Raw genomic sequence first — 55,408 nt, 5'->3', positions numbered from 1 at the left:
CCTCGCCGACCTCGGCCTTCACCCCGCGGGTCGCGGAGGACCTGCCGCCGCCGGGCACCCGCTCCCGGACGGCCCCCAGGGTCCGCGCGAAGCCGCTGCCCATGGCGTGGACGCCCACGACATCGCGGGCCGCCAGCCCGGCGATCTTCTCCACGACGCCGTCGGCGATGGTGGTGCGCCCTCGGGACGCGGGGTCGCCGCCGCCGCGCTGGAGCGGCGACTTCGCACCGTCCGACATCTGCTGGCTCTCGCTCATCGCCGTTTGCCCCTTTCGGAGGGGATCGGGGGGTCGGGAGGTTCGGAGGAACGGGGCGGGGAAGCGGTCCCATACGTTCCGATTCCCACACTAGGTCGGGTTTTCCCCATATGCGCCGGTATACGGCAACGGAGTGCTCCATCCGGCCTCGTGCGCCGCACCACCGGGCCGCACCGGTCCGACTGCGGCAGGCTGGGGGCACCGTCCGGGACAAGGAGTGAGTGACGACTGTGATGGCCGTGAACCCGTTGGCGTCGGCCGTACGGCATCAGCTCGACATCGGCCGGGTGCTGCCCCTGGGCGGGCCCGCGGACGGGTCGTGGATCACCGAGCGGGCGGCCGTCGCCGCGCTGCGGGCGGCCGTCGGCGCGCCGGCCGGCGCGCGGCTCGGCGCCCTGCGGCTGGCCGTCGCGGACCCCGGCGGCACACCGGAACCGGCCGTGCCGCCGCCCCCGAGCGCGCTGCCGCCGGGCCCGCTGCGCCTCACCGCGGACTTCGCCGCGCCCGCCGACCGCCCGCTGCCCGACACCGCGGACCGGCTGCGCGCGGCCCTGCTGGAGGCGTCGGACCGGGAGCTGGGCCTGGTGGTGGGCCCGGTGGACCTACGCGTCAGCGGACTTCTGGAGGCGGCCGGGCTGCCCGCGGCACCCGCGCCCCCGGAGACCGGCGGCGCATCGGCCGGCCGTACCGAATCCCCGCAGGACGGACCGGAGCGGATCGCCGCCGTCGCCCGGGGCGTCCCGGGCGTCGCCCGCCTCGCCCCCGCGCTCGGCGGCCGCGCCCGCCCCGTCCGGCTCCACGACGGCCACGCCCTCATCCAGCTGGCGACCGCGCCCGGTCATCGCGCGCTGGACGTCGCGCGGGCGGTACGCGCGGCGGTGGCGGCCGCCCCGCCCGCCCCGGAATCGGTCGCCGTGCTGGTCACCGCCGTCGGGACCCACGCATGAGCGCCCGGCCGGCGGGCGTCCGAAGACATCCGCCGACCGGGCGCCGGTATGGCGTACCGCTGCCGGGGCTACTCCCCCAGCCCGGCGAGATCGCGCAGCCGGCGCGCCTGGGCGGCCCGCTCCGCGGTGCGCTGTTCCTCGTACGTGCGGCCCGCGGCGCCGGCCAGCAGGGCCTTGGTCTCGATGACGGCGTCCCGCGGCGCGGCGACGAGCGCGGCCGCCAGGTCGGCCACCGCACCGTCGAGTTCGTCGTTGGGCACCACCAGGTTGGCCAGGCCCACCCGCTCGGCCTCCGCGGCGTGCACAAAGCGCCCGGTGGCGCAGATCTCCAGCGCACGGGCGTAGCCCACCAGCCCGACCAGCGGATGCGTACCGGTCAGGTCCGGCACCAGACCCAGGCTGGTCTCCCGCATGGCGAACTGCACGTCCTCGGCGACGACCCGCAGATCGCAGGCCAGGGCGAGCTGGAAGCCCGCGCCGATCGCATGCCCCTGCACGGCGGCGATCGACACCAGATCCGTACGCCGCCACCAGGTGAACGCCTCCTGGTACTCGGCAATCACGGCATCCAGTTCGCTGTCCGCACCGCGCGCCAGATCGAGGAACGACGGCTCACCGTCGAACCCCTCCGGCGTGAACGCCTGCCGGTCGAGACCCGCGGAGAAGGACCTGCCCTCGCCACGGAGCACCACGATCCGTACATTTCCCGGCAGCAGCGAACCCGCCTCGGCCAGCGCCCGCCACATGGCCGGCGACTGCGCATTGCGCTTGGCCGCATTGGCGAGGGTCACCGTGGCGATGGTGTCGTCCACGGTGAGCCGCACACCGTCTTTGTCGAGCAGAGTCATCGAGCGCCTCCGGGTCAGCCGACCGCACCTGCGTGCGTAAGTGACTGAACGGTAACCTCCCGGCCGACTGCTCGGCCGACCGGGGGGAGAACCGTTGCTACCCGGAGTCGCGGGCGTCAGGCCGAAGCGGCCTTCTTGCCCCTGGTGGCTCCGCCTCGACCGCGCAGGATCACACCGGATTCGCTGAGCATCCGGTGCACGAATCCATAGGAGCGACCGGTTTCCTCGGCCAGCGCCCGGATACTCGCTCCGGAGTCATATTTCTTCTTCAGGTCTGCCGCGAGCTTCTCGCGCGCGGCGCCGGTCACCCGGCTGCCCTTCTTCAGAGTCTCGGCCACCCGTGCCTCCTCGTGGGAAGTGCGCTCTGGACTCTCATGATCACCCCTCCCCGGCTTCCTGGCCACCCATTCCGCAAGGTCGGTACGACATGAATTGCCGCCGGATGCGCCGCCGACCCGCCCGGAATTACGTATTCCGCCCGCTCGGCGGGCCACCCGTGCGCCGAATTCTCCGAAAAGTGGCAGGTCAGGGGGAGTGCCAGGGGATACGTCCGAAAAGGTGACGGCCGGGCCCGTCGGGGCCCGGCCGTACCGCGCAGACTCGCCGATGTACGAGCCGTTCTCACGCAGATGATGGATCACGCGTAGGCCGAATGATCCAGACCGCATGATCCATACGGCCGCGTCCCTGCGGTCAGGGGGGTCAGGCCAGCGCGACCAGGTCCGCGTAGTCCTGGCCCCACAGGTCCTCCACGCCGTCGGGCAGCAGGATGATCCGCTCCGGCTGCAGGGCGTCCACCGCGCCCTCGTCGTGCGTCACCAGGACCACCGCGCCGGTGAAGGTGTGCAGCGCGCCGAGGATCTCCTCGCGGCTGGCCGGGTCGAGGTTGTTGGTGGGCTCGTCGAGGAGCAGGACGTTGGCCGAGGAGACCACCAGCGTGGCCAGGGCGAGGCGGGTCTTCTCGCCGCCGGAGAGGACGCCGGCCGGCTTGTCCACGTCGTCGCCGGAGAAAAGGAAGGAGCCCAGCGTCTTGCGGATGGCGACCAGGTCCATGTCCGGGGCGGCGGAGCGCATGTTCTCCAGGACCGTACGGTCCGGGTCCAGCGTCTCGTGCTCCTGGGCGTAGTAGCCCAGCTTGAGGCCGTGGCCGGGGCGGACCTCACCGGTGTCCGGCTGCTCGACGCCGGCCAGCAGCCGCAGCAGGGTGGTCTTGCCGGCGCCGTTGAGGCCCAGGATGACGACCCGGGAGCCCTTGTCGATCGCCAGGTCGACGTCGGTGAAGATCTCCAGGGAACCGTAGGACTTCGACAGACCCTCGGCCGTGAGCGGGGTCTTGCCGCACGGCGCCGGGTCCGGGAAGCGCAGCTTGGCGACCTTGTCGGAGGCGCGTACCGCCTCCAGGCCGGCCAGCAGCTTGTCGGCGCGCTTGGCCATGTTCTGCGCGGCGACGGTCTTGGTGGCCTTCGCGCGCATCTTGTCGGCCTGGGAGTTGAGCGCCGCGGCCTTCTTCTCGGCGTTGGCGCGCTCGCGCTTGCGGCGCTTCTCGTCGGCCTCGCGCTGCTGCTGGTAGAGCTTCCAGCCCATGTTGTAGATGTCGATCCCCGACCGGTTGGCGTCGAGGTAGAACACCTTGTTCACGACGGTCTCGACCAGGTCGACATCGTGGGAGATCACGATGAAGCCGCCGCGGTAGGTCTTGAGGTAGTCGCGCAGCCAGACGATGGAGTCGGCGTCGAGGTGGTTGGTCGGCTCGTCGAGGAGCAGGGTGTCGGAGTCCGAGAAGAGGATCCGGGCCAGCTCGACGCGCCGGCGCTGACCGCCGGAGAGCGTATGGAGGGGCTGGTTGAGGATGCGGTCGGGCAGGCCGAGGCTGGCGGCGATGGTCGCGGCCTCCGCCTCGGCGGCGTACCCGCCCTTGGTGAGGAACTCGGTCTCCAGGCGCTCGTACTTCTTCATCGCCTTTTCGCGGGTGGCGCCCTTGCCGTTGGCCATCCGGTCCTCGTTCTCGCGCATCTTGCGCAGCACGGAGTCCAGATCGCGGGCGGACAGGATGCGGTCGCGGGCGAGCACGTCCATGTCACCGGTGCGCGGGTCCTGCGGCAGATAGCCGACCTGACCGGAGCGGGTGACCGTGCCGGCGGCGGGGATGCCCTCGCCGGCCAGCACCTTGGTGAGGGTGGTCTTGCCGGCACCGTTGCGGCCGACCAGGCCGATGCGGTCGCCCTTGGCGATGCGGAAGGAAGCGGACTCGATGAGGATTCGGGCGCCGGCGCGCAGCTCAAGGCCGGAGGCGGTGATCACGGAAAAAACTCCAGGGCAGGAAGACGGCGGGTTGGACGGACGGTCCGAGAGCGGTCAGCGCCGTCTAATGAACCCAAAGGAGAACTGCCATACAGGCAGTCTAACGGTGTTGTGCAACCGCTTTTTCCCTCCTTTGGAATCCGCTGGTCAGGGCCGGTTTCCACGGCATTGTCGGACCCCGCTGCAAGACTGTGATCCAGGTCTCACGCACGGGTGGCGAAGTGACGGGAACGACAGGGACGGTGACGGCGATGACGAGCTCGACGGCGGGTGCGCCCACGATGTATCCGGCAGTGCTCTACCGCGACGCCCAGGCCGCGATCCGGCTGTTGACGGAGGCGTTCGGGTTCACGCAAGAGGCGGTGTACGAGGGCGAGGGCGGCACGGTGGTGCATGCCGAGCTGTCGTACGGCAACGGGCGGGTGATGCTGGGGTCCAAGGGGCACGGCGGGGCCTTCGACGAGGCGATGGGCGATGCGGGGCCGACCGGCGTGTATGTCGTGGTCGAGGACACCGACACGCACTACGCGCGGGCCCGGGCGGCGGGCGTGGAGATCCTGATGCCGCCCACGGACCAGGACCACGGCTCGCGCGACTACATGGCGCGGGACGGCGAGGGCAACGTCTGGAGCTTCGGGACGTATGTGCCGGGCGCCTCCTCATGAGGCGCCCGGCGCATCCGCCGCCCGGCTTACGCGCCGCCCGTGTGCACCTGGAAGGCCGCGCGGCGCACGGCCTTGGCGAGCGCCGGGTCGGGGTGCGCCGCGGCCAGGGCGACCAGCACCTGGACGGTGCGGGGGTGGCCGACGGCGCGTACCTCCGCCAGCAGGCGGGGCACCGAGCCCTGGACCGCCGAGTCGAGGTGCCGGACCAGGAGTTGGGTCTCGCCGTGGTCGGCGACGGCCGCCGCGGTGTCCACCCACAGCCAGGTCGACTCCTCGCGGGTGAGCACATCGGGCGCGGTCTCCGGGTCGCCGCCCTCGTGCTCGACCAGCCAGAGCAGGGCGTAGGGGCGCAGCGCCGGCTCGTCGGCGGCGGCGCGGACGGCCGGTTCGGCGGGGGCGCCGACGGCGCGCAACGCCTCGAACGCCAGGCCACGCAGCAGCGCGTCCTCGCCGCGGGCCACGGTCAGCAGTTCCTCGACGGCGGCGCCGATTGCGCGGGCCGCGAGCCAGGCGCGGTATTCGGTGCGGGCCGGGCCCGGGGTGAGCCGGGCGCAGCCGCGCAGCATCGCCTCGGCGGACTGCTCGATATGGCCGGCCGGGCTCTGCGCGGCGACACAGATCCGCTCCAGCTTGACCCACACCGACCAGTTGCCCAGCGGCGTCAGCTGCGCCTCGTCGCTGTCGTAGGAATCCTCGTACGCACCGTCGTGGGCCTCGCCCGGCGCGCCGCCCGGCGGGACCATCGCGCCCACCGTCGTCAGTGCGCCCAGCGCCCAGTTCAGGAGCGCGGCGAGCGAGGCCCCCGCGGCGTCGTTCACCGCGCCTCCGGCGCCGGCGGCGTCGGCCGGGTCCTGTCCGTAGGGGACCTCGCAGCGTTCGGTGCGCAGCTCGGCGACGCGCTGTTCGAGCATGTCCAGAAGGACGGGCAGGCGTACGGGCCCGGCCGACAGATACAGCAGCGAGAGCAATTGCGGTACGGCCTCGACGACTTCGGCGACGATGGCGGGGCCGGCGCCGGACGGGGCCGGGCGGGCCAGCGACCAGGCGTCGAAGAGGGCGACCCAGCCGCGCAGTGCGGCGGTGTCGTCGCGGTCCCAGGCGCGCAGCCGCCAGCCGGGCCGGGCGACGCCCCCGTGCAGTTCGATGAGGCCGGCGAGCCGGGCGCGGTCCCAGTCGGCGCGGACCTGGTGCGGTGTCAGCCGCAGGTCCGCGGCGGCGCGTTCCACGGCGGCGTCCGGCAGCGCTCCGTCGGGGCCGGCCCGCAGGCCGGTGCCGGTGGCGCCGGGGCCGTCGGCCCAGCGGGCGAGCCGGGCCGCGCCGGCCAGGACGGCGCGGGCCTGCCGGGCCAGTTCCGCCGGCGCGGGCGTGCCCGCGGGCGGGCGGGGTGCCGGGCGGGCGGTCCGGGTGCTCACCGCCCGGCGGGCGGCCGCAATCGGTTGACCGGAGACGAGTCGGAGCCGGGAGTCGCGCGGAGTACGGGACGTCACAGGAGCAGTGTTGCCGCTGACGGCCCGAAAGCCCAATCGGAACCCGGCTTGCGGTCTTCGGGGGCCGCGCCACCTCGCCGCCCCATCCCTGATGTGGGGAGTTGTCCCCCCGTATGCCTGCCGGTCACCGGCGGGGCGGGGCCGGGGGCGGGGTCACATCAGAGGGGTGAGGAAGCGGCGCAGGGCCTCTTCGTAGCGGGGCGGGTCGGCGTTCCACATCGCGGCGTGCGGGGCGTGCGGGACGGACTGAAGCGTGATCAGGTCCCCGCGGCGGGCGGCGAAGGAGCGGGAGGCGGCCCAGGGGGCGATGGTGTCGTCCGGGCCGTGGAAGATGAGGGTGGGGACGGCCAGCGCGGCCGGGTCGGCGGCGTCGGCGGGGCGGTGCACGGGCAGCCCGGTGATGCCTTCTGCGGCGCGGACGACCAGCGGGAGCAGGGCGCGCGGGATCCCCCGGGCGGCGGCCAGCGCGCGGACCGTGGCGTGCCGGTCGAGGACCGGGGAGTCCAGGATGAGGCCGCTGATCCGGTCGCGCAGCGCGGAGTGGCCGGCGGCGCGCAGCGCCATGGTGGCGCCGGTGGACCAGCCGTAGAGGACGACGTCGTGGGCGCCGTAGCGGATCGCGTAGCGGATGGCGGCGTCCAGGTCGCGCCATTCGGCGTCGCCGAGGTGGTTGATGCCGTCGGCGGTGGACGGGGCGCCGAGGTCGTTGCGGTAGGCGATGTCGAGGACCGGGAGGCGGTGGCGGCGCAGGAACGGCATGACGACCATGGGGTGTTCGCGGGTGGTGCCCAGGCCGTGCGCGGTGATGACCCAGGTGTCGCGGACGCCGGGGAGGAACCACGCGGGCAGGGGGCCCAGCTCGCCGGGAACGTCGACGTCGGCGCTCTCGGCGCCCAGGGTGTCGCGGGGGTTGCCGATGTGCACCTGCGGGGTCAGCCGCATCCGCAGGCCCGGCCGCAGGGTGCCGTGGGTGACGCGGGTGAGGCGGCGGACGACCGTGTCGGGGGCGTGCGGGGTGCCGTGGACGACGGGGCCGATCTCGGCGTGGCAGCCGGAGCCGGTGAGGCCGTAGATGCCGGGCCGCAGGGAGACGAAACTGCGGGTCAGAGAGATCAGATCGTCGGTGACGGAGTGAACGGTGAGACGGGAGTCGCCGGGCAGGGGGAGATCGGGGGACGGTTTCAGGGCAACATCGCCGGCATACCGGCCGACCGCCACGGCGGCCGCCCCGGCGCCGAGCACGGTCATGGTGGCCACGGCCGCCGCAGTACCCCTTCGCATCTTCCCAGTGTGCAAAGGGAGACCGGGTGCGGCCAGCGGGGCGGGAGCGGGCGGGTGACGGCGGCGGTGCCGCGGTGTCGCGGGGTACGGCCGCGGGCGAGGGACCGGCGGGTCAGTCCCGCTGGCCGTAACCGCCGAGCTTGTCCCGGGCCGCCTCGAGCTCGGCCGGCGACAGCAGGCTGGGCGTATGTCCCGGCAGGGAGCTCGCGGTGAGCCAGACCCGGCACATCCACTCCAGCTGGGCGGTGCGGTCCAGGGCCTGGTCGAGGCTGTCGCCGTAGGCCATGGTGCCGTGGTTGCGGAGGAGGCAGCCGGTGCGGTCGCGCAGCGCGTCGAGCATGTTCGCGGCGAGCTCGTCGGTGCCGTAGAGGGCGTACGGGGCCACCCGGACCGGGCCGCCGAGGGCGGCGGCCATGTAGTGGATCGGCGGGAGCTCGGTGACGAGGGTGGAGACGGCGGTGGCGTACGGGGCGTGGGTGTGCACGACGGCGGTGGCCGTGGTGGCGCGGTAGACCGCCAGGTGCATGGGGAGTTCGCTGGTGGGACGCAGCGAGCCGAGGATCTGGCCGCCGTCGAGACCGACGGCGGTGGTGTCGCCGGGGCCGAGCCGGTCGTAGGGGACGCCGGTGGGCGTGACCAGGATCAGGTCCTTGATGCGGCAGGAGACATTGCCGGAGGTGCCGACGACCAGGCCGTCGGCGACGGTGCGGCGGGCGGTGGCGACCAGTTCGCTCCAGGCTTCGGCGATGCGGTCGGGGTGGTCCTTCGTCGGGCGGGCGGTGGTGCCGTGCATGGTGTCCTCCGGCGCGGTGGCGGCAGTACTGCGGATGGGGGGACCGTGTGCGCGCCACCGTACGGGCGGGCGGGGCACGGTACGGCACGGGCACGCCTGTCCGATATCCGCCATTTGGTGATTCAGGTGCAGTTAGTGGTGATTGGCCGATGTTCGACCGTCTTATGTTGGTCGACCCCTAACGTCGGGCATGAGTTGCCGGGATGCGGCACGTGAGCAGTGACACGAGCAGCACGTGAGCGATCCCGATCAGCAATCCCGAGGGGACCCATGCACGACCACCCGCCGCTCCTCCCCCGCCCCCGGCGCCACCTCATAGCCAGGGCCGCCGCCACCGGCAAACCCCCCGACACGGGTGGGCCGCCGGGTGATCGGGACCGCCGGAACGGGTCGGCGGCCCAGCTCAGGAAGTTTGCCAACGGGTGATGCGGAAGTGACATCGGAGACACCTCCGCTTGAACCGTGCGGTGGTGTCACTACCGAGCCCCTTGCAGTTCACTTTCCGTTCACCCACCCTCCGTACGGTCCCAGCGACACTGACCTTCGAACTGATTGCCTGGGTGAATGGAACACATCACGCTTCTCATCGGGATCGTGATCGTCACGGCCTTGGTGTTCGACTTTACGAACGGCTTCCACGACACGGCCAATGCAATGGCCACCACCATCTCCACCGGCGCCTTGCGACCCAAGACCGCGGTGGCGATGTCGGCAGTGCTCAACCTCGTCGGTGCCTTCCTGTCCGTGGAGGTGGCGAAGACCATCTCCGGGGGGATCATCGACGAGAGCGCCGGCATCAGACCTGAAGTGATCTTCGCCGGTCTGGTCGGCGCGATCGTCTGGAACCTGCTGACCTGGCTCGCGGGCCTGCCCTCCAGTTCCTCCCACGCCCTCTTCGGCGGTCTGATCGGCGCGACGCTGGTGTCCGTGGGCACCGGCGGGGTGCACGGCGGCGCCGTGGTGATGAAGGTCCTCATCCCGGCAGTGGCCGCGCCGATCGTCGCGGGTCTGGCCGCGATGGCCGCGACCCGGCTCACCTACCGGCTGACCCGCCACCGCCACGAGGCCGACACCGCCAAGGGCTACCGCGCGGGCCAGATCGCCTCCGCCGCCCTGGTCTCGCTCGCCCACGGCACCAACGATGCGCAGAAGACGATGGGCGTGATAACGCTCGCGCTGATCACCGGCGGGGTCGTCGCCCCGCACGCCGACCCGCCGCTGTGGGTCATCGCCTCCGCGGGCATGGCCATCGCGCTCGGCACGTACCTGGGCGGCTGGCGGATCATCCGCACGATGGGCAAGGGCATCACCGACATCCAGCCGCCGCAGGGCTTCGCCGCCCAGACCGGCGCGGCGGCCACCATCCTGGCCTCCTCGCACCTCGGCTTCGCGCTCTCCACCACCCAGGTCTGCTCCGGTTCCGTGATGGGTTCGGGCCTGGGCCGCAAGGGCGGCGTGGTGCGCTGGTCGACGGCCGGCCGGATGGTCCTGGCCTGGGGGCTGACGCTGCCGGCGGCCGGTCTGGTCGCGGCGGGCGCCGCGTTCCTGGCGAAGCAGGGCAGCTGGGGCGTGGCGGCGGTCGCCGTCCTCGGTCTCGCTGTCTGCGGCGCGATCTGGGCCGCCTCCCGGCGCAAGCCCATCGACCACACCAATGTCAACGACGGCCCGGCCGCGGAGCCGGTGGGCGTGGTGACCGCCGCGCTGCAGACCGTCGCGCCTCCGCCGGCGGGCCAGGTGACCCCGCCGGCCACCGAGCCGGACGCCTCCGAAGCGCCGTCCCCGGCGGCCGCGGACGCCCCCGCGGCCCCGCCCGCCGCACGCAAGAAGAAGACCGCGACGGCCGCCCGCTAGCGCGACCTCCCGCAACGGACACGGAAACACAAGGACAGGGAACGCAATGAGCATCGACTGGGCAGCTCTCGGCCAGGTCTTCGGCGTCACGCTCGCGGTGACGGTAGGGATCGTGGGCCTGTTCACCGTCGGCATCGTGGGTACGTCCCGCACGCCGGGCCGGCCGGGCGACACGGCCACGGCCACCGCGCCCGGCGCCGGGGCGCGGGCCGGGGCAGTGACCGCCTTCGCCCTGTGCGCGGCGGCGGTGGCGTACGGCATCTACCTGATCGTCGCCGCCTGAGAGCGGGACGACGGCGCTCACCGGCGACACGGATGAGGCGCTCAGCGGCCGCGGGGATCCCCTCGTCCGCTGAGCGCCTCATCCGCTTCCTTGGCCAGTTCGTCCGCGATGGCGGTGCCGCCCCGACTGCCCAGGTATTCGGAGACCCGGATCTGCACCACCTTGCTGAAGGTCTGGTAGTGCGCGCTGCGCGGGCGCGGTTCGGCCGCCCGTAGGGCCGCGTACAGCGTGCGGGTGTACGGCGGCTCCTGGCCGGGCTGCGGCGCCGGCGGCCCGCTGGCGCCCCGCTCGCCGCGCTCGGCGTCCCCGGGCGGCAGCGGGCAGGACGGCGCGTCCGCGCCCTCCCGGTACGCGGAATCGCGGGTCGCGGCGAATCCCCGCTCCAGCAGACAGCGCTCGCTGCTCCGGCCGGTCAGCGCCTCGATGAGCGCCCGGGCCCCCTCGGGCCGGGTGCTGTGCGCGGAGATCGCGAGATTCTGCCCGCCCAGGACGGACATCCGTTTGCCGTCGACGGCGCGGGCCGGCAGCTCGGCGACCCTGAACTGACGGCCGGGCGTGAGCTTCTCGGCGACCGAGGCGTATTCGACCGGCCAGTTGCGCATGAACAGCGCCCGGCCGTCGGCGAACCAGCGGCGGCTCTCGGTCTCGTCCATCGTGGTGGCCTCGTGCGGCATGATCGAGTCGAGCCGGAGCTTGAGGTCGGCGACGCCCTGCTGGAGCGAGCCGACCTGCTCGCCCTTGGTGAAGCTGGTGGCGTCCGGGTCACCGCCGTTGGCCCAGGCCGACTCCAGGGCGTTGACGGTCAGCCCTTCGTACGGCCGCAGCTGGGCGACCATGCCGTACATCCTGGGCGGTTTCCGCCCGCCGTCGGCCTCCTTCGCGGCCTTGCGGTTGTAGGCGCCCGCGACCTGGTCGGCCCAGTCCTTCAGCTGCCCCCAGTTGGCGGGGGGACCGTCGTGCCCGTAGTCGTGCAGGATGTCGCTGCGGTAATAGAGCAGCCCGGCGTCGGTGTTGAAGGGCACACCCCACACCTTGCCGTCGTACTCCGTCGTCTTGACCACGCTGTCGAGGAAGTCGCCGTCCAGGCTCGCGCCCCAGGGCCGGATCACGCCCGCCTCGGCGAACTCCGCGGTCCAGGCCACATCGATGTTGAGCACGTCATAGCCGCCGTTGCCCGACTGTCCCGCCGCCAGCAGCTGGCTGCGCTGGCCGTCGGCGGTGTCCGGGAGCTTGACGATCCGTACCGTGCGGTGGGTGCGCTTCTCGAAGGCGTCGATCAGGTCCTGGCGGACGCCGGAGCTGCTGAGGTCGCTGCCGGTGGCCAGCACGATCGCGCCCTTCTCGGGGCCGGGTCCGACTCCGGAGGTGCAGCCGCTCGCGGCGACCAGCAGGGTCAGACAGGCCAGCGCGGCGGTCATCGGGGTGCGGGGAGCGGTCATCGGTCCCCCTTCGCGGCGGTCCCGATGGAGGCGACGAAACCGGCGAGCTGATCCGGCGCCCCCGGTCCCCCGGACACGCAGCGGCCCTTGGAGGCGGCCGCCAGCCACTGGAGGGCGACGGCGTCGCAGCCGGACCGGCCCATCGCCAGGGTCAGGACCGGCACATCCGGTCCGCTCTTCAGGAGCGCGGTGAGCGTCCTGTCCACGCCCGCGGCGCGCTGCGCTCCGGCGCCGTCGTCCTGGTCGAGGACGAGCACGATGGCGTTGTTGGTGCCCTTGGCCGTCTTCATCGCCCGTACGGCGGCGGTCAGCGCCTCCTCCATGGCGGCGCCGTGGTCGACCAGGCCGCCGCCCGCGATCCGCTCCAGCGCGGCCTTGCCCCGGGCCGGGTCGGCGCTGCCGAGCCGGACGAGCTCGTCCACGGCGTTGCGGTCGTCGGGGTGTGCGGGGTCCGGGAAGGTCCACAGCCCGTACGTGTGGTGGGCGCCGGCCATCTCCACGGCCCGGCTCGCCGCGCTGACGGCGATCGGCAGTCTGCCGCCGTCCGCCATGGAGGTGGAGGCGTCCATCAGGATCAGCAACTGGCTGGACTTCTGCGCCTTGTTGTAGCTGTCGAGCACCTTGGACACCTGGTCCGAGCCCGCGGTGAAGGGGATGACGGGGGCGTGCGGATCGGTCTCCGCGCGGCTGGTGAGCAGCGGCGAACCGAGTGCCGGCTGCGGCATCGCGCCGTCCTTTCCGGGCACTCCGCGGTAGCCCTGCGCGGTGATGGCGGGCTGCCCGCCTCCCGGGTCGCGCAGCCACTCGGCGAACCGGCCGACCGCGGCCCGCCGGGCGGTGGCGTCCGCGGCGCCGCGCCAGTCGACCCGGATCAGGGGGTGGTCGAGGGCCGGGACGTTCCTGGGGTAGTAGGCGGTGTAGCGGTCGCCGGGGGCGAGCGGGTCGGGCAGGGTCGGGCAACTGCCGATGGCGCGGCCGAGGTTGAAGTCGGCGAGGGCCTTCTCGGAGACCAGCGGTGCGGACTTCGCGGCGGCGCCGGAGCCGGCCCCGGCGTCACCGGAGCCGTTCCGGCCGGGGCGCAGCGAGCACAGGAGCTCGGTGCTGCCCGCGTACTGGCTGCCCGGGGCGGAGAGCCGGCTCTCGGCGTTGTCGGCGAGCGTCGGATCGGGGCCGGCCGTGTCCGAGGAGCCGATGGCGGAGCCGTCGGCGGCGAGGTAGAGGCCGACGGTGTGCAGCAGGCCGGTGCCGGACAGGACGGGGCTGGGCCGCAGGAGTTTGAGGTTGCGGTGCTGTGCGTCGGTGCCGGTGAGCAGGTCCCGCCAGGAGGCGCTGCCCCGTTCGACGTCGTCCAGCTGCTTCTTCGACGGGATGCCGACGACCAGCGGGGTGTAGGCGACCGGGCCGGTGTCGTGCAGTGTCGCCGGGGAGCCGGTCGCGGGCATCCGGCGGCGGACCTCGTCGTAGTCGGCGGTGGACTCGGGGATCCACAGGTCGGGCTGCGGGCCCGGCCGGTAGAGGGGGTCGACGCCCTTGCCGTCCGGCCCGCCCTTGCCGGTGCCCTGCGCCTCGCCCTGCCAGCGGTCGGCGGCGGCGAAGCCCTGGCCGACCTGGTCCTTGGCGGCGGAGTAGACGGTGATCTGGGCGCGCCGGCAGCCGTCGGGGTAGTCGCCCTCGCCGTCCAGGGGGCGGGTGTCGGCCGCGGACATCTCGTAGTCGAAGGCGGCGCGGCGCAGCGCGGGTTCGGCCTCCGGGGCGGTGAGCAGCCGCAGTTCGAGGGCGGGCGGGCAGGCCGGGGCCTCGCCGGGGAGGTTCAGCAGGACGACGCCCCCGGTGGCCGGTACGAAGATGATCGCGAGGACGAGGAGGAGCCTGGGCCAGTGCCGGAGGTAGGCGTTGAGCCAGCGGCGTAAGCGGATGCGCAGCGGGGTGCGGGGCCGGTCGCCGGAGGTGGCGAAGGAGAGGATGACGTCGTCGGTGGTGTTCTGCTTGGCCGAGCGGGGCTTCCAGACGTCGCCCATCGGGGTCCGCTCGCCGACCACCTCCCGGCGCAGCGCCTGGACGAGATCGTCGAACGCGACGAAGCGCTTGCCCGGTATGCCGCGTTCGAGGATCCGCACCACGGCGCGGGTGAAGACGCTGCCGCCGGCCGGTTCGTCGCCGCTGAAGATACGGCGGTTGGGCTGCGCGGCCATCAGCAGCGACATGGGCTTGCGGCAGCGGTGGAAGGCCTCGCCCGCGTTTCCGGCGTAGCAGCACTCCAGGATGATCACTATCCGGTCGGCCCGCGCGTTGTCCAGGTAGCGCAGCACCACGTCCGCCCAGGAGACGGTCTTGTGGCGCCGTTCCGACGTCCCGACCATCAGCTGCAGATCGCCGCCGTCGGGGCCGACCCGGCCATGGCCGGAGAAGTACACCAGCAGCAGTCCGCGCGCCTCGCTCGTGACGACGTCCAGTTCCTGCTGGACCTCCCACGGCTCCTGGGTCCGGCAGATGCGGACCTCGTCCTCGGTGAACAGGTCGGTGCCGGCGTCGGTCAGGACGCTCTTGAGTTTCTCGGCGTTGTCCTTCACCGCGGGCAGCGGGCGCAGGTTCTTGTAGTCGCTGACGCAGATCAGCAGCGCCCGGTTGACCTTGCCCCGTGCGTCGTATTCGGGCATCCGCCTCAGTCCTCGGCGGTGCTGCCGCCCCCGGCGCCGCCGAGCTCGCGCAGATCGCCGTCCCGCTCGCCGACCGCGACGGAGGGCCGCTCGCCGTCGGCGCGTTCCTCCCTGCGCCGGCGCAGCCATTCCTGGAGGGCGATGGTCAGGCTCTTGGTGACCTCCGCGGCGACCGCGCCGACGACGACCAGGATCAGGTCGTCGACCCCGACGGCCATATCCGCGGGGCCGGGCTCCGCCACGCCCTCGCTCTCCCCCGCGGGCCGGGAACGCCGCGCCCAGTCGTGCTGCCGCCGGGTCAGCCACGGCTCCCGCTCCAGCCACGCCTTGAGGTGCGCGGTGTCCTGCTCCGCATCGTCCGTGCCCGTGATCCTGATGCGGATCTCCTGCTGCGTCTGTCGACCGCTCTCGTCGCGGTCGGCGCTGTCCGACATCCCCCGGCCCCCTTCCGGCGGGCCCCATTGCCCACCGTGCACCAGATAGTGACGCGCGATCAGGCCCAGGGGCAACCGTCGGTGACGTACCGACCACCCTGTGGCCCGCGCCACACCCCCTGCCACAGGGCTGCTTCGCAGGTCAAGGGTGAGTTGACGGGCATTCGCGGGGCGTGGTGGACTGCCCGGGCCATTCGGCGACAGATGAGGAAGACCGGTGAGAATCCGGCGCGGTCCCGCCACTGTCACCGGGGAGCGCTCCTCCAGCAACGGCCACGGTCCGCCGCACGGATGCCCGCAGGGGCCGCCGCGTACGGGCTGGAAGGCCGGGGGAAGCGCCGATCCGGGAGCCAGGAGACTCTCGTCGCCGTCACGTCGAGCCAGGGCGCGGACCCTGAGTGAGGACATATCGCCATGCCCGGCCGCCATTCGAGATGCCCGCGCCCAGCCGTCACCGTGTGCCTTCGAGGCCTGACGGCGGCCTGATCCGATGCGCGGCGAACACGCGGGATATGCGTGCGGCGCGGCCCTCGGCTTTCTCGGTGACCTGATCGCGGCCGATCCCCGGCGCGGCCATCCGGTGGCCGCCTTCGGCCGTGCCGCGGGCGCACTCGAGCGCCGGCTGTGGCGCGACCACCGTGGATACGGGGCGGCGCACGCCGTGGTGTGCGCGGGCGGCGCGGCGGCCGGTGCCGCCCTCCTTCAGCGCGCCCTGGGCGGCCGGGCCCCGGCGCGGGTCGCCCTGACCGCGGCCACCGTCTGGGCGGTGCTCGGCGGCACCTCGCTCGGCCGGGAGGCGCGGGCCGTCGGCGGCGCGCTGGCGGCGGGTGACCTGGAGGTGGCGCGCGAGCGGCTGCCGCATCTGTGCGGCCGCGATCCGCAGGCGCTGGACGGGCCGGGGATGGCCCGCGCGGTGGTGGAGTCGGTCGCCGAGAACACCTCGGACGCGGTGGTGGGCGCCCTGGTGTGGGGCGCGCTGGGCGGAGTGCCCGGCCTGGTGGCGTTCCGTGCGGTGAACACCCTGGATGCGATGGTCGGCCACAAATCGCCGCGCTACCGGCGGTTCGGCTGGGCGGCGGCCCGGCTCGACGACGTGGCCGGCTGGCCCGGGTCCCGGCTGACCGCCGCGCTGACCGTCCTGGCGGGCCCCGACCGGCGCGGCGCGCTGCGGGCGTGGCGGGCGGACGGCGGCGCGCATCCGAGCCCCAACGCGGGCCCGGTGGAGGCCTCGTTCGCGGGCGCGCTCGGCGTCCGGCTGGGCGGCACGCTGGCGTACGGCGGACGGGTCGAGCACCGCCCGGTGCTCAACGGTCCGGCGCCGCCGCCCGGCACAGAGGACATCGAGCGGGCGGTGCGGCTCTCGCGCCGGGTGAGTGTGCTGGCGCTGGCGACGACGGTCGCGGGACGGCTGGCGGTCGGCGTGGTACGGCGCAGGAACGAGAGTGGGAGGAAGCCCCGGTGAACGGGCGGTTGAGGGGATCCGGCACGGCGGTCGGCGGCGGCCTGCTGGTGGCCGGCACGACGTCCGACGCGGGCAAGAGCGTGGTGACGGCGGGCATCTGCCGCTGGCTGGCCCGGCAGGGCGTCAAGGTCGCCCCGTTCAAGGCGCAGAACATGTCCCTGAACTCCTTCGTGACGCGCGAGGGGGCGGAGATCGGGCGGGCGCAGGCGATGCAGGCGGCCGCGGCGCGGGTGGAGCCGACCGCGCTGATGAACCCCGTACTGCTCAAGCCGGGCAGCGACCGCAGCAGTCAGGTGGTGCTGCTAGGCAAGCCGGTGGGGGAGCTCAGCGCGCGGGGGTACCACGCGGGGCGCCAGGAGCAGTTGCTGGGCACGGTGACCGACTGCCTGGCCGAGCTGCGCCGGACCCACGACGCGGTGATCTGCGAGGGCGCCGGCAGCCCCGCCGAGATCAATCTGCGCCGCACCGACATCGTGAACATGGGGATCGCGCGGGCGGCCCGGATCCCGGTGGTGATCGTCGGCGACATCGACCGCGGCGGTGTCTTCGCGTCGTTCTTCGGGACCACGGCGTTGCTGTCCAAGGAGGATCAGGAGCTGGTGGCGGGGTATCTCGTCAACAAGTTCCGGGGCGATGTGACGCTGCTGGAGCCCGGGTTGGAGATGATGAAGCAGCTGAGCGGGCGGCCGGCGCTGGGCGTGCTGCCGTACGCGCACGGGCTCGGCATCGACGAGGAGGACGGGCTGCGGGTCTCGCTGCGCGGCGCGGTGCGCGAGTCGGTGGTCGCTCCGCCGGTCGGCGCGGATGTGCTGCGGGTGGCGGTGTGTGCCGTACCGCTGATGTCCAACTTCACCGATGTGGACGCGCTGGCGGCCGAACCGGGCGTGGTGGTGCGCTTCGTGGACCGCGCCGAGGAGCTGGCGGACGCGGACCTGGTGGTGCTGCCCGGGACGCGCGGCACCGTCCGGGCGCTGGCGTGGCTGCGCGAGCGCGGGCTGGCCGCCGCGATCGCCCGGCGGGCCGCCGAGGGGCGCCCGGTACTGGGCATCTGCGGCGGCTTCCAGATGCTGGGCGAGCGCATCGAGGACGAGGTCGAGTCGAAGGCGGGCACGGTCGAGGGGCTGGGCCTGCTGCCGGTACGGGTGCGGTTCGCGCCGGAGAAGACGCTCGCGCGGCCGGTCGGCGAGGCGCTCGGCGAGCCGGTGGAGGGGTACGAGATCCACCATGGCGTGGCCGAAGTGACCGGCGGCGAGGAGGCGTTCCTGGACGGCTGCCGGGTCGGCTCCGTGTGGGGCACCCACTGGCACGGCTCGCTGGAGAGCGACGGCTTCCGGCGGGCGTTCCTGCGCCGGGTCGCGGCCGACGCGGGCCGGGCGTTCGTACCGGCCCCGGACACCAGCTTCGGCGCGCTGCGCGAGGAGCAGCTGGACCGGCTCGGCGATCTGATCGAGGAGCATGCGGACACCGAGGCACTGCTGCGGCTGATCGAGGACGGGGTGCCGGCGGGGCTGCCGTTCGTACCTCCGGGGGCGCCGCGCCCCGTTGACGCGTCCGACCAGAGCAATTCCCTTGAAGGGGGTACCCGTTAATGGCGTCGGTCTCCTACCCGTTCACCGCTGTCGTCGGCATGGACGACATGCGGTTGGGCCTGCTGCTGAACGCGATCTCCCCCGCCATCGGCGGGGTGCTCGTCCGGGGTGAGAAGGGCACCGCCAAGTCGACGATGGTGCGCGGGCTGACGGCGCTGATGCCCGGTGTCGACGTCGTCACCGGCTGCCGCTTCGCCTGCGCACCCCAGGCGCCCGACCCGGGCTGCCCCGACGGCCCCCATGAGGCGGGTTCCTCCGAGGACCGCCCGACGCGGATGGTCGAACTGCCCGTCGGCGCCTCCGAGGACCGGCTGGTGGGCGCGCTCGACATCGAGCGGGCGCTGTCGGAGGGCGTGAAGGCCTTCGAGCCCGGCCTGCTGGCCGATGCGCACCGCGGGGTGCTCTACGTCGACGAGGTCAACCTCCTGCACGACCATCTGGTCGACCTCCTCCTGGACGCCGCCGCCATGGGCGCCTCCTACGTGGAGCGCGAGGGCGTCTCCGTACGGCATGCGTCCCGCTTCCTGCTCGTCGGCACCATGAACCCCGAAGAGGGCGAACTGCGGCCGCAGCTGCTGGACCGCTTCGGGCTGACCGTGGAGGTCGCGGCCTCCAGGGAGCCGGAGCAGCGGGTGGAGGTCGTGCGGCGCAGGCTGGCGTTCGACGACGATCCGGCCGCCTTCGCGGAGCGCTGGGCGGACGAGGAGGCGGCGCTGCGGGAGCGGATCGTCGCGGCCCGGGGCCTGCTGCCGTCCGTCCGGCTCGGTGAGGCGGCGCTGCAGCAGATCGCCGCGACCTGCGCCGCGTTCGAGGTGGACGGCATGCGCGCGGACATCGTGATGGCCCGGACCGCGACGGCGCTGGCGGCGTGGGCGGGGCGCACGGAGGTGCTGTCGGAGGATGTGCGGCAGGCCGCGCTGCTGGCGCTGCCGCACCGCAGGCGCCGCAATCCGTTCGACGCGCCCGGTCTGGACGAGGACAAGCTGGACGAGACGCTGGAGGAGTTCGGCGGGGCGGACGGCGAGGACGACCCGGAGCCGGAGGGGCCGGACGACGGGCCCGAGGGTCCCGGCGGCGGGCCGGACGGGCCCGGCTCCGGCGGGGTGCCGCCCCAGGACGGCGACCGGCCCGAGCAGACGCCGCCCGCCGGCCCCGAGGCGGACGGCGGCGACGACCCGGCGCCCGTCCCCGAGCAGCGGCCGGACGAGGCCGAGCAGCCCGCCGCCGGAGCCGGTGCCCAACAGGCCGCCGTCGGCGCCGCCGAGCCGTTCCGCACCCGCCGGCTGGACGTGCCGGGCCTGGGTGAGGGCGCCGACGGCCGGCGCTCGCGGGCCCGTACCGCCCATGGCCGTACCACCGGCGCCCGGCGCCCCCGGGGTGCCCTCGGCAAGCTGCACCTGGCGGCGACCGTGCAGGCCGCGGCGCCGCATCAGCGGGCGCGCGGGCGCAGCGGGCCGGGGCTGGTGGTGCGCCGGGACGATCTGCGCGAGGCGGTGCGCGAGGGGCGGGAGGGGAATCTGGTCCTGTTCGTCGTGGACGCCTCCGGTTCGATGGCGGCGCGCAAGCGGATGAGTGCGGTCAAGGGCGCGGTGCTGTCGCTGCTGCTGGACGCCTACCAGCGGCGCGACAAGATCGGCATGATCACCTTCCGGGGGAAGGGCGCCGAGCTGGCGCTGCCCCCGACGTCGTCGGTGGAGGCGGGCGCGGCGCGGCTGGAGCAGCTGCCGACGGGGGGCCGTACGCCGCTGTCGGAGGGGCTGCTGCGGGCCCATGAGGTGCTGCGGGTGGAGCGGATGCGCGATGCCGCGCGCCGGCCGCTGGTGGTGGTCGTGACGGACGGGCGGGCGACCGGCGGGCCGGAGCCGCTGGTACGGGCCCGCCGGGCCGCCGGGCTGCTGGCCGCCGACGGCACCGCTTCGGTGGTCGTGGACTGCGAGGCGGGCCCGGTCCGGCTGGGCCTGGCCGGTGAGCTGGCCACGGCGCTGCAGGGCACCGCCGTCACCCTCGACGAACTGCGCGCGGACAACGTCTCCGCGCTCGTACGGACCGCGCAGGGCAGGCCCGTTCACCCCAACAGGAAGGCCGCGTAATGCCGCAGGGACAGCCGTCCGTCGTACCGAACGACGGGCTCACCACCCGCCAGCGCCGCAACCGTCCGCTGGTCTTCGTCCACACCGGCCAGGGCAAGGGCAAGTCCACCGCCGCCTTCGGGCTGGCGCTGCGGGCATGGAACCAGGGCTGGCCGGTCGGTGTTTTCCAGTTCGTGAAGTCGGCGAAGTGGAAGGTCGGGGAGGAGCGGGCGCTGAAGGTGCTCGGCGCCTCCGGCGAGGGCGGCAGCGTCGCCTGGCACAAGATGGGCGAGGGCTGGTCCTGGGTGCAGCGCGACATCGCCTCGAGCGAGGACGCGGCGCGCGAGGGCTGGGAGCAGGTCAAGCGGGATCTGGCGGCGGAGACGTACAAGCTGCTGGTGCTGGACGAGTTCGCCTATCCGCTGAAGTGGGGGTGGATCGACACCGAGGAGGTGGTGTCGGTGCTGCGCGACCGCCCCGGTACCCAGCATGTGGTCATCACCGGGCGCAACGCCCCGCAGCCGCTGCTGGACTTCGCGGATCTGGTGACGGACATGACGAAGGTCAAGCATCCGATGGACGCGGGCCAGAAGGGCCAGCGGGGCATCGAATGGTGAGAACGGTGAGCGTGCGATGAGTGTGGGTGCCGTCCCCCGGCTGGTGATCGCCGCGCCGTCCTCGGGCGCGGGGAAGACGACGGTGGCCACGGGCCTGATGGCGGCGTTCGCCGAGTCGGGCCTTGCGGTCTCGCCGCACAAGGTGGGCCCCGACTACATCGACCCGGGCTACCACTCCCTGGCCACCGGCCGTCCCGGCCGCAACCTGGACGCCTATCTGTGCGGCGTGGACCGGATCGCACCGCTGTTCCTGCACGGCGCGGCGGGCGCGGACCTGGCGATCGTCGAGGGCGTGATGGGGCTGTTCGACGGCGCGTCCGGAAGGGGCGAGCTGTCCTCGACGGCGCAGGTGGCGAAGGTGCTGCGGGCGCCGGTGGTGCTGGTGGTGGACGCCTCGTCGCAGTCGCGGTCGGTGGCCGCCCTGGTGCACGGCTTCGCGTCGTGGGATCCGGAGGTACGGCTCGCCGGGGTGATCCTCAACAAGGTCGGCTCGGACCGCCATGAGGAGCTGCTGCGCGAGGCGATGGACTCCTCCGGGGTGCCGGTGCTGGGCGCGCTGCGGCGTACCCCCACGGCCCGTACGCCCTCCCGGCATCTTGGCCTGGTGCCGGTCGCCGAACGCCGGGCCGAGGCGGTGGAGTCGGTGGGGGAGCTGGCCGCGCGGGTGCGCGAGGGCTGCGATCTCGAGGCGCTGCTGGCGCTGGCGCGCGCGGTGCCGACGCTGCCGGACACACCCTGGGATCCGGCCGCGGAGGTGCGGACCGGGGCGCGCGCGACGGGCGGCGGGCGGCCGCTGATCGCCGTCGCGGGCGGCGCCGCCTTCACCTTCTCGTACGCCGAGCACGCCGAGCTGCTGACCGCCGCGGGCGCCGAGGTGGCCCCGTTCGACCCGCTGCGGGACGAGCAACTGCCGCCCGGTACACAGGGGTTGGTGATCGGCGGCGGTTTCCCCGAGATGTACGCGCCGGATCTGTCGGCGAACGCCCCGCTGCGCGCGGCGGTGGCCGCGCTGGCCGCCTCCGGGGCGCCGGTCTCCGCCGAGTGCGCGGGCCTGCTGTATCTGTCCCGGTCCATAGACGGACTGCCGATGTGCGGAGTGCTGCCCGCCGACGCCCGGATGACGGAGCGGCTCACGCTCGGCTACCGGGAGGCGGTGGCGCTGGAGGACAACGCCCTGGCCGTGGCCGGGACGCGGGTGCGCGGCCACGAATTCCACCGCACGGTCCTGGAGCCGGGCGCGGGCGCCTCCCCGGCGTGGGGTCTGACGCATCCCGAGCGGCGGGTGGAGGGCTTTGTGAGCGGCGGGGTGCACGCCTCGTATCTCCATGTGCACTGGGCGGCGGAGCCGTCGCTGGCCGACCGGCTGGCCGGGAGCGCGGCGCGGAGCGCGGCGGAGCCGGACGCCGCGCCATGACGGCAGGCGGCGCGGTGACGGTCCCCAGCGCGGCGCTCGGCCGCCGCGCGCCCGCCGCTGCCGGTCCGTGGCCGATATGAGCGGCCCGACGGCCGACGGTGCCGGCGGGGCAGGTGCGCCGCTGGTCGTCGGCGTGGGAGCGAGCCGCGGCGTCCCGGTGTCGGAGGTCCTGGACCTGCTCACGGCCACGCTCGCGGCGGCGGGGTGCACGGGCCGGCCGGTCGCGGCGCTGGCGACGGTGTCGGCCAGGGCGGCGGAGCCGGGGCTGATCGGGGCGGCGCGGCGGCTCGGGGTGCCGCTGCGGTCGTACCCGGCGGCGGCACTGGCCGCCGTACGGGTGCCGGATCCGTCCCCTTTCGCGGCGGCCGCCGTCGGGACGCCGAGCGTCGCCGAGGCGGCCGCGCTGCTGGCCGCCGGGCCGGGCGCCGAACTGCTCTCCGGCAAGCGCAAGTCGGCGCCGACGGGGCGGCCGGCCCGGGCGACCTGTGCGCTCGCGGCGGCGGCAGTAACACGGTGCGGTGCAGTTACCGCTGGTAGGGAGGGAGCGCCCGCCGCCCCCGCGCCCGGTGCCGATATCGTCATGTCCTCCCCCAACCCGCCCCGCCATGGCCGGGATCGGCGGACGACGGGCATCGGCGACAAGGCGCCCGACAGCGAGACCACCGGTACCAAGGAGACCTAGTGACCACCCCTCCCGCACTGCTCATCGCCGGTCACGGCACCCGTGACGAAGGCGGGGCCGAGGCCTTGCGCGCGCTGGTGCGCGTGCTCGGCGAGCGGCACCCGGAAGTGCCCGTCGCCGGCGGGTTCTTCGGCGCGGCGGCGTCGCCGCTGCCACTGGGCGGCGCTGTCGACGGGCTCGTCGAGCGGGGCGTGACCCACCTCGCCGCCGTACCGCTGCTGCTGGCCCCGACCGGGCCGGTGGCGCAGACGCTGCCCGCCGCGCTGGAGGAGGCCGCCGGGCGCCACCCCGGGCTCGGCTACACCTGCGGCGCCGAGCTGGGCCCGCATCCCAAGCTGCTCGACGTGCTGGAGCGGCGGCTGGACGAGGTCCTGGGCGGCGGCGCCCGGCGGCCCGAGGACCGGGCCCGTACGACGGTGCTGCTGGTGGGGCGCGGGTCGGCCGACCCCTACGCCAACGCCGAGGCGGTACGGGCCGCGCGGCTGCTGTGGGAGGGGCGCGGTTTCGCGGGGGTGGAGACGGCGTTCGTGACGCAGGCGGCGCCCGACGTCCCGGCCGGACTCGACCGGTGCCGGGTGCTGGCCTCGTTGGCGCCCGGGACCCGCGGCAAGGGCCGGATCGTGGTCCTGCCGTACTTCTTCTTCCCCAGCGGCCTGCTGGAGCGGCTGCGGATGCAGACCGAGGGCTGGGCCGCGGTGCACCCCGGCACGGAGGTGCTGGGCGCCGGGGTGATCGGCACTCCGGCCGAGGTGGCCGAGGTGGTCATGGAGCGCTACCGCGAGACGGTGGCGGGCGGCGCGCCGAGCGGGCACCGGGCGGTGGCGGAGGACGCCCGGAGCCTCGACGGCGCACAGCGGCGGACGGCCACCGACGGCGAGCAGGACGAGCGGAGCCGGGACGCGCATGCGGGCGCCCGCTGACACCGGGGCCGGGGCGCCCCGCGAGCCCGATCTGCGGCATCACGGCGATGCCGAGGTACGGGGCGCGGACGGCGGGCCGGCGGACCTGACGGATCTGGCGGTCAACGTCCGGGCGGGCACTCCCCCGGCCTGGCTGAAGGCCGAGATCACCGCGTCGCTGGACGGCCTCGCCGCGTATCCCGACGGCCGGGCGGCGCGCCGGGCGGTCGCCGAGCGACACGGCCTGCCGACGGAACGGGTGCTGCTGACCTCGGGCGCCGCGGAGGCCTTCGTCCTGCTCGCGCGCGCCGTGGCGACCGTCCGGCCGGTCGTGGTGCACCCGCAGTTCACCGAGCCCGAGGCCGCTCTGCGGGACGCCGGGCACAGCGTGCAGCGGGTGCTGCTGAGCGAGCGGGACGGCTTCCGGCTGGACCCGGGCGCGGTCCCCGAGGACGCCGACCTCGTCATCGTCGGCAACCCCACCAATCCGACCTCCGTCCTGCACCCCGCCGAGTCCCTGGCCGAGCTGGCGCGTCCCGGCCGGACGCTGGTCGTCGACGAGGCGTTCATGGACGCGGTGCCCGGGGAGCGGGCGTCGCTGGCCGGACGGCGGGATCTGCCGGGCCTGGTGGTGCTGCGCAGCCTCACCAAGACCTGGGGGCTGGCGGGGCTGCGGATCGGCTATGTGCTGGCCGCCCCCGAAACCGTCGCCGCCCTGGAACGGGCGCAGCCGCTGTGGCCGGTCTCCGGTCCGGCGCTGGCCGCGGCCGAGGCCTGCTGTACGCCGAAGGCACTGGCGGAGGCGGCCGAGGCGGCCGAGGAGATCGCCCGGGACCGGGCCCATCTGCTGGCCCGGCTGGGCGAGTTCGCCGCGGTGCGGGCGGTCGGGCCGGCCGAGGGGTCCTTCGTGCTGATCCGGCTGCCGGACGCGGCGGCGGTACGGGCCGGGCTGCGGGCGCGTGGTTTCGCGGTGCGCCGGGGGGACACCTTCCCGGGGCTGGGCCCGGACTGGCTGCGGCTCGCGGTCCGGGACCGGGCCACCACGGACCGGTTCGTGGCGGCGCTGGCCGCGGTGCTCGCCGCGTCCTAGGCCGGCCGGGGCCCCCGTCGCACCACGCTTCGACGAGGCCCCCGGCGAGGGCCGGGGCACACCGTGCGGGCGTGCCCCGGCCGTACCCGCGCCCGGCGCCCCCACGGCACCGGCGCGGGTGGGGCGCCTCCCATGCCGTTCAGGCAATACGGGAGGGTCCGTCAGCCGCGACCGCCCTGCGCGGTGCGGCGCCGGCGCGCGAAACCGAGCGTCCCGGCACCCGCGCCGACCAGCAGGGCGGCGCCGCCGACGAGATACGGGGTGGCCGAACTGCCGCCGGTCTCGGCGAGGTTCTGGGTGCTGGGGCCGGAGCCGGGGTGGGTGTCGACCTGAGTGCCGCCGGTGGACCCGCCGCCCGACTGACCGCCGGACTGACCGCCGGACTGGCCACCCGACTGACCGCCCGACTGACCGCCGTCGCTCTGGCCGCCGTCGCTCTGGCCGCCGGTCGTTCCGCCGGAGCCGCCCGGGTGGGGCGGCTTGCCGTGCGGCGTCGTGCAGGTCGCCTCGGCGAGCGTGACCCGTCCCCGGACATCGGCGACGTTCAGCTTCAGCGGGTTGACCGCGACCTTCAGTTCCAGCGCGGTCGCCGCCGCGCTCCTGCCCGTCACGCTCCGCCGCGACAGATCGAGCCGCACCTCGCCCACGCCCGGCACCTTGACGTCCGTCGTCCCGCCCGCGCGCAGCGTGACCTTCTTGCCCAGGACCAGGACGCTGCCCAGCACATTCGACTCGGCCCGCGGCCGCTGCCCCACGGCGCACACCGCCCGCGAGGTGACCTGTTGGACCTCTACCAGGGACAGTGCCCCCAGGCCGGGGACGTGCACCTTCGCGTGCACGACGTTCGCGTACCCCTCGGCCTTGCGCCGGTCGGCACTCGCCCGCGCGGTGGCGACGTCCGCGCGCAGCACGCTGAACGGCCGGCCCTGGTTGATGCCGTCCAGATCGACGGTGAGCGCCGTCTTGTCGGCGGCGGCCGGTGCATGCACCTCGTTGAGGACGGCGTGCAGCGGCACATCGAGCGCCTTGTTCAGCAGCCCGACGTCCAGGCCGGTACGGAGCACGACCGCGCCGGACGTGCCGCTGCCTCCGGTCGCGTACGCGGGTGCGGCACCCGTCAGGACGGCGGGACCGGCCGTGAGGGCGGCGGCGACGAAGGTCGCGGCGAGCCGTCGGGGCATGCCGAAGGAGCTGGTGGAACTGGTGGACACGTGAGTGGAACCCCCACAAGAGAAATGGAGCCGCCGGCCGCGCCAATGGGGGACATCACGCGGGCCGACGACCTCGACCCGCACATCGTGTACGCACCAAGGGTGAACGGGCAGTCACGCGGGGCGAGTTCACCTAAATGGGTGGTTTCCGCGTCTTCATTCGATTCCCGTGACTCATCGGACCATCCGCGCCCCAGCCGCACCACCGCACGGGCGACCCGGATCACCCCCGAGCCCTCCGGCGAGGCAGGAGAGAACGCGGCCGGTGCGGCCCGACGGCGCCAAGCGGCGCCGGAGGCGGCGCCGTCACGGCCGGACCCCGAAAATTACTTGAACGAGCGATCCAGATTGGATAGCCTCACGGCATGGGCAGGACCAAGGAATTCGATCCGGACGCGGCACTCAGGTCGGCGATGGAGCTGTTCTGGCGACAGGGCTACGAGGCCACCTCGATACAAGACCTGGTCGACCACCTCGGCCTGGGGCGGGGCAGCATCTACGGCGCCTTCGGAGGCAAGCGCGAGCTGTACCTCATGGCCGTGGACCGCTACGCCGAGGACACCCGGGAGGCGCTCCTGAGGCGCCTTTCGAGCCCGGGCTCCGCGCTCGATGCGGTCCGCGGCCTGGTGCGCGACTACGCCGGGATGGCACGCGAGGACGCCGACCGCAAGGGCTGCCTGATGACCAACACGGCGGTCGAGCTGCCGGCCGACGAGGGGGCGGCCCGCCGGGTGGTCTCGACGCTGGAGACCATGGAGACCGCGCTCACGGGAGCGCTGATGCGCGCCCGGGCGGAGGGTGAACTCCCCGCGGAGAAGAACCCCGCCGCCCTGGCCCGCTGCCTGGTGACCCTCCTCCAGGGCATCCGCGTAGTGGGCAAGACCGCGGTTCACGGACGCTTCCTCGACGACACCGTGGAGCAGGCCCTGACCATGCTGGAGTGACCCGGCCTCCCGGCCCGCTCCGCACACTTCGCACCCCCCTGCCACCCAGGGGGCCCACTCCACCCACCTCGCCCTGCCCTGCCCTGCCCTGCCCTGCCCATTTTCTGGACCGAACGTTAAAGAAAAAGGATGATGATGAGCGCCGTACCACCCGTTCCCACCGACGCCGAACTGGCCGCCTCGCTGCGGGGGGACTTCACCAGCGCCTGCGCCGACGTCAACGGCATCCGCCTGCACCACGTCACCGGTGGGCGGGGCGAACCGCTGGTACTGCTCGGCGGCTGGCCGCAGACCTGGTGGCAGTTCCGCAAGGTCCTGCCGGAACTCGCCCTCCGGTACCGGGTGACGGCCGTGGACCTGCGCGGCATGGGCGGCTCCGCCAAGCCCGGGTCCGGCTACGACAAGAAGACGATGGCGCGCGACATCCGCGAGCTGATCCGGCACCTCGGGCACGCGTCCGCGTTCGTCGCCGGTCATGACATCGGCGCATCGGTCGCCTACCACCTGGCGGCCAACCATCCCGAGGCGGTTCGGAGTCTGGTCACCCTGGACATCGGCATTCCGGACGCTTCATGGCTGGACATCGGCATGCTGCCGGGCTCGGACGAACAGACGGCGGCGCTCACGCAGGGCCGCGGCGGCTACCCCTGGTGGTTCGCGTTCAACCAGCTCCACGGCCTCCCGGAGCGACTGCTCGCCGGCCGCTTCCGGTCCCTGATCGACTGGCTGTACGGCCATATGCTCGTGAACCAGGAGTCGGTCGACGAACAGGCGCGGCAGATCTACGCCCATGCCTACGACTCCCCCGACGCCATCCGCGCCGGCAACGCCTGGTACCAGACGATGCGTCAGGACATCGCGGATGTCGCCACCTACGCACCGGTGACGGTTCCCGTCCTGACCCTGGCCGGCGAGTCCTCCTACCCGTCGCTGCGCGAACAGATGGGACCGGACAAGGGCGCCGACATCCGGGTGCGGGAGGTGAAGGGCAGCGGCCACTACCTCCCCGAGGAACGGCCGGACGTGGTGGTGCGGGAGCTCATCGGCTTCTTCGGCGGGTCCGTGTCCGGGAGCCGGTAGTCCGCAGCCGGTAGCCCGAAGGCGCGACCCGGCACGGCCTGCGCAGGAGTCCGGTGGCGGGGGCAGCGGCGGAGACCGGGAAGACGCCGGCCGGCGTCCGGCATCCGGAATTCATTGTCCCGTACATGAAGACGACCGCTAGGGTGCCGCCGTGTCGACCGAGCAGACGAATCCAGCGCCCCCGCAGCCCTCCGCACCACCCGGCGATCTCCCCGCCTCCGACCGGGCGGCCCGCCGGGCGGTCACCCTCTTCCCGCTTCTGGTGATCGCCGCCGGGGCCGTGGGCCTGCTGTGGCCCGCGCACTTCACCGGGTGGGCGCCCGGCGTGCCGTGGCTGCTGGGGGTGGTGATGTTCTCGATGGGGCTGACGCTGACCCCGCCGGACTTCACCGCGGTGGCCAAACGGCCGTGGGCGGTGGCGCTGGGCCTGGTCGCGCATTACGTGATCATGCCGGGGCTGGGGTGGCTGATCGCGACCGCCCTGCACCTGCCGCCGCAGCTGGCCGCCGGAGTGATCCTGGTCGGCTGCGCGCCCAGCGGGACCGCGTCCAATGTGGTGACGTTCCTGGCCCGCGGCGATGTGGCGCTCTCCGTGTCGGTGGCGACGGTGTCCACGGTGCTCGCGCCGCTCATCACGCCCCCGCTGACGCTGCTGCTCGCCGGGCAGTTCCTGGACGTGGACGCCGGGGTGATGGTGACCGACATCCTCAAGACGGTGCTGCTGCCGGTGATCGCCGGGCTGGTCGTACGGGTCGTCGCGGGGCGGTTCGTCGACCAGGCGCTGAGGGCGCTGCCGTGGGTCTCGGCGCTGACCATCGCGGTGATCGTGCTGGTGGTGGTGTCCGGGAGCGCGGCGGCGATCAAGGATGCGGCGGCGCTGGTACTGCTCGCTGTGGTGCTGCACAACGGGCTCGGGCTGGCGCTCGGCTACGCCTCCGGCAAGCTGGCGCGGCTGGGCACTCCGGCCAGCCGTGCGATGGCCTTCGAGGTCGGCATGCAGAACTCCGGCCTGGCCGCGTCGCTGGCCACCGCGCACTTCAGCCCGGCGGCGGCGCTGCCCGCGGCGGTCTTCTCCGTGTGGCACAACGTGTCGGGCGCGGTGGTGGCCGCCTTCATGGCCCGCTCGGCGCGCCGCGACGGGGCGGCGGGCGCACCCTAGGGGACGGGCGAACGGATCCCGTAGGGGATGCGAGTCCCCCCTGCGGGGCCACAGCCAGCGGGGGCGGGGCAATATTCCCGATTCCTGTGGGACACCGGGCAGGACCGGCCCCGGAACCAGGGGCCCGCCCCCGGGACCCGGGACCTGAACCCGGCCCCGACCAGCCTTCCCTCAGCCGATGACCCGCCCCCGCAGCACCACCAGTCGCGGGGCCGCCAGTACGCGGACGTCGGCGCGGGGGTCCGTCTCGTATACGACGAGGTCCGCCGGTGCGCCCTCGGTGAGGCCGGGGCGGCCGAGCCAGTCGCGGGCGCCCCAGGTGGTGGCGGAGAGGGCGGCTTCGGCGGGCAGGCCGGCCTTCATCAGCTCGGCGACCTCGTCGGCGACCAGGCCGTGCGGGAGCGAGCCGCCGGCGTCGGTGCCGGCGTAGATCGGGACGCCGGCGTCGTAGGCCGCCCGGACGGTGTCGTAGCGGCAGGCGTGCAGGCGGCGCATATGGTCGGCCCACCGGGGGAACTTCTTTTCGCCGCCGTCCGCGAGCAGCGGGAAGGTGGCGATGTTGACGAGGGTGGGGACGATGGCGACGCCGCGCTCGGCGAAGAGGGGGATGGTGTCCTCGGTGAGCCCGGTGGCGTGCTCGATGCAGTCGATACCGGCCTCGACCAGCGGGGCGAGGGTCTCCTCCGCGAAGCAGTGGGCGGTGACGCGGGCGCCGAGACGGTGCGCCTCGGCGATGGCCGCCTCGACCGCGCCGCGCGGCCAGCAGGCCGCCAGGTCGCCGGTGGAGCGGTCGATCCAGTCGCCGACGAGCTTGACCCAGCCGTCGCCGCGCCGGGCCTCCTCGGCGACGTAGGCGACCAGGTCCTCGGGCTCGATCTCGTGCGCGTAGTTGCGGATGTAGCGCCTGGTACGGGCGATGTGGCGGCCGGCGCGGATGATCCGCGGCAGGTCCTCCCGGTCGTCGATCCAGCGGGTGTCGGAGGGTGACCCTGCGTCGCGGATCAGCAGCGTTCCGGCATCACGGTCGGTGAGCGCCTGCTTCTCGCTGGTCTCGGCGTCCACCGGACCGTGCGCGTCGAGACCGACATGGCAGTGGGCGTCGACCAGGCCCGGCAGCACCCAGCCCCCGACCGTGGTGACCTCCCGCATCCCCTTGGGCCGTTCGAACGTCACCCGGCCGCCGAGAACCCACAGCTCATCGCGCACGTCGTCCGGCCCGACCAGGACCCTCCCCTTGAGGTGCAGCGCCGCACCTTCGCTCATGGACGTCATAACGGCACTGTAGGCCGCCCGGCCCCGGGCCTGGGCCCCGGCGGCCGAGCGCCCGTCCAGGCCCTTCCGCGGCGGCCGCGGCGCCGTATTCCGCCGGTGGAATCCCGGAAACCCGGGCGACTACCCCGATTTCCTTCCCGTACGCCTTGGAACCGGCCTTCGGGTTGCGAATTCCCAATTCTTCAGAAGCGCAGCTTCCCGTATTCTTCTGCCCGCTTTTCCACGCCTCAAACGCCAAGGTTTCGCTAGCGACAAGTATCAGAATTCGGACGCATCTCAAGGGCGTTACGGAGCTGTGACCGACTACACAGGGTGCCCGTTTCACCCCAAACTTCCGGGGCGAAGCGGGACATTCCGCGACCGAATCGCGCGCTCGGGCGCACCCGCGCGATAACACAATCACATCGTCCATGTAACCCCTGCCCGCGATGCAATTTCCCTTTTCCCTCGGTAAATTTAATTCCCATGACCGCCGCACAAGCAGACCATGCAGGTGCCCGAAGCGATATCAGAGAATTGCCGGAGGGCTTCAAGCTCGACTCCCCACGTATGGAGGACGGAGCCGCGATCTGGCGTATCGCCCGCGACTCCAGGACTCTGGACCTCAACTCCTCCTACAGCTACCTGCTGTGGTGTCGGGACTTCGCCGCCACCTCCGTCGTCGCCCGCGACGACGAGGGCGAGCCGGCGGCCTTCGTCACCGGCTACATCCGCCCCGAGCGCCCGGAGACCCTCGTCGTCTGGCAGGTCGCCGTCGACGACGCGCACCGTGGCCAGGGGCTGGCGGCCGCACTTCTGGACGGGCTGACCACCCGCGCCGTACGTGAACTGGGCATTCGTCACGTCGAGACCACCATCACCCCGGACAACGCCGCCTCCATGCGGCTGTTCGCGTCCTTCGCCGAGCGCCACGGAACCGGCCTCAAGCGCGAGGTGCTCTTCGACGCCGGGCTCTTCCCCGAGCAGGGCCACGAGCCGGAGGTGCTGCACCTCATCGGCCCGTTCGGCCCGCCACCAGGGCTCCGGGGCTGACGACCCCGCAGGCGCGGCCCCGTCTGCCGCGCCCCCGTACGGCACGCGGGACCGGCATCCGCACGGTGACCCCCCGTGGCACCGCGTGACGCCGCCCCGTCCCCCACAGACTTCGACCTTCTTTCGCCACTCATCTCCCAGGAGCATGCTGTGACCATCACCCAGCCCGATCTGAGCGTCTTCGAGACCGTGGAGTCGGAGGTCCGCAGCTACTGCCGCGGCTGGCCGACCGTGTTCGACCGTGCGCAGGGCAGCCGGATGACCGACGAGGACGGCCACTCCTACCTCGACTTCTTCGCCGGCGCCGGATCGCTCAACTACGGCCACAACAACCCGGTCCTCAAACGCGCCCTGATCGACTACATCGAGCGGGACGGCGTCACCCACGGCCTGGACATGTCGACGACGGCCAAGCGGGCGTTCCTGGAGTCGTTCCAGAACATCATCCTGCGGCCGCGTGACCTGCCCTACAAGGTCATGTTCCCGGGCCCGACGGGCACCAACGCGGTCGAGGCCGCGCTGAAACTGGCCCGCAAGGTCAAGGGCCGCGAGTCGATCGTGTCCTTCACCAACGCCTTCCACGGCATGTCGCTGGGGTCGCTGGCGGTCACCGGCAACGCGTTCAAGCGGGCCGGCGCCGGTATCCCGCTGGTGCACGGCACGCCCATGCCGTTCGACAACTACCTCGACGGCGCCTACCCGGACTTCCTGTGGTTCGAGCGGCTGCTGGAGGACCAGGGCTCGGGTCTGAACCAGCCCGCCGCGGTGATCGTCGAGACGGTCCAGGGCGAGGGCGGCATCAACGTCGCCCGCGCCGAATGGCTGCGCGGCCTGGCGGACCTGTGCAAGCGGCGCGACATGCTGCTCATCGTGGACGACATCCAGATGGGCTGCGGCCGTACCGGTGCCTTCTTCTCCTTCGAGGAGGCGGGCATCGTGCCGGACATCGTCACCGTCTCGAAGTCCATCAGCGGTTACGGCCTGCCGCTGGCGCTCACCCTGTTCAAGCCCGAGCTGGACATCTGGGAGCCGGGCGAGCACAACGGCACCTTCCGCGGCAACAACCCGGCCTTCGTCACCGCCGCCGCCGCGCTCGACACGTACTGGGCCGACGGGCAGATGGAGAAGCAGACGCTGGCCCGCGGTGAGATCGTCGAGGCGCATCTGAAGGCCATCGTCGAGGAGCACCCCACCGCCATCGCCGAGTACCGCGGCCGCGGTCTGGTGTGGGGTCTGGAGTGCGTCGACAAGAGCCTCGCGGGCAGGATCGCGGCGCGCGCCTTCGAGCTGGGTCTGCTGATCGAGACCTCCGGCCCGGAGAGCGAGGTCGTCAAGCTGCTTCCGGCTCTGACGACCACTCCCGAGGAGCTGGACGAGGGTCTTCGCACCCTCGCCCGCGCGGTCCGCGACTGCGCCTGACCGACCCCGGACCGGCCGGACCACCCGGCCGGTCCAACGCTGCTTCACGTTTCACAGAAAGGCACCGAGCACCGTGATCGTCCGATCCTTCAAGGACATCGAAGGCACCGACCGCCACGTCAAGGCCAAGTCCGGCACGTGGGAGAGCAAGCGCATCATCCTCGCCAAGGAGCGCGTCGGCTTCTCCCTGCACGAGACCACGCTGTACGCGGGAACCGAGACGTCGATGTGGTACGCGAACCACATCGAGGCCGTACTGTGCGTAGAGGGTGAGGCCGAACTCACCAACGACGAGACCGGCGAGAAGCACCTGATCACGCCGGGCACGATGTACCTGCTCGACGGCCACGAGAAGCACACGATGCGGATCAAGAAGGACTTCCGCTGCGTGTGCGTCTTCAACCCTCCGGTCACCGGCCGGGAGGACCACGACGAGAACGGCGTCTACCCGCTGCTCACCGAGCCCGAGGCCGAGCCCGAGACGGTCTGAGACCGACCCGGCCGGCGTCACCGTCTGCCCCGTCCGGCAGCCGAGGAGGCACGCAACACCCGCACGGAACGAAAGCACGTACGAGAGGAGAGGAAGGCAACACCATGACCACCGCACCCGAGCGCATCGCCGACCTGTACCCGACCCGTGGGACCGCCGAGGTCATCACCCCGCGGAAGGACCCGGTGGTGTGGTCGCAGCCCGGAGCGGCCGGCCCCTTCGAGCCGTCCGAGCTGAGCGACTTCGAACGCGATGGCTTCTTCGCCATCGGTGAACTGCTCACCGCGGAGGAAGTCGCGGTGTACCGCGCCGAGCTCGACCGGCTCGTCCACGACCCGGCGATGCGCGCCGACCCGCGCTCCATCGTCGAGAAGAAGTCGGGGAGCGTCCGGTCGGTCTTCGAGGTGCACAAGATCAGCGAGGTGTTCGCCGAGCTGGTCTCCGATCCGCGCGTGGTGGGCCGCGCGCGGCAGATCCTGGGGTCGGACGTCTATGTCCACCAGTCGCGGATCAATGTGAAGCCCGGTTTCGGTGCGTCGGGCTTCTACTGGCACTCGGACTTCGAGACATGGCACGCCGAGGACGGTCTGGCGAACATGCGCACGGTGTCCGTCTCCATCGCGCTGACGGAGAACTACGCCACCAACGGCGGCCTGATGATCATGCCCGGGTCGCATCACCGCTTCGTGGGCTGTGAGGGCGCGACGCCGAAGGACAACTACAAGCGGTCGCTGCAGATGCAGGACGCGGGCATCCCGTCGGACGAGGTGCTGACGACGATGGCCGACCGGCACGGCATCCGCCTCTTCACCGGCAAGCCCGGCTCGGCGACGTGGTTCGACTGCAACGCCATGCACGGCTCGGGCGACAACATCACGCCGTACCCGCGCAGCAATGTCTTCATCGTGTTCAACAGCGTGGAGAACGAAGCGGTGGAGCCCTTCGGGGCGCCGGTCCGGCGTCCGGAGTACATCGGGGCCCGTGACTTCACCCCCGTGAAATAACCGGGAGACGGCCGGAGGGCAGTGGGGAGACGGCCGGCGACCGGCCGGTACGGAGACGGGTGGCGCGGCCGCCGCACAGCAGGGTCTGTGCGGCGGCCGCGCCGTTGCGTCGGGCTGTCGCGCCGTCAGGCCCGGTCCAGTGCCGGGTAGTCGAGGTAGCCGGTGTCGTCGCCGCCGTAGAAGCTGGACCGGTCGGGGGTGTTGAACGGGCCGCCGAGCGCGAGCCGCCGGGGCAGGTCGGGGTTGGCCAGGAACTGCCGCCCGAAGGCGAGCAGATCGGCGCTGCCGTCCTCGATCAGACCGAGGTCCTCGGCGGAGGTGGGGCGGCCGTCGTTGGCGGGGTTGAGGACGAAGGTGCCGGTGAAGTGCTTGCGCAGCCGGGTCAGCAGGTCGCGGTCCGGGACGTCGCAGATGTGCAGGTAGGCCAGGCCGAGCGGTTCGACGGCCCGGAGCAGGGCGGTGTAGAGCGGCTCGGGGGCGGGCTCGTCGATGCCGTTGAAGGGGTTGCCGGGCGACAGCCGCAGGCCCGTGCGGTGCGCGCCCACGGCCTCGGCCACCGCCCGGGTCACCTCCACCGCGAACCGGATCCGGCCTTCGGTGCCGCCGCCCCAGGCGTCGGTGCGCCGGTTGCTGTTGGGGGCCAGGAACTGGTGCACCAGATAGCCGTTGGCGCCGTGGATCTCCACGCCGTCGAAGCCGGCCTCGACGGCGTTGCGGGCGGCGGCCGCGAACTCCTCGACGGTGGTGCGGATCTCGGCGTCGGTCAGCTCGTGCGGCGTGACGCAGTCCTCCATACCGTCCTCGGTGAAGACCTGGCAGTCGGCGGCCACCGGGGAGGGCCCCACCGGTATCAGGCCGTCCGGCAGGAGCACCGGGTGGCCGATCCGGCCGCCGTGCCACAGCTGGGCGAAGATCCGCCCGCCCGCCTCGTGCACGGCGTCGGTCACCCGGCGCCAGCCGGCGACCTGCTCGGCGGTGTGCAGCCCCGGGGTGAAGGGGTATCCCTGGCCGACGACGGTGGTCTGGGTGGCTTCGGTGACGATCAGTCCGGCGGTGGCGCGCTGGGCGTAGTAGGTGACCATCGAGTCGGTCGGCACCCCGCCGCCCTCGGTGGCGCGGTTGCGGGTCATCGGCGCCATGACGATGCGGTTGGCGAGCGGGGTGCCGGCGAGGTCTACGGGATCGAACGCGGTGGTCACTGAGGGCCTCTCAACTGCTGTTCGGGACATGGGACATGATCACGGGGATCACCTGCCATGATCGTTGGCACTTGGTTCAGCGCCGCGCCGGGCCCCCGCATTCCCGCCCGGGCCCCGCTTCACCCGGATGCGCCGCCGGGCCCGATCAGCTCCAGCAGCCGGTCGACGTCGTCGGTGGAGTTGTAGAGGTGGAAGGCGGCGCGCAGCAGGCCCCCGCGCACCGAGATCCGTACGCCCGCCTCGGCCAGCCGTCCCTCCGCGTCCGCCAGGCCCGGGGTGGAGACGATCGCGGAGCCGGGTGCCGGGCGGGGCAGCAGGCCGCGGGCGGCCAGCCCCGCGCGGTAGTGGTCGGCGAGCGCGGTGTTGTGGGCGTGGACCGCGGCCACGCCCAGTTCCTCGATCAGCGCCAGCGACCGCTCGGCTCCGGTGTAGGAGAGGTGGGCGTGCGGTTCGTCGAACCGGCGGGCGGTGGCGGCCGGCCGGCGTATCGGGCCGTAGTTCGCCTCGTCGAGGTCCTCGCCGGCCACCCAGCCCGCGTGCAGCGGCCGCGGCCAGTCCGCGCCGTCCGGCGCCGCGTCGCCGCCGAACGTCATGAACGTCGTACCGCGCGGGCACAGCAGCCACTTGAAGGCGCCGCAGACCAGGAAGTCGTAGTCGGCGGCGCGCAGCGGCAGCCAGCCGGCGGCCTGGGTGGCATCGAGATACGTCCGGGCGCCGTGGGCGCGCGCGGCGTCCCGTACGGCCGCCAGGTCCGCGATCCGCCCGTCCAGCGACTGCACCGCGCTGAACGCGACCAGCGCGGTCCCCGGCCGCACCTCCTCGGCCAGCGCCTCCAGCGGCACCGTGCGCAGCTCGATCCCCGGGTGCACGGCGAGCGGATTGACCAGGGAGCTGAAGTCGCCCTCGGGGACCAGGACTTCGGAGCCCGGCGGCAGCGAGGCGGCGACGAACGCGGACTGCACCGCCACCGAGCTGCCGATGGAGACCCGTTCCTCGGGGACGTCCAGCAGCCGGGCGAAGGCCGCGCGGGAGGCGGTGGCCGGCCCGAAGTAGTCGCGGCCCATCGTGCCGTAGGAGGCGGATTCCTCGATGGCCGCGCGCAGCGCGGCGGCGCTGCGGCGCGGGAGCAGTCCGCTCGAAGCGGTGTTGAGATAGGTCGTCTCGGGCGCGAATTCCGCCCCGCCCAGTGGCGCATGTCGCTGCATGCCCCCACTGTGCGGGACGGGTCCGCGGCCCGTCCACGGCATTGCCGTGTCGCTCAGCTGCCGGGGAGCGCGCAGCCGTCGTCCCCGCAGACCTCCCCGTCGCCGGCCGGCAGGACCTGTACGGCGGCGCTCTCCTCGTGGGCGCGCTCCAGCGCCTGCCGGAAGACCTCGGCGGGCTGGCCGCCGGAGATGCCGTACCGGCGGTCGATGACGAAGAAGGGGACGCCGGTGGCGCCCAGCTCCGCCGCCTCCCGCTCGTCGGCGCGCACCTCCTGGGCGTACGCCTCGGGGTCGGCCAGCACCCGGGCGGCCTCGTCGGCGGGCAGCCCCGCCGCGACGGCCGTTTCGCTGAGCACGGCGGGGTCGGCGAGGTTGCGGGCCTCGGCGAAGTTGGCGTGGTACAGGGCGCCGAGCAGCGCGTCCTGGACGCCGTGCGCCTTCGCGAGGTGCAGCAGGCGGTGCAGGTCGAAGGTGTTGCCGTGGATCCGGTCGGAGCGGTAGGCGAGCCCCTCCCCCGCCGCCGCGTCCGCCACCCGGGCCTCCATGGCCTCGGCCTGCTCGCGGCTGACGCCGTACTTCGCGGCCAGCATGTCGAGCACGGGGACGTCCGTGGCGGCCGGCGCGTTCGGGTCCAGCTCGAAGGAGCGGTGGACCACCTCGACGTCATGGCTGCCGTATTGCTGCGCGAACGCGGCGAGCCCGGCCTCGAAGCGGGCCTTGCCGATGTAGCACCAGGGGCAGGCGATGTCGGACCAGATCTCGACGCGCATGGGGTATTGCATTCCTCGTTGTCGGTGGGGGCTGTGCCTTGTGGGTGGACGCCGGTACAACCTGCGCGGCCGCCGGGCTATTCCCTGGGTACGGTCCGGGCATGAGCACCCCAGGGAATGCGGCCGGGTTCTGGGAGACCACCGGAGCGGCCAAGACGTTCACCCATCCGCTCGATGCGGCGCTGCTCGCGGAGTTCGTGCCGGTGACGGCGCGGGTGCTGGACTACGGCTGCGGCTACGGGCGGCTGACCGCCGAGCTGTCCGGGCTCGGGTACCGCTCGGTGCGCGGGGTGGACTTCTCGGCGGCGCTGGTCGAGCGGGGGCGGCGGGAGCATCCGGGGGCGGATCTGCTGCGGTGGGCGGGGTTCCCGTTGCCGTTCGCGGACGGGGCGTTCGATGCGGCGCTGCTGTTCGCGGTGCTCACGTGTGTGCCGAAGGACGCGGATCAGGCGGAGATCGTGCGGGAGCTGGGCCGGCTGGTGCGGCCCGGCGGGGTGCTGTATCTGAGCGATGTGCCGTTGCAGAGCGATCCGCTCAACCGGGAGCGGTACGAGCGCTTCGCCGGGCGGTACGGCACCTACGGGGTCTTCGAGACGCCCGACGGCGGGGTGTTCCGGCACCATCCGCCGGAGTGGCTGCGGGGGCTGGTGCGTGCGGCGGGGTTCACGGTGGTGCGCGAGCGCCAGGACACGGTGGGCACCGTGGACGGCCGCGCCGTCGGACGACTGCAGTTCATGGCGCGGCGGGAGCGGCCAGCGGCAGCGTCAGAGTGAGGTGGGTGGCGTCGGGGGCGGGGCGGCGCCCGGGGTCGGGCCGCCAGCCCAGGCCGGTGTAGAAGGCGCGGGCCCGGTGGTTGTGCCACAGGACGTCCAGGACCGCCCGGGAGCAGCCGGCCGCGTGCCAGGCGTGCAGGCAGGCGGCGTGCAGGGCGCGGCCGACGCCGGTGCCCCAGTGGCGGGGGTCGACATGCAGCTGGTGGAGCGTGACGGTGGCGGGCGCCGCGGCGGCTCCGGTGGGGGTGCGGTGGCGGTAGGAGGCGGCGCCGACGACGGTGTCCTGCCGTACGGCGCAGAGCGCGGGCGTGTCGTCGCGGTCCAGGGTGCGGCCCCAGGCGGCGAGCCCGCGGGCGTGCTCGGCGGGGGTGTCGAAGGGCGCGTCCGGGAAGCGGCTGTGCTGGTACGCGGCGCGGGCGGCGGCGTGCAGGCGGGCGATCGCCTCCAGGTCCGCGGGGGTGGCGGAGCGGACCTGGAGGGATGCCGTGCGGCCGGCGGAGCACACGGTCCCTACCCGCCCTCGGGGCGGCCGTCGACGCGGCGCGGGAGGCCGAGCGGGTTGTCGTCGCGCAGCTCGGGCGGGAGCAGGGCGGGCGGGGTGTCCTGGTAGGCGACCGGGCGCAGCCATCGTTCGACGGCGGTGCCGCCCACCGAGGTGGAGGTGGAGGTGGTCGCCGGGTAGGGGCCGCCGTGATGCTGGGCGGGGGCGACCGCGACGCCGGTCGGCCAGCCGTTGACGACCACGCGTCCGGCGAGCGGGGTGACCTCGGAGAGCAGCCGGGCGCCGTACCCCGCGTCGTCCGTCCCGGCGCTCTCCGCGTCGCCGAGCTGGAGGGTGGCGGAGAGGTTGCCGGGGAGCCGGGCGAGGACGGCGCCGATCTCGGCGTCGTCGGCGTAGCGGGCGACGACGGTGACCGGGCCGAAGCACTCCTCCAGGAGGACGTCGTGCGGCCCCTCCTCGGTGAGGTGGGCCGCGGGGACGGTGAGGAAGCCGGCGCTGACCGTGTGCGTGCCGCCCGCCCCCGGGGTCACCGGAGCCTGGACGCCGGGGAGTTCGGCCCGGCTGCGGACGCCGTCGAGGAACGCCTCCCGCATCCGGTGGTCCAGCAGCACCCCCGCCTCGGTGTCGCTGACGGCGTCGGTCAGCGAGGTCAGCAGCCGGTCCCCGGCCTCACCCTCGGGCGCCAGGACCAGGCCGGGCTTGACGCAGAACTGGCCGGTGCCGAGCGTCATCGATCCGGCGAGCCCGGCGCCGATCGCCTCGGCGCGCTCCGCGGCCGCGGCCTCGGTGATCACCACGGGGTTGAGGCTGCCCAGCTCGCCGTGGAAGGGGATGGGCTGCGGGCGGGCCGCGGCCGCGTCGTACAGGGCGCGGCCGCCGCGTACCGAGCCGGTGAAGCCCGCGGCGGTGATCAGCGGATGGCGCACCAGGTCGAGGCCGGCCTGGAAGCCGTGGACCAGGCCCACCACGCCCTCGGGCAGGCCGACGTCGGCGGCGGCGCGGCGCAGCAGCGCGGCGCACAGCTCGGAGGTGGCGGGGTGGTCGGGGTGCGCCTTGACGACGACGGGGCAGCCGGCCGCCAGGGCGCTGGCGGTGTCGCCGCCGGGGACGGAGAAGGCGAGCGGGAAGTTGGAGGCGGAGTAGACCGCGACCACCCCCAGCGGGATCTTGTAGCGGCGCAGGTCGGGGCGCGGCGGGGTGAGGGCGGGGTCGGCGTGGTCGATCAGTACGTCGAGGAACGCGCCGTCGGCCACGACGTCCGCGAACGCCCGCAGCTGGTAGGTGGTGCGGCCCAGCTCGCCGGTGAGCCGGCCGGGGCCGAGCGCGGTCTCCGCGTCGGCGGCCTCGATGACCGCCTCGCCCGCCTCGTCGAGCAGATCGGCGGCGCGGCGCAGCAGCGCGGCGCGCACCTGGCGTCCGGCGAGCGCGACGCGGGTGTCGTGCGCGGCCCGTACGGTCCGGTCCACCTCGGCCGCTGTGGCTTCCACCGCAACCTGTTCACGCCGCTTCCCGGTTCGGGGGTCGACACTCCAGACTGGTGCTGCTGCCGCTGTTGCCACCGTGCATTCCTCCTGGGCGAAGACTTGCCGCACCCTGGACGTCGTTCGATATGCTGAACGTCGTCCCAGATGGTGAATAGCTGGGACTCTATGGCGGTCCGAACAGAGGGGTCAAGGGCGATGTCAGCTGCCGATACCGGGGGATCTCAGGTCAAGTCCGCGGTGCGGACGGTGGAGTTGCTGGAGTACTTCGCGGGCCGCCCCGGTATGCACAGCCTGGCCGCCGTCCAGGAAGCCGTCGGCTACCCCAAGTCCAGCCTCTACATGCTGCTGCGCACCCTGGTCGACCTGGGCTGGGTCGAGACCGACGCGACGGGCACCCGCTACGGCATCGGCGTCCGCGCCCTGCTGGTCGGTACGTCGTACATCGACGGCGACGAGGTGGTGGCCGCCGCCCGCCCCACGCTGGACCGGCTCTCGGACGACACCACCGAGACCATCCACCTCGCCCGCCTGGACGGCACCAACGTCGTCTACCTCGCCACCCGCCAGTCGCAGCACTATCTGCGCCCCTTCACCCGGGTCGGCCGCCGGCTGCCCGCGCACTCCACCTCCCTGGGCAAGGCGCTGCTCGCCACCTACACCGACGACCAGGTCCGCGGGATGCTGCCGCCGACCCTGGACGCGCTGACCGAGCACACCATCACCGACCGCGAGGCCCTGATCGAGGAGCTGCACGCGGTCCGCGAACAGGGCTATGCGGTGGACCGCGAGGAGAACACCCTCGGCCTGCGCTGCTTCGGCCTCGCGATCCCCTACCGCACCCCGGCCCGGGACGCCATCAGCTGCTCGGTGCCGGTGGCCCGGCTGACCCCGGACCACGAGCAGATGATCAAGGACATGCTGTTCGACGCCCGCGACCGGCTGACGCTGGCGACCCGCCGCCTCTGACTGAGGTATCGGGCGGTCCTCCCCCGTACGGCGGAGGCGGATCGTCGGCGGCGCCGAGGCGGGCGGGGCGCGGCGCCGGAAGGCTGGTCACCATGACCACTCGGACCACCCGCCGTACCTCGGCCACCCCGACTCCCGCCCCGCGCAGGGCCGTTCGCGCCGCGCTGCGGGCGATCACCCTCGCCGCCTGCGTCCCGTACCTCTCCCTCAAGATCGCCTGGATCGCGGGCGGCCGCATCGGCATCCCCCAGGGCAGCGCGCTGCGCAGGGACGGCAACTCCCTGATGGCGCTGAACGGGCTCACCCTGCTGATGGACGGCGCGGTGATCCTGCTGGCGTTTCTGCTCACCCGGCCCTGGGGGCGACGGGTGCCGTCCTGGCTGCTGGCGCTGCCGATGTGGTGCGCGACCGGGCTGCTGGCCCCGATCGTCGCGGCGTTCCCGGTCCAGACGCTGGGCGCCGCGCTGCACGGCTCGAAGGTCACCGACGACGGCGCCGCCGCGCTGCTCGACCCCTGGGTGTGGACCCTCGTCTACTCCGGCTTCATCGTCCAGGCCCTGTCCCTGGGCACCCTCTTCGTCCTGTACGCCAGGGAACGCTGGGGCCGCCTGTGGCGCGGCCGGACCGGGGACCTGCCCGCCGGCCCCACCCGGTCCGCGCGCCGGCTGACCGCGGGCGCGGCAATCGCCCTGGCCCTGCTCCCCGCCGCGATGCATCTGCTGTGGGCCGCCGGCGGCACGGCCGGTCTCGGCCCCGAACGGGCCGCGGCGCAGGGCTTCGACGCCCGGGTGAACGACGCCTCGTACGTCCTGTTCTCCGTGCTCACGATGGCCGGTGTGCTGATGCTCGGTTACGGGCGCGGGCGCCGGGTCCCCGTCCTCGTACCGCTGGCCGCCGCCTGGACCGGCTCGGGCGCGCTGGCCTGCTGGGGCGGCTGGCTGCTGCTGACCACGCTGAACTGCACGGCGGGTGACCCGAAGCTGCCCACCCCGCCGATGAACCTGACCTACGCTGTGCAGATGATCACCGGGATATTGGTGGCCGCCGCCGGGGCTCACTTCTTCGCGGAGCGCCGGGCCGAGGCCGAGCCCGAGGCCGCGCGGTGCGACTGAACCGACGGCGGCGGAACGGACAGCGGCAAAACGGTCCCCGACGGCACGTACTGCGCTGGGTCCATCTGGTGATCGGCGGCGCAAGCCTGATGCCGTACTTCCTGGTGACGTCGGTCCTCGTGGCGTTGGTCATGGACGGCGCCGACCCGTACCGCGACGTGGTGACCCAGTTCCTCGCGTTCGGTGCCGCGCTGCCCCTCGCCTGGCTGGCCGCGCTGGCCTTCGCGCCGGCCCGGCCGATGGCGGCGAGCGCCGTACGGACGTTCTGCGGTGTGCCGGGGGAGCTGCTGGCCGACCGGCCGGGGTACTCGTGGGCCGCCCGGCGGCGCACCGCGCTGTGGTTCCTGGTGCACCAGGCGGCCGGCGCGATCGTGAGCGGGATGTCGCTGGCCGCGCCGCCGGCCGCGGTGGCGCTGATGGTGCTGCCGTTCTCGGCGGCGCTGCGGCGCGGCTTCCCGGCGTGGCAGCGGGCCGCCCCCGGGATGCTCGGCCCGCTCGCCGGGCTGGCGCTCATGGCCCTGGTGATCGGCACGGCCTGGGGAGCCGGGAAGCTGCTGGCCCGTCTGGCGCCGGTGCTGCTGGGCCCCACGCCCGCCGACCGGCTGGCCGCCGCCGAGCGCCGGGCCGCCGATCTGGCGTCCCGCAACCGGCTGGCCCGCGAGCTGCACGACTCGGTGGGCCATGCGCTCAGCGCCGTCACCCTCCAGGCCGCCGCGGCCCGCCGGGTGCTGGACGCGGACCCGGAGTTCGCCCGCCAGGCGCTGGCCGCCATCGAGGAGACCACCCGCGATGCGGTCGCCGAACTGGACACCGTGCTGGGGCTGTTGCGCGAGGAGGACGGCGCCCGGCCGACCTCTCCGGCGCCCACCCTGGACGGCCTGAACGCCCTCCTGGACCGCACCCGCGCGGCGGGCCTGGGCATCGAGGCGACGGTCGAGGGAAACGTCGCGGGGCTGCCGCCGATGGTCTCGCGGGAGGCCTACCGGATCGTGCAGGAAGGGCTGAGCAATGCGCTGCGGCACGCCGGACCGGTGGCCGTGACGCTGCAACTGTGCGTGAACGAACGGGAGTTGAGACTGACGATGGAGAATCCGGTGGCTGCGGCCGGACCGGCGGACCGCACCGGCGGCGGACGGGGGCTGCGCGGGATCGGCGAGCGGGCCCGGCTGCTGGGCGGCGAAGCGACGGCCGCCGCCCACGAAGGCGTATGGCGGCTGACGGCCGGCCTCCCGATCGCGGGAGCGGCACGGTGAGCGGGGGCGCGGACACGCCCCCGCTGCGCATCTTCCTCGCCGACGACGAGCGGATGGTGCGTACGGCGCTGCGCGCGATCCTGGGCGCCGAGGACGACATGGAGGTGGTCGGGGAGGCCGCGACCGGTGCGGAGGCGGTGCCGCTGATCCGTGAACTGCGCCCCGACATCGTCCTGATGGACGTCCGGATGCCGGAGATCGACGGGATCCGGGCGACCGAGCAGGTGCTGGCGGGGATGCCGGAGCCGCCGCGCGTCATCGTGGTGACGACCTTCGAGAACGATGCGTATGTGTACGACGCGCTGCGGGCCGGGGCCAGCGGGTTCCTGCTCAAGCGGTCCGGGGCGGACGAGCTCGTGGGGGCCGTTCGGATGGTGGCGCGCAGCGATTCGCTGCTGTTCCCGGCCGCGGTCCGGGCGCTGGCCGCCCGGCACGCCGGGGAAAAGGCGGCCGGCGATGCGGCGCGGGAGCTGCGGGCCCGGCTCTCGGACCGGGAGCGGGCGGTGCTGCGGCTGATGACGGCGGGGCTGACCAACGCCGAGATCGCGAGCCGGCTGGGCGTCGGCCCGGCCACCGTCAAGACGCATGTGGCGGGGGTGCTGGCCAAGCTCGGCGTGCGGGACCGGACCCAGGCGGTGATCGCGGCGTACGAATGCGGATTCGTGCGGCCGGGGTGACCGCTCGGCGCCACGGCCGCCACCCCCGGGTGATGCCGTTCACCCATTCGTCCCGGCCGGGCAGGCCCGGCCGCCGCCGTACCGATTAGCTCGGGGGTCAAGAGGCGCGGACCTCCTCCCCCGCGGCACAACGGCGTGCCGCAGGCCGCGCCTCGTGGAGGTCCGCGCCATGCGATCCCTGCGCTCCCCTCGGCCGCTCACCGGTGCCGCGCTCTGCGCCGCCGCACTCGCCCTCGCCGCGCCCGCGGCGTCCGCCGGCGACTTCGGCGAGGTCGAGGCCTCGCCGCAGCCGGCCAGGGCGGGCTCCAGCGTGTCGCTGACCACCAGGGACTGCGGGCACAGCCGGTCGGCGACCGTGGACGCCGGCGCGCTGGGCGGGGGCACCGCCACGCTGCGCCCCGGCGGGGACGGGGGTGCGCTGGTCGGCGAGTTCCACGTCAGGCCGGACACCCGGCCCGGCAACTACGGCATCGCCGGCACATGCGCCGACGGCAAGGACCTCACCGGCACGGTCAGCGCCGGCACGGTCGGCGCACAGGGCCGCCCGATGCCCAGAGGCGCGGTGCGCACCGGCGTCGGCCCCACGGCCGAGGGCGCCGACGCCACCGAGATCCTGGCCGGTACGGGCCTGATGCTGGCGGCCGCCGCCGGGGGCACATGGGTGCTGCGGCGGCGTCACGGGGGCGGGTGGAGCGGTAGGCGGCCGGGGTGACCTGCTGGACGCCGAGGCCGGCGATGCGTTCCGCGGTCCCGAGGTCGCCGATCATGTCCCAGGAGCGGAGGGCGGGCGGCGGCGCTGCGCCTCATGCCCCCGGCGCGGCCGACGCCAGGACCAGCCCGTGGTCGATCAGCGCGGCGAGCCGTTCGACATGCGCCGGGGACGGTTCGCTCAGCGGCGGCCGGACCTCGCCGACGTCCGCGCCGCGCAGCCGTACCCCGGCCTTGACCAGCGAAACGGCATAGCCGCGGCCCTGGTTGCGCAGTTCGACCAGCGGCCGGTAGAAGCCGTCCAGCAGCCGGGCGACGGTGTCGTGGTCGCCGGTGGCCAGCGCCCGGTGGAAGGCGAGGGCGATCTCGGGGGCGAAGGCGAAGACGGCGGAGGAGTAGCGGTGCACGCCCAGGCCCAGGTAGGCGGGACCGGTGAGTTCGGCGGTGGGCAGGCCGTTGAAGTAGAGGAACTCCTCGTCGGGGGCCTCGGTGCGGACCGCGCAGATGATGCGCTGGAGGAGGTCGAGGTCGCCGAGGCCGTCCTTGAGGCCGACGATGCCCGGCGTGCGGGCCAGGGCGACGACGGTGGCGGGCTCGAAGACGGCGTTGTCACGCTGGTAGACGATGACGGGCAGGGGGGTGGCGGCGGCGAGTTCGCGGTAGTGCCGCAGCAGTCCCTGCTGTCCGGCGACGACGAGGTAGGGCGGCATGGCGAGCAGCCCGTCGGCACCCGCTTCCTCGGCGAGGCGGGCGAAGCGGACGGCGAGCGCGGTGCCGTAGCCCGCTCCGGCGATCACCGGGACGCGGCCGGCGGCCTCCTCGACCGCCGCGGCGACGCACTCGGCGAATTCCTCCGGGGTCAGCGCATGGAACTCGCCGGTGCCGCAGCAGGCGAAGACGGCGGCCGCACCCGCCTCGATCCCGTCGCGCACATGGGCGCGGAACGCCTCCGGGGCCACCGTGCCGTCCGGCGCGTACGCGGTCACGGGAAAGAACAGCAGCCCGTCGAGACGGTCGGCGAGCTGCGGGGACCTCCCGGCTGCGGCTGGAGGAGGATGTGCGGTCACGGGCTCTCCCTGGCAAGTCGAGGCGTCTGCCGTGCACGTTCATGACTGACGTCCACACTTATGAACATCCGCTACGCTAGAGCAGCCCCTCGCACCGGTCAAGACCCCACAACTACCCCCCGGCAAGCGGATTTACCAGGTTGGTCAAGCGTCTTGACCGGCCCCTGTGCGACTTCTAGCGTTTCCACGCATATGAATTCGGTCCACCCATGCAGCCCTGTAGCGCAGCGGAGGAGTTCCCGCCCATGACCGCACCCCGCACCGTTCTGCTCACCGGCGCCGCCGGCGGCCTCGGCACCCTGATGCGCGAGCTGCTGCCCCCGTACGGCTATGCGCTCCGGCTCTTCGACCAGCGGCCCGTCGAGGGCGCACCGGACGCCGTCACCGCGGAACTGGCCGATACGCAGGCGCTGCGGGAGGCCGTACGGGGCGTCGACGCCGTCGTGCATCTCGCGGGCATCTCACTGGAGGCCCCGTTCGAGAAGATCCTGCGGGCCAACATCGAAGGCACCTACCACCTCTACGAGGCGGCGCGCGAGGCGGGCGTCCGCCGCATCGTCTTCGCCTCCAGCAACCATGCCGTCGGCTTCACCCCGCGCCCCGAGGACGGCTCGGGTGCGATCCCCGTGGACACCCCCCGCCGGCCCGACACCTACTACGGCCTGTCCAAGGGCTTCGGCGAGGACCTCGCCTCCCTCTACCGGGACCTGCACGGCATCGAGACCGTCTCCGTCCGCATCGGCTCCTGCCTCCCCGAACCCGTCACGGTGCGCATGCTGTCGACGTGGCTGAGCCCGGCCGACTGCGCGCGGCTGCTGCACGCCGCGCTCACCGCCCCCGACATCGGCCACACCGTCGTCTACGGCTCCTCCGCCAACACCCGCCTGTGGTGGGACCTTTCCACCGCCCGCGCGCTCGGCTACGTACCGCAGGACGACTCCGAGCCGTACGCCGCCGAGCTGATCGCCGCCCAGGGGGAACTCGACCCCCGCAACCCCGAACACGCACACCTCGGCGGCGCCTTCTGCACCGACCCGCCCCGGTGGCCGCACTGAACGTGGCCCGCGCCACGCCACGGAACCCGCGCCGTCCCGGCCGCGTCCTCGTCTGTGTACCAACCCTCCCGGCAGGAACGAGGAACACATCATGGGCATCGTCACCTGGCTCGTACTGGGCCTGATCGCGGGCGTCATCGCCAAGGTCCTGCTGCCGGGGCGGGACCCGGGCGGCCTGGTCGGCACGACCCTGATCGGCATCGCCGGCTCCTTCATCGGCGGCTGGCTGTCCACAAAGATCCTGCACCGCCCGATCCCGAAGGACATCGGCGAACCCTCCATGTGGATCGCCTCGATCGCCGGGGCCCTGGTCCTGCTGATCGCCTACCGGCTGCTCTTCGGCAACTCCCGCGAGCGGCACTGACGGGGACGGCCCGGCCGGCGGTTACGGGCCGACGGGTAATGGAACCGCAAAGGGCGACCGATCGTTACCTCTGACATGACCGCTATGACTCCTGGCTCGAATCTCCCCCTCACCGCCACGCGGGTGGCAGTGGACGTCACCGCCCCCGCACAGCTGGATGTGTCGGGCCTGCTGCTCACCGCCAACGGCAAGGTGCGCTCCGACGACGACTTCGTCTTCTACAACCAGCCCAACGGCCCCGGCGTGACCCACACCGCGGCGGCCGGCGGCAGCGGCGACACCATCACCGTGGACACCGCCGCGGTGCCCGAGGGCATCGAGAAGATCGTGGTCACCGCGAGCCTGGACGCGCCCGGCGCGACCTTCGCCGGCACCGAACCGACCGCCACGGTCCGCAGCGCCGACGACGGCAGCGTGATCGCCTCCTTCACCCCGCCGCAGCTGGGCTCCGAGACCGCCCTGGTGGTCGTCGAGGTCTACCGCCGCAACGGCGTCTGGAAGGTGCGCGCGGTCGGCCAGGGCTACGCCAACGGGCTCGCCGGGATCGCCACCGACTTCGGCGTCAGCGTGGAGGAACCGGCGGCGCCCGCCGCCGCACCGCAGACGCCGCCCGCGCCCCCGGCCGCCCCCGCCCCGGCGCAGGCCGCCGCTCCCCCGACCCCGCCCGCTCCCCCGGCGCCGGGCCCGGCCGCCCCGGCCACCGGCAAGATCAACCTCGACAAGGGCCGGGTCAGCCTCCAGAAGAACCAGACCGTCTCCCTGGTCAAGGGCGGTCAGCCGCTGCTCAGCTCCGTCTCGATGGGCCTGGGCTGGGAGCCCGCCTTCCGCGGCAAGAACATCGACCTGGACGCCTCCGTCATCGCCTACGGCCCCGACCGCAAGAAGATCGACAACTGCTTCTTCGGCAAGCTGATGATCCTGGGCGGGGCGGTCCAGCACTCCGGCGACAACCTCACCGGCGACGGCTCCGGCGACGACGAGGTCATCACCGTCCACCTGGGCGGCCTCCCTCCGGAGGTCACCGGCCTGGTCTTCACGGTGAACTCCTTCTCCGGCCAGAAGTTCTCGGACGTCGCCAAGGCCTACTGCCGGCTGAGCGACTCCGGCACCGGCGAGGAGCTGGTCCGCTTCGACCTCACCCACGCCGAACCCCGTACGGGCGTGATGATGGCGAAGCTGATCCGCCAGTTCACCGGCGAGTGGGAAATGACGGCGATGGGCGAGTTCGTCGACGCCCGCACGGTACGCGGCATGGTCAAGCCGGGAGCCGCGGCGCTGTAGGGATCCGCAGGTCGCGGTCATCGGCACCACCAGGGAGGGCCCGCAGCAACCGGCTGCGGGCCCTCCCGCGTCCTCCGCCGGTCACCCGGGCAGCTGCGGCCCCCGTCGCGGGGCGGGCGACCCGGCGCGCGCCCGCAACGGCCGAACCGGACGCAGCGCGCCCGCGGTCCGGGGCCGAGAATGGTGTCGTCCGCATCCGCCGGGCCGTATCGGCCGGGCCCACTTCCCTTCACCGTCCGCAGGCGCCCAGGATTCCCCCCGCGAGGAGCATGCGATGGCGCAGCAGCCGTCCCCGGCCGGCGACACCGGCAGCACGCCAGACCTCTCTCACCCGGACGGCCCGGCGCACCCGGACCTCCCCGACCGGGTCGCCACGGTCTACGGCGACCACGATCTGAGCACCGTGCCCGCCTTCGCCGGCGGCTTCATCAACTTCGGCTACTGGGCATGGCTGCCGGACCGCGCGGACGGGCCGCTGAGCGAGGCCGACCGGGTCCGCAGCGAGGAGGATCTCTACCGCCTGGTGCTGGGCGGCTTCGAGCGGACGCGGGGGCGCAGCGCCCTGGAGGTCGGCTGCGGGCGCGGCCTGGGCTGCGCGCTGGCGCTGCGGGAGTTCGGGCTGGGGCCGGTGACCGGCCTGGACGTGCACCCGGACCAGATCGCCCGCGCCCGCGCCACGCACGCGGACCTGCTGGCCGGGCCCCCGGACGGCCCCGCCCGGCTGGACTTCGTCCAGGGCAGCGCCCACCGCATCCCGCTGCCCGCCGCGAGCATCGACTGCCTCTACTCCGTCGAGGCGGCCCAGCACTTCCGTGACCTGGCGGGCTTCGCCCGGGAGGCCGCGCGGGTGCTGCGCCCGGACGGCCGCCTGGCGCTGACGACGTTCTTCGCCCGCATGCCGGAGGCCGCCCGCGCGCTGCCCGATCTGCTGCCCCCGTACGCCGACGGCCTGGACGTCCCGTACGTGATCGACGACGTGGCCGGGATGCTGGCCGCGGCCGGGCTGCGGGACGTCCGGGTGCGGGCGATCGGCGAGCAGGTCTGGGAGCCGTACGACCGCTTCATGGCGCAGCGGCCGGAGCTGCGCGACGAATGGCCCCGGCGCTATCTGACGGCGTACCGGACCGGCCTGCTGGACTACTACGTCCTCACGGCCGCGGCACCGGACTCCCTCAGCGCTGGCGCCGGATCCGCTTCCACGGCCCGGTGATCGCCAGCATGATCCCCGGCTCCTGGATGTTGGCGAACAGCGTCCGCCCGTCCGGCGAGAAGACCGGCCCGGTGAACTCGCTGAACTCGGGCTTGTCGGCCGTGCCGATGTTGAGTTCGTTGCGCGCGACGGGATACGTACGGCCGTCCTCGGTCGCCCCGAACAGATGCTGGACGCCCTCGCCGTCCTCGGCGATGATCAGCCCGCCGTAGGGCGAGACGCTGATGTTGTCGGGACCGTCGAACGCGCCGTCCTTGTCCGGGTCCGGGTTGACGCCGAAGCGCACCTTCAGCGTCAGCGTCCGGCGCCGCGGGTCGTAGAACCACACCTGCCCGTCGTGCTGGACCGGGCTCTCCTCACGGGCGAACGAGGAGACGACGTACGTGCCGCCGTCCGCCCACCACATGCCCTCCAGCTTGCGGGCACGGGTGATCTCGCCCTCGGCGAACTGGTTGCGCACCGAGACGGTGCGGGCGTCGCGGTCGGGGACCTCGATCCAGTCGACGCCGTAGACCGTGCCGACCTTGGTGGCGCGCGAGAGATCGTCGACGTACCGGCCGCCGGAGTCGAAGCACTTGGGCGCCGCCAGCACACCGGCGTCGTCGGCCAGCGTCCGCAGCTTGCCGCGGCCGTGCTCGAAGCCCTTCGGCGGGGTCCAGCGGTAGAGCAGGCCGTTGGGCCCGGAGGCGTCCTCGGTCAGGTAGAGGTGGCCGCGCCGGGGGTCGACGACCACGGCCTCGTGGGCGTAGCGGCCCAGCGCCTTGACGGGCTTCGGATCGCGGCCGGCCTTCCGGTCGTGGGGGTCGACCTCGAAGACATAGCCGTGGTCCTTGGTCATGCCGTGCCGGCCGGCCTTGTCCTCGTTCTCCTCGCAGGTCAGCCAGGTGCCCCAAGGGGTGGTTCCGCCCGCGCAGTTGGTGGACGTGCCGGCGATGCCGACCCACTCGCCGACCGGGGTGCCGTCCTTGGCGACCTCGACGACGGTGCAGCCGCCGGCCGCCGCCGGGTCGTAGACCAGGCCGTCGGCGAGCGGCACCGGGTGCGGCCAGTCGGCGCGCGGGCCCTTGAGCTCGTGGTTGTTGACGAGCAGGGTGGTGCCGCGGTGGCCGGCGAAGGTGCCGGTGCCGTCGTGGTTGGAGGGGGTGGACTCGCCGCTCTCGAGCGTGGTCACACCGGTCCGGGTGATGATGCGGTACGAGAATCCGGCGGGCAGCGCGAGGATGCCGTCCGGGTCCGGGAGCAGCGGGCCGTAGCCGAAGGCGTGGCCGTCCGCGTGGCCGTCGGGCCCGGCGTCCGGGGCCTCCTCCCCGATGGCGCCGGGCGCGGTGGCCAGCACGCCGACGCTGCCGGCCAGCGCCACCGAGGCGCCGGTGAGGGCGGAGCGCTTGGCGAAGTTTCTCCGGGTGAGCGGCATAGTCATCTCCTGGACGGCCGGTTTCTTCCCCTGGGTCTGCGCCGCACACGCTCTCGTGCGCCGTCGAACTCCAGTTGAACGCGGCCCTACGTCCAGGAAGCGGTTGCCCTTCGCACGCGACGGCGGGCGGCCGGTCCGGCCGCCCGCCGCGCGCACCGAGGCATCCGCCGGCTCAGCCCGTCCGCCGGGACCGCGCCTTGAAGGCGGCCTTGCGGGCCTCCTTGGCGGCCTTCTTGTCCGGGTGCAGCCGGCCCATGGCCTCCAGGACATCGGCGGTGGCCGGGTGGTCGACCCGCCAGGCGGTGTCGAAGAACCCGCTGTGCTGCTCGGTCAGGCTCTGGACGAGGTCCCGCAGCTCGGCCGCCGTCTCGTCGTCCGCGCCGTCCAGCTGCGCCGCGATGGTGTCCACCGTCAGCCAGAAGATCATGTCCTGGGACGGCTCGGGGATGCCGGGCAGGGCACGCTCGGCGAGCCAGACCCGGGCCAGGCCGCCCAGCTGCCGGTCGTCGAGGACCTCGCGCAGCGCGGCCTCGGCGTCCGGGGTGACCAGGGAGAGGGTCTGCTGGGCGGCGAGCCGGCGCAGCGGGGCGCGCTCGTCGTCTCCGCGGGCGGCGGCCAGCAGATCGCGGGAGGCGTCGAGGGGGGTACGGGCGGCGAGCCACAGCTCGGACTCGGCCTGGGCGAGCGGCTCGGGGTAGCCGGGCAGCGCGTCCAGGAGGACGTCGGCACCCTTGTCGGTGAGGTCGCCGACGGCCGGGGCGTGGACGCCGGCGTCCAGCATCCGGGCGCGGACGGCGTAGACGCCGAGCGGGGTGAGGCGGACCATGCCGTAGCGGGAGACGTCCTCGTCGGTGAGCGGTTCGGCGGCGCTGACCGTCTCGCCCTGCTCGTCCAGCTCCTCGATCAGCGCCTCGTCGACGGGCTGGTAGGCGACCAGCCCGATCGGCTCCAGCACCCGGAACTGGTCGTCCAGGCGCATCATCGCCTCGGAGACCTCTTCGAGGACGTCGTCGGTGGGCTCGTCCATGTCGTCCGGGACGATCATGGAGGCGGCCAGTGCGGGCAGCGGAACGTCCTGGTCGGGGCGCTCGCTCACGGCGGTGAGCAGATAGAGGTTGCCGAGGATGCCGTCCAGCAGCTCGGCCTCCTCCTCCGGGTTCCAGTCGATCGCGTCCAGGTCCAGTTCGCCGCCCTCGGCGATCTGGTCGGCGATGTCGGAGAGGTCGGGGGCGGCCGCGTCGGCGAGCACCGTCTCCATGCCCTGGAGCCAGATGTCGAGGATGTCGTGCGGGCTGCCGGAGGTGAGCAGGCGCAGCTCCTCGCCCGGGGTGGCGGTGCCGATCGCGGCGTCGTCGTCGCCGTCCTCCCCCTCGGGGACCTCCGCGATCTCCACCAGTCCGGTGTCCACCGCCAGCTGCCAGGCCTCGGCGGTGTACGCGGCCCCGTCCTCGTCGTCCGTCAGGCCCAGGTGCTCGGTGGCGGCCCCCAGCGCCTCTTCGAGGATCTCGCCGCCCGCGCCGACGGGCACGCCCCGCTCGGCCCAGCGGGCGAGCTTGGCGGCGCGGGCCATCAGCGGGGCGCCGAGCGCCTCCCGGGCCAGCTCCGCTTCGGAGTGCAGCCGCACCGGCGGCAGAGTGGGGCGGTCTGCGGACATCTGGGGCTCAGCTCCTCGGAGGGGACTACGGGCTCGTGCGACGCCCAAGCGTAGACGGAATGTGCCGCATCTCGGGCGGTTCACCCCCTCGTACGCTCCCGTCCACCGGGAGAACCTTGACAACTTCCTTACCCAGACCGGAGATTGACGCGCGTAGCGTACGAGCGCCGGTCCCGCTCGGCACGCTCTGTTGCTGCTCACCCCCCATACCCCCCTTTCTTCCGGAGGCACAGCATGCCGTCCCCTCGTTCGCTTCGCAGGCCGGCCGCCGTCGGCGTGGTGGTCGTGGCCGCCCTGACCGGCGGACTGATCACCGCCACCCAGTCCGCCCATGCGGCGGGCACGCGGATCCATGACATCCAGGGCAGCACCCGAATATCCCCGCTCGCCGGGAAGCAGGTCAGCGAGGTGCCGGGCACGGTCACCGCGGTCCGCTCCTTCGGCTCGTCACGCGGCTTCTGGGTGCAGGACCCCCACCCGGACAGGAACGAGGCGACCAGCGAGGCCGTCTTCGTCTTCACCGGCAAGGAGACCCCGAAGGTCTCCGTGGGCGACGCGATCACCTTCGCCGGTACGGTCAGCGAGTACTACCCCGGCGGCAAGGACGCCGGCCTCCAGTCCGTCACCGAGATCACCGACGCCACCTGGAAGGTCACCGCCTCCCGGACCCCGCTGCCGGCCGCCTTCAAGCTCAACCCGGCCTCGGTGCCCAACCGTTACGCCCCCGACGCGGGCGGCAAGAGCATCGAGTCGCGCACGCTGAAGCCCGCCTCGTACGCGCTGGACCGCTATGAGTCCCTGGAGGGTATGCGGGTCTCGCTCGGCAGCTCCCCGGTCGTCGGCGCGACCAACACCCACAACGAGCTGTGGGTGACCGCGGAGCCGGGCCACAACCGCACGGCCCGCGGCGGCACGCTCTACGGCTCGTACGCGGACCCCAACGGCGGCCGGATCAAGGTGCAGTCGCTCATCCCGTTCGCGCAGCGGCCGTTCCCGGTGGCCGATGTCGGCGACGAGCTGACCGGCACCACCGCCGGGCCGCTGGACTACGACAACTTCGGCGGCTACACGCTCCAGGCCACCGAGCTGGGCAAGGTCACCGACCACGGCCCGGCGCCGGAGACCACCCGCAAGCAGAAGTCCGACGAGCTGGCCGTGGCCACGTACAACGTCGAGAACCTCTCCCCCACCACCCCGCAGGCCAAGTTCGACCGGCTGGCGAAGGCGCTGGTGACCAATCTGTCGGCACCCGATGTGGTCGCGCTGGAGGAGGTCCAGGACGACAACGGCGCCACCGACGACGGCACCGTCACCGCCGGGACCACGCTGAAGAAGCTCACCGACGCGATCAAGGCGGCGGGCGGCCCGGCGTACGAGTGGCGCCAGATCGACCCGCAGAACGACCAGGACGGCGGCGAGCCCGGCGGCAACATCCGCAATGTGTTCCTGTTCAACCCCGCGCGGGTGGCGTTCACCGACGTCAAGGGCGGCGACGCCACCACGCCGGTGAAGGTCGTCGACGACCACGGCAAGGCCGGACTGTCCGCCTCGCCGGGCCGGATCGCGCCCACCGACCAGGCATGGAAGACCAGCCGCAAGCCGCTGGTCGGGCAGTTCTCGCTCAAGGCCCGGCCGGGCAGCCGGGTGTTCGTGATCGCCAACCACTTCAACTCCAAGGGCGGCGACCAGGGCCTGGACAGCCGCTTCCAGCCGCCGGCCCGCAGCTCGGAGACCCAGCGCACCGCACAGGCAAAGCTGGTCAACGCGTTCGTCAAGGACCTGCTGGCCAAGGACTCCAAGGCCAAGGTGGTGGTCGCCGGTGACCTCAACGACTACCAGTTCTCGGCCGCGCTGAAGAACCTGACCGGCGGCGGGGTGCTCACCGACCTGGTGGGCAAGCTGCCGAAGGCCGAGCGCTACGGCTACGTCTACCAGGGCAACTCCCAGGTCCTGGACCACATGCTCACCACCAAGGCGCTGGCCCGGACGGACTACGACATCGTCCACATCAACGCCGAGTACGCCGACCAGGCCAGCGA

50 protein-coding genes and 1 riboswitch (2 of these 51 only partly in view) are annotated in these 55,408 nt (G+C 73.4%); of the genes, 30 read left to right on the top strand and 20 right to left on the bottom strand.

Going from position 1 to position 55,408, the window contains the following annotated elements; all coding sequences use genetic code 11:
* Positions 1–256: the 5' portion of an Asp23/Gls24 family envelope stress response protein gene (locus ACIGWZ_RS24310; protein ID WP_400067927.1), read on the bottom strand. The gene continues 203 nt to the left of window position 1, outside the view; the window shows 256 of its 459 coding nt (coding positions 1–256); its start codon is at positions 254–256; its stop codon lies beyond the left edge, outside the window.
* Positions 257–489: 233 nt separating this feature from the next.
* Between ACIGWZ_RS24310 and ACIGWZ_RS24305 the strand changes: the two genes are divergently transcribed.
* A complete protein-coding gene (locus ACIGWZ_RS24305) occupies positions 490–1,203 on the top strand; it encodes a hypothetical protein (RefSeq protein ID WP_400068059.1) in 714 nt (237 codons plus the stop codon).
* 68 nt (positions 1,204–1,271) lie between these two features.
* On the opposite strand, the gene ACIGWZ_RS24300 is transcribed toward ACIGWZ_RS24305, so the two are convergent.
* From ACIGWZ_RS24300 to ACIGWZ_RS24290, 3 genes are all read right to left on the bottom strand, one after another.
* A complete protein-coding gene (locus ACIGWZ_RS24300) occupies positions 1,272–2,051 on the bottom strand; it encodes an enoyl-CoA hydratase/isomerase family protein (RefSeq protein ID WP_400067925.1) in 780 nt (259 codons plus the stop codon).
* Between the two features lie 116 nt (positions 2,052–2,167).
* Entirely contained in the window at positions 2,168–2,389 is a 222-nt protein-coding gene (locus ACIGWZ_RS24295; protein WP_030366669.1) for a helix-turn-helix domain-containing protein, read from the bottom strand.
* A 364-nt stretch (positions 2,390–2,753) separates the two neighbouring features.
* Complete coding sequence (locus tag ACIGWZ_RS24290; RefSeq protein WP_400067923.1) at positions 2,754–4,352, bottom strand: ABC-F family ATP-binding cassette domain-containing protein; 1,599 nt, start codon at positions 4,350–4,352, stop codon at positions 2,754–2,756.
* A 251-nt stretch (positions 4,353–4,603) separates the two neighbouring features.
* Here ACIGWZ_RS24290 and ACIGWZ_RS24285 point away from each other — a divergent pair, with 251 nt between their 5' ends.
* Positions 4,604–5,017, top strand: a complete 414-nt coding sequence (locus ACIGWZ_RS24285; protein ID WP_400067921.1) for a VOC family protein — start codon at positions 4,604–4,606, stop codon at positions 5,015–5,017.
* Between the two features lie 26 nt (positions 5,018–5,043).
* Here ACIGWZ_RS24285 and ACIGWZ_RS24280 read toward each other — a convergent pair whose 3' ends face one another.
* The 3 genes from ACIGWZ_RS24280 to ACIGWZ_RS24270 all read right to left on the bottom strand — a co-directional run bounded on the left by ACIGWZ_RS24280 (position 5,044) and on the right by ACIGWZ_RS24270 (position 8,578).
* Positions 5,044–6,504: a hypothetical protein gene (locus ACIGWZ_RS24280; protein WP_400067919.1), complete on the bottom strand. Its 1,461-nt coding sequence runs from the start codon at positions 6,502–6,504 to the stop codon at positions 5,044–5,046.
* A 153-nt stretch (positions 6,505–6,657) separates the two neighbouring features.
* On the bottom strand, positions 6,658–7,785 hold the full coding sequence (locus ACIGWZ_RS24275) for an alpha/beta hydrolase (protein WP_400067918.1): 1,128 nt from the start codon (positions 7,783–7,785) through the stop codon (positions 6,658–6,660).
* A gap of 112 nt (positions 7,786–7,897) precedes the next feature.
* Positions 7,898–8,578, bottom strand: coding sequence for a class II aldolase/adducin family protein (locus ACIGWZ_RS24270; RefSeq protein WP_400067916.1), 681 nt, complete (start codon positions 8,576–8,578; stop codon positions 7,898–7,900).
* 564 nt (positions 8,579–9,142) lie between these two features.
* Between ACIGWZ_RS24270 and ACIGWZ_RS24265 the strand changes: the two genes are divergently transcribed.
* Both ACIGWZ_RS24265 and ACIGWZ_RS24260 read left to right on the top strand, forming a co-directional pair.
* Positions 9,143–10,429, top strand: a complete 1,287-nt coding sequence (locus tag ACIGWZ_RS24265) for an anion permease (protein WP_400067914.1) — start codon at positions 9,143–9,145, stop codon at positions 10,427–10,429.
* 46 nt (positions 10,430–10,475) lie between these two features.
* Positions 10,476–10,712, top strand: coding sequence for a hypothetical protein (locus ACIGWZ_RS24260; protein WP_400067912.1), 237 nt, complete (start codon positions 10,476–10,478; stop codon positions 10,710–10,712).
* A gap of 41 nt (positions 10,713–10,753) precedes the next feature.
* On the opposite strand, the gene ACIGWZ_RS24255 is transcribed toward ACIGWZ_RS24260, so the two are convergent.
* The 3 genes from ACIGWZ_RS24255 to ACIGWZ_RS24245 are packed head-to-tail and all read right to left on the bottom strand — an operon-like array spanning position 10,754 to position 15,242.
* On the bottom strand, positions 10,754–12,151 hold the full coding sequence (locus tag ACIGWZ_RS24255; protein WP_400067910.1) for an extracellular solute-binding protein: 1,398 nt from the start codon (positions 12,149–12,151) through the stop codon (positions 10,754–10,756).
* Positions 12,148–14,808 carry a caspase family protein gene (locus ACIGWZ_RS24250; protein ID WP_400067907.1) on the bottom strand — a complete coding sequence of 887 codons (2,661 nt, stop codon included), beginning with the start codon at positions 14,806–14,808 and terminating at the stop codon, positions 12,148–12,150. Before ACIGWZ_RS24250 ends, ACIGWZ_RS24255 begins: the two co-directional genes overlap by 4 nt.
* A 5-nt stretch (positions 14,809–14,813) precedes the next feature.
* Positions 14,814–15,242 carry a hypothetical protein gene (locus ACIGWZ_RS24245; RefSeq protein ID WP_400067905.1) on the bottom strand — a complete coding sequence of 143 codons (429 nt, stop codon included), beginning with the start codon at positions 15,240–15,242 and terminating at the stop codon, positions 14,814–14,816.
* 204 nt (positions 15,243–15,446) lie between these two features.
* Positions 15,447–15,603: riboswitch (cobalamin riboswitch) on the top strand.
* Positions 15,604–15,732: 129 nt separating this feature from the next.
* On the opposite strand from ACIGWZ_RS24245, the gene ACIGWZ_RS24240 reads away from it, so the two are divergent.
* The 8 genes from ACIGWZ_RS24240 (at position 15,733) to cobC (ending at position 25,064) form a co-directional block, all read left to right on the top strand.
* The gene (locus ACIGWZ_RS24240) at positions 15,733–16,704 is read left to right on the top strand and encodes a cobalamin biosynthesis protein (RefSeq protein WP_400067903.1); all 972 of its coding nucleotides are present in this window, start codon (positions 15,733–15,735) and stop codon (positions 16,702–16,704) included.
* Positions 16,701–18,293, top strand: coding sequence for a cobyric acid synthase (locus ACIGWZ_RS24235; protein WP_400067901.1), 1,593 nt, complete (start codon positions 16,701–16,703; stop codon positions 18,291–18,293). The genes ACIGWZ_RS24240 and ACIGWZ_RS24235 overlap by 4 nt, the downstream gene beginning before the upstream one ends.
* The gene (locus tag ACIGWZ_RS24230; RefSeq protein WP_400067899.1) at positions 18,293–20,383 is read left to right on the top strand and encodes a putative cobaltochelatase; all 2,091 of its coding nucleotides are present in this window, start codon (positions 18,293–18,295) and stop codon (positions 20,381–20,383) included. The genes ACIGWZ_RS24235 and ACIGWZ_RS24230 overlap by 1 nt, the downstream gene beginning before the upstream one ends.
* Entirely contained in the window at positions 20,383–20,979 is a 597-nt protein-coding gene (cobO, locus tag ACIGWZ_RS24225; protein WP_400067897.1) for a cob(I)yrinic acid a,c-diamide adenosyltransferase, read from the top strand. The genes ACIGWZ_RS24230 and cobO overlap by 1 nt, the downstream gene beginning before the upstream one ends.
* Before the next feature lie 16 nt (positions 20,980–20,995).
* A complete protein-coding gene (locus ACIGWZ_RS24220) occupies positions 20,996–22,393 on the top strand; it encodes a cobyrinate a,c-diamide synthase (protein WP_400067895.1) in 1,398 nt (465 codons plus the stop codon).
* Between the two features lie 76 nt (positions 22,394–22,469).
* Positions 22,470–23,075: a cobalamin biosynthesis protein gene (locus ACIGWZ_RS24215; RefSeq protein ID WP_400067893.1), complete on the top strand. Its 606-nt coding sequence runs from the start codon at positions 22,470–22,472 to the stop codon at positions 23,073–23,075.
* Positions 23,075–23,995, top strand: a complete 921-nt coding sequence (locus ACIGWZ_RS24210; RefSeq protein WP_400067891.1) for a sirohydrochlorin chelatase — start codon at positions 23,075–23,077, stop codon at positions 23,993–23,995. The genes ACIGWZ_RS24215 and ACIGWZ_RS24210 overlap by 1 nt, the downstream gene beginning before the upstream one ends.
* The gene (gene cobC / locus ACIGWZ_RS24205) at positions 23,979–25,064 is read left to right on the top strand and encodes an Rv2231c family pyridoxal phosphate-dependent protein CobC (protein WP_400067889.1); all 1,086 of its coding nucleotides are present in this window, start codon (positions 23,979–23,981) and stop codon (positions 25,062–25,064) included. Before ACIGWZ_RS24210 ends, cobC begins: the two co-directional genes overlap by 17 nt.
* A gap of 161 nt (positions 25,065–25,225) precedes the next feature.
* Here cobC and ACIGWZ_RS24200 read toward each other — a convergent pair whose 3' ends face one another.
* Positions 25,226–26,245, bottom strand: a complete 1,020-nt coding sequence (locus tag ACIGWZ_RS24200; RefSeq protein ID WP_400068057.1) for an SCO1860 family LAETG-anchored protein — start codon at positions 26,243–26,245, stop codon at positions 25,226–25,228.
* 395 nt (positions 26,246–26,640) lie between these two features.
* Between ACIGWZ_RS24200 and ACIGWZ_RS24195 the strand changes: the two genes are divergently transcribed.
* From ACIGWZ_RS24195 to ACIGWZ_RS24185, 3 genes are all read left to right on the top strand, one after another.
* Positions 26,641–27,219: a TetR/AcrR family transcriptional regulator gene (locus ACIGWZ_RS24195; RefSeq protein WP_400067887.1), complete on the top strand. Its 579-nt coding sequence runs from the start codon at positions 26,641–26,643 to the stop codon at positions 27,217–27,219.
* A gap of 135 nt (positions 27,220–27,354) precedes the next feature.
* Positions 27,355–28,299, top strand: coding sequence for an alpha/beta fold hydrolase (locus tag ACIGWZ_RS24190; RefSeq protein ID WP_400067886.1), 945 nt, complete (start codon positions 27,355–27,357; stop codon positions 28,297–28,299).
* A 151-nt stretch (positions 28,300–28,450) separates the two neighbouring features.
* Complete coding sequence (locus ACIGWZ_RS24185; RefSeq protein ID WP_400067884.1) at positions 28,451–29,458, top strand: bile acid:sodium symporter family protein; 1,008 nt, start codon at positions 28,451–28,453, stop codon at positions 29,456–29,458.
* A gap of 171 nt (positions 29,459–29,629) precedes the next feature.
* Here ACIGWZ_RS24185 and ACIGWZ_RS24180 read toward each other — a convergent pair whose 3' ends face one another.
* Positions 29,630–30,721 (bottom strand): amidohydrolase family protein, encoded by a 1,092-nt coding sequence (locus tag ACIGWZ_RS24180; RefSeq protein WP_400068055.1) that lies wholly within the window; start codon positions 30,719–30,721, stop codon positions 29,630–29,632.
* Positions 30,722–31,195: 474 nt separating this feature from the next.
* Between ACIGWZ_RS24180 and ectA the strand changes: the two genes are divergently transcribed.
* From ectA to thpD, 4 genes are all read left to right on the top strand, one after another.
* The gene (ectA, locus tag ACIGWZ_RS24175; RefSeq protein ID WP_400067882.1) at positions 31,196–31,762 is read left to right on the top strand and encodes a diaminobutyrate acetyltransferase; all 567 of its coding nucleotides are present in this window, start codon (positions 31,196–31,198) and stop codon (positions 31,760–31,762) included.
* Between the two features lie 150 nt (positions 31,763–31,912).
* A complete protein-coding gene (gene ectB, locus ACIGWZ_RS24170; RefSeq protein ID WP_400067880.1) occupies positions 31,913–33,181 on the top strand; it encodes a diaminobutyrate--2-oxoglutarate transaminase in 1,269 nt (422 codons plus the stop codon).
* Positions 33,182–33,254: 73 nt separating this feature from the next.
* The gene (locus tag ACIGWZ_RS24165) at positions 33,255–33,671 is read left to right on the top strand and encodes an ectoine synthase (protein ID WP_362712624.1); all 417 of its coding nucleotides are present in this window, start codon (positions 33,255–33,257) and stop codon (positions 33,669–33,671) included.
* A gap of 104 nt (positions 33,672–33,775) precedes the next feature.
* The gene (thpD, locus tag ACIGWZ_RS24160) at positions 33,776–34,675 is read left to right on the top strand and encodes an ectoine hydroxylase (protein WP_400067877.1); all 900 of its coding nucleotides are present in this window, start codon (positions 33,776–33,778) and stop codon (positions 34,673–34,675) included.
* A gap of 125 nt (positions 34,676–34,800) precedes the next feature.
* On the opposite strand, the gene ACIGWZ_RS24155 is transcribed toward thpD, so the two are convergent.
* From ACIGWZ_RS24155 to ACIGWZ_RS24145, 3 genes are all read right to left on the bottom strand, one after another.
* Positions 34,801–35,874, bottom strand: a complete 1,074-nt coding sequence (locus ACIGWZ_RS24155) for an alkene reductase (RefSeq protein WP_400067875.1) — start codon at positions 35,872–35,874, stop codon at positions 34,801–34,803.
* 119 nt (positions 35,875–35,993) lie between these two features.
* Positions 35,994–37,079, bottom strand: a complete 1,086-nt coding sequence (locus tag ACIGWZ_RS24150; protein ID WP_400067873.1) for an aminotransferase class V-fold PLP-dependent enzyme — start codon at positions 37,077–37,079, stop codon at positions 35,994–35,996.
* A gap of 53 nt (positions 37,080–37,132) precedes the next feature.
* Positions 37,133–37,849: a DsbA family oxidoreductase gene (locus tag ACIGWZ_RS24145; RefSeq protein ID WP_400067871.1), complete on the bottom strand. Its 717-nt coding sequence runs from the start codon at positions 37,847–37,849 to the stop codon at positions 37,133–37,135.
* Between the two features lie 101 nt (positions 37,850–37,950).
* Here ACIGWZ_RS24145 and ACIGWZ_RS24140 point away from each other — a divergent pair, with 101 nt between their 5' ends.
* On the top strand, positions 37,951–38,622 hold the full coding sequence (locus tag ACIGWZ_RS24140) for a class I SAM-dependent methyltransferase (protein WP_400067869.1): 672 nt from the start codon (positions 37,951–37,953) through the stop codon (positions 38,620–38,622).
* On the opposite strand, the gene ACIGWZ_RS24135 is transcribed toward ACIGWZ_RS24140, so the two are convergent.
* Both ACIGWZ_RS24135 and ACIGWZ_RS24130 read right to left on the bottom strand, forming a co-directional pair.
* Positions 38,582–39,127 carry a GNAT family N-acetyltransferase gene (locus ACIGWZ_RS24135; protein ID WP_400067867.1) on the bottom strand — a complete coding sequence of 182 codons (546 nt, stop codon included), beginning with the start codon at positions 39,125–39,127 and terminating at the stop codon, positions 38,582–38,584. The two genes, ACIGWZ_RS24140 and ACIGWZ_RS24135, sit on opposite strands and share 41 nt — an antisense overlap.
* A 5-nt stretch (positions 39,128–39,132) precedes the next feature.
* Entirely contained in the window at positions 39,133–40,683 is a 1,551-nt protein-coding gene (locus ACIGWZ_RS24130; RefSeq protein ID WP_400067865.1) for an aldehyde dehydrogenase (NADP(+)), read from the bottom strand.
* 120 nt (positions 40,684–40,803) lie between these two features.
* Here ACIGWZ_RS24130 and ACIGWZ_RS24125 point away from each other — a divergent pair, with 120 nt between their 5' ends.
* From ACIGWZ_RS24125 to ACIGWZ_RS24105, 5 genes are all read left to right on the top strand, one after another.
* Positions 40,804–41,574 carry an IclR family transcriptional regulator gene (locus ACIGWZ_RS24125; protein ID WP_400067863.1) on the top strand — a complete coding sequence of 257 codons (771 nt, stop codon included), beginning with the start codon at positions 40,804–40,806 and terminating at the stop codon, positions 41,572–41,574.
* A gap of 92 nt (positions 41,575–41,666) precedes the next feature.
* Complete coding sequence (locus tag ACIGWZ_RS24120) at positions 41,667–42,686, top strand: hypothetical protein (protein ID WP_400067861.1); 1,020 nt, start codon at positions 41,667–41,669, stop codon at positions 42,684–42,686.
* 89 nt (positions 42,687–42,775) lie between these two features.
* Positions 42,776–43,939, top strand: a complete 1,164-nt coding sequence (locus ACIGWZ_RS24115) for a sensor histidine kinase (protein WP_400068053.1) — start codon at positions 42,776–42,778, stop codon at positions 43,937–43,939.
* Positions 43,894–44,616 carry a response regulator gene (locus ACIGWZ_RS24110; protein ID WP_400067859.1) on the top strand — a complete coding sequence of 241 codons (723 nt, stop codon included), beginning with the start codon at positions 43,894–43,896 and terminating at the stop codon, positions 44,614–44,616. The genes ACIGWZ_RS24115 and ACIGWZ_RS24110 overlap by 46 nt, the downstream gene beginning before the upstream one ends.
* 169 nt (positions 44,617–44,785) lie before the next feature.
* Complete coding sequence (locus ACIGWZ_RS24105) at positions 44,786–45,328, top strand: hypothetical protein (protein WP_400067857.1); 543 nt, start codon at positions 44,786–44,788, stop codon at positions 45,326–45,328.
* A gap of 91 nt (positions 45,329–45,419) precedes the next feature.
* Here ACIGWZ_RS24105 and ACIGWZ_RS24100 read toward each other — a convergent pair whose 3' ends face one another.
* Positions 45,420–46,391, bottom strand: coding sequence for a 5-dehydro-4-deoxyglucarate dehydratase (locus ACIGWZ_RS24100; RefSeq protein WP_400067855.1), 972 nt, complete (start codon positions 46,389–46,391; stop codon positions 45,420–45,422).
* Positions 46,392–46,636: 245 nt separating this feature from the next.
* Here ACIGWZ_RS24100 and ACIGWZ_RS24095 point away from each other — a divergent pair, with 245 nt between their 5' ends.
* The 4 genes from ACIGWZ_RS24095 to ACIGWZ_RS24080 all read left to right on the top strand — a co-directional run bounded on the left by ACIGWZ_RS24095 (position 46,637) and on the right by ACIGWZ_RS24080 (position 50,301).
* The gene (locus ACIGWZ_RS24095) at positions 46,637–47,446 is read left to right on the top strand and encodes an NAD-dependent epimerase/dehydratase family protein (protein WP_400067854.1); all 810 of its coding nucleotides are present in this window, start codon (positions 46,637–46,639) and stop codon (positions 47,444–47,446) included.
* Between the two features lie 91 nt (positions 47,447–47,537).
* Positions 47,538–47,810, top strand: coding sequence for a GlsB/YeaQ/YmgE family stress response membrane protein (locus tag ACIGWZ_RS24090; protein ID WP_400067852.1), 273 nt, complete (start codon positions 47,538–47,540; stop codon positions 47,808–47,810).
* Positions 47,811–47,894: 84 nt separating this feature from the next.
* Entirely contained in the window at positions 47,895–49,091 is a 1,197-nt protein-coding gene (locus ACIGWZ_RS24085) for a TerD family protein (RefSeq protein WP_400067850.1), read from the top strand.
* Positions 49,092–49,365: 274 nt separating this feature from the next.
* Positions 49,366–50,301 carry a class I SAM-dependent methyltransferase gene (locus ACIGWZ_RS24080; protein WP_400067848.1) on the top strand — a complete coding sequence of 312 codons (936 nt, stop codon included), beginning with the start codon at positions 49,366–49,368 and terminating at the stop codon, positions 50,299–50,301.
* Here the strand turns inward: ACIGWZ_RS24080 and ACIGWZ_RS24075 are convergent.
* Both ACIGWZ_RS24075 and ACIGWZ_RS24070 read right to left on the bottom strand, forming a co-directional pair.
* The gene (locus tag ACIGWZ_RS24075; RefSeq protein ID WP_400067846.1) at positions 50,264–51,715 is read right to left on the bottom strand and encodes an alkaline phosphatase PhoX; all 1,452 of its coding nucleotides are present in this window, start codon (positions 51,713–51,715) and stop codon (positions 50,264–50,266) included. The two genes, ACIGWZ_RS24080 and ACIGWZ_RS24075, sit on opposite strands and share 38 nt — an antisense overlap.
* 172 nt (positions 51,716–51,887) lie before the next feature.
* Entirely contained in the window at positions 51,888–53,369 is a 1,482-nt protein-coding gene (locus ACIGWZ_RS24070; RefSeq protein WP_400067844.1) for a hypothetical protein, read from the bottom strand.
* Positions 53,370–53,603: 234 nt separating this feature from the next.
* On the opposite strand from ACIGWZ_RS24070, the gene ACIGWZ_RS24065 reads away from it, so the two are divergent.
* Positions 53,604–55,408 carry the 5' portion of an endonuclease/exonuclease/phosphatase family protein gene (locus ACIGWZ_RS24065; RefSeq protein WP_400067842.1) on the top strand. 34 nt of this gene lie beyond the right edge of the window, so the window shows 1,805 of its 1,839 coding nt (coding positions 1–1,805); its start codon is at positions 53,604–53,606; its stop codon lies beyond the right edge, outside the window.

The sequence above is a fragment of the Streptomyces sp. NPDC053427 genome, assembly GCF_044544985.1.
Taxonomy (GTDB): domain Bacteria; phylum Actinomycetota; class Actinomycetes; order Streptomycetales; family Streptomycetaceae; genus Streptomyces.
This window is presented reverse-complemented; position numbering and strand designations above follow the sequence as displayed.

Bases quoted from the DNA above. Each gene is read 5' to 3' on its own strand.
- ACIGWZ_RS24305 (WP_400068059.1), top strand. From the start codon at position 490: ATGGCCGTGAACCCGTTGGCGTCGGCCGTACGGCATCAGCTCGACATC.
- ACIGWZ_RS24300 (WP_400067925.1), bottom strand. From the start codon at position 2,051: ATGACTCTGCTCGACAAAGACGGTGTGCGGCTCACCGTGGACGACACC.
- ACIGWZ_RS24285 (WP_400067921.1), top strand. From the start codon at position 4,604: ATGACGAGCTCGACGGCGGGTGCGCCCACGATGTATCCGGCAGTGCTC.
- ACIGWZ_RS24275 (WP_400067918.1), bottom strand. From the start codon at position 7,785: ATGCGAAGGGGTACTGCGGCGGCCGTGGCCACCATGACCGTGCTCGGC.
- ACIGWZ_RS24270 (WP_400067916.1), bottom strand. From the start codon at position 8,578: ATGCACGGCACCACCGCCCGCCCGACGAAGGACCACCCCGACCGCATC.
- ACIGWZ_RS24265 (WP_400067914.1), top strand. From the start codon at position 9,143: ATGGAACACATCACGCTTCTCATCGGGATCGTGATCGTCACGGCCTTG.
- ACIGWZ_RS24260 (WP_400067912.1), top strand. From the start codon at position 10,476: ATGAGCATCGACTGGGCAGCTCTCGGCCAGGTCTTCGGCGTCACGCTC.
- ACIGWZ_RS24255 (WP_400067910.1), bottom strand. From the start codon at position 12,151: ATGACCGCTCCCCGCACCCCGATGACCGCCGCGCTGGCCTGTCTGACC.
- ACIGWZ_RS24250 (WP_400067907.1), bottom strand. From the start codon at position 14,808: ATGCCCGAATACGACGCACGGGGCAAGGTCAACCGGGCGCTGCTGATC.
- ACIGWZ_RS24245 (WP_400067905.1), bottom strand. From the start codon at position 15,242: ATGTCGGACAGCGCCGACCGCGACGAGAGCGGTCGACAGACGCAGCAG.
- ACIGWZ_RS24240 (WP_400067903.1), top strand. From the start codon at position 15,733: ATGCGCGGCGAACACGCGGGATATGCGTGCGGCGCGGCCCTCGGCTTT.
- ACIGWZ_RS24230 (WP_400067899.1), top strand. From the start codon at position 18,293: ATGGCGTCGGTCTCCTACCCGTTCACCGCTGTCGTCGGCATGGACGAC.
- cobO (WP_400067897.1), top strand. From the start codon at position 20,383: ATGCCGCAGGGACAGCCGTCCGTCGTACCGAACGACGGGCTCACCACC.
- ACIGWZ_RS24220 (WP_400067895.1), top strand. From the start codon at position 20,996: ATGAGTGTGGGTGCCGTCCCCCGGCTGGTGATCGCCGCGCCGTCCTCG.
- ACIGWZ_RS24215 (WP_400067893.1), top strand. From the start codon at position 22,470: ATGAGCGGCCCGACGGCCGACGGTGCCGGCGGGGCAGGTGCGCCGCTG.
- cobC (WP_400067889.1), top strand. From the start codon at position 23,979: ATGCGGGCGCCCGCTGACACCGGGGCCGGGGCGCCCCGCGAGCCCGAT.
- ACIGWZ_RS24200 (WP_400068057.1), bottom strand. From the start codon at position 26,245: ATGCCCCGACGGCTCGCCGCGACCTTCGTCGCCGCCGCCCTCACGGCC.
- ACIGWZ_RS24195 (WP_400067887.1), top strand. From the start codon at position 26,641: ATGGGCAGGACCAAGGAATTCGATCCGGACGCGGCACTCAGGTCGGCG.
- ACIGWZ_RS24190 (WP_400067886.1), top strand. From the start codon at position 27,355: ATGAGCGCCGTACCACCCGTTCCCACCGACGCCGAACTGGCCGCCTCG.
- ACIGWZ_RS24180 (WP_400068055.1), bottom strand. From the start codon at position 30,721: ATGAGCGAAGGTGCGGCGCTGCACCTCAAGGGGAGGGTCCTGGTCGGG.
- ectA (WP_400067882.1), top strand. From the start codon at position 31,196: ATGACCGCCGCACAAGCAGACCATGCAGGTGCCCGAAGCGATATCAGA.
- thpD (WP_400067877.1), top strand. From the start codon at position 33,776: ATGACCACCGCACCCGAGCGCATCGCCGACCTGTACCCGACCCGTGGG.
- ACIGWZ_RS24150 (WP_400067873.1), bottom strand. From the start codon at position 37,079: ATGCAGCGACATGCGCCACTGGGCGGGGCGGAATTCGCGCCCGAGACG.
- ACIGWZ_RS24145 (WP_400067871.1), bottom strand. From the start codon at position 37,849: ATGCGCGTCGAGATCTGGTCCGACATCGCCTGCCCCTGGTGCTACATC.
- ACIGWZ_RS24140 (WP_400067869.1), top strand. From the start codon at position 37,951: ATGAGCACCCCAGGGAATGCGGCCGGGTTCTGGGAGACCACCGGAGCG.
- ACIGWZ_RS24125 (WP_400067863.1), top strand. From the start codon at position 40,804: ATGTCAGCTGCCGATACCGGGGGATCTCAGGTCAAGTCCGCGGTGCGG.
- ACIGWZ_RS24120 (WP_400067861.1), top strand. From the start codon at position 41,667: ATGACCACTCGGACCACCCGCCGTACCTCGGCCACCCCGACTCCCGCC.
- ACIGWZ_RS24115 (WP_400068053.1), top strand. From the start codon at position 42,776: ATGCCGTACTTCCTGGTGACGTCGGTCCTCGTGGCGTTGGTCATGGAC.
- ACIGWZ_RS24110 (WP_400067859.1), top strand. From the start codon at position 43,894: ATGGCGGCTGACGGCCGGCCTCCCGATCGCGGGAGCGGCACGGTGAGC.
- ACIGWZ_RS24105 (WP_400067857.1), top strand. From the start codon at position 44,786: ATGCGATCCCTGCGCTCCCCTCGGCCGCTCACCGGTGCCGCGCTCTGC.
- ACIGWZ_RS24095 (WP_400067854.1), top strand. From the start codon at position 46,637: ATGACCGCACCCCGCACCGTTCTGCTCACCGGCGCCGCCGGCGGCCTC.
- ACIGWZ_RS24090 (WP_400067852.1), top strand. From the start codon at position 47,538: ATGGGCATCGTCACCTGGCTCGTACTGGGCCTGATCGCGGGCGTCATC.
- ACIGWZ_RS24085 (WP_400067850.1), top strand. From the start codon at position 47,895: ATGACTCCTGGCTCGAATCTCCCCCTCACCGCCACGCGGGTGGCAGTG.
- ACIGWZ_RS24080 (WP_400067848.1), top strand. From the start codon at position 49,366: ATGGCGCAGCAGCCGTCCCCGGCCGGCGACACCGGCAGCACGCCAGAC.
- ACIGWZ_RS24075 (WP_400067846.1), bottom strand. From the start codon at position 51,715: ATGCCGCTCACCCGGAGAAACTTCGCCAAGCGCTCCGCCCTCACCGGC.
- ACIGWZ_RS24070 (WP_400067844.1), bottom strand. From the start codon at position 53,369: ATGTCCGCAGACCGCCCCACTCTGCCGCCGGTGCGGCTGCACTCCGAA.